The sequence below is a fragment of the Gordonia sp. 852002-51296_SCH5728562-b genome (assembly GCF_001665475.1).
Classification (GTDB): domain Bacteria; phylum Actinomycetota; class Actinomycetes; order Mycobacteriales; family Mycobacteriaceae; genus Gordonia; species Gordonia sputi.
The window spans coordinates 1-43,471 of sequence record NZ_LZMI01000078.1; the positions used below are offsets into that span (position 1 = coordinate 1).

Below are 43,471 nucleotides of genomic sequence, written 5' to 3' on the forward strand. Positions count from 1 at the left end.
GGTGGTCCCCCCCCCCCCCGCGCCGCCGCGCCCCCCGGTCTGCCCCAAAACCCGGGGGTTGGGCACAAGACCAACCCCCCCCCCCCCCCCCCCGGGGGGGGGGGGGGCGTCGGCGTGCTCGTCCTCGGGTGCCGTCAGTCCAGTTGCCGGGTTCGAGCTGGGATTGGTCTTGTGCAGCCAGTACATTTCGTCGAGCACCGACGCGTTGTCGATGGCGAGTGACGGGATCGATTTGAAGAGATCCCACAGGGCCGCGAAATGCGCCTCCATCTCGCGTCCACCGCGGCATCACGAATCAGGAACGCCGCGCCAGCCAGGCACGCGAGTCCGGAACCGACGAAGTAGGCACTCTTGCCGTCAACATCTGCCGGCTAATCCGGCCGTCCGAATGCCTCGAAATTTCCATTACTTCGGTACACGTGCGTCTCGCCTTTTGTCGTCGCACATCGTGCGCCCGCGTCAGGATCGAACTCGAACAACGTCGACGCTAGTTGGCTAAGTGCGGATCCTGTTCCGGATCGAGATGAGGTGTTGTCTTTCCGGACAGTGTGATCTGGCATTCTCTCCACTCGGCGCGGACTGGTACGCCACGGTTCGGCGGCAGCCCACCAAAAATCGTGAGCCGCGTCTGCGCGACCCCGACAGACAAGAAGCCGCCGACCGAGGCGGTCGACGGCTTCTGAAATGGACGGAATCGGTCATGCGCCTCTCGGCGAAAAATCCGCTCTAAGCGGTGAAGGGTGGGACCCGGGGCAATGAATCCGACGCCGTCGATGGTTCCAACTGTCGATGGACCCAACGTATTCCGCCGCCCCATAGCGGGTTTCTTGGACGTGGAACTCACGATTGGGACACGATCCTTGTCCGCTACGTCGGCTTCGCCAGACTGATGTTGCAACACTGCACCAGTCGGCGAGTTCTCGTCGAGTCTGGTCGTCGGATGTGGTTACGGTCCTGAACGCGGTCTTGACGACCGTGTACTACTTCAGTGTCTCGAACCGAAAGGGAACCAATGAAGCAGACAACTCGCCGCATCGCCGGTGTCGTTGCGGCGGCATCGGCAGTCACCCTCATCGCTGCCGGTTGCAGCGATGACAATGACTCCAGCTCGTCGGCATCGGCATCGGCGTCGGCATCGGCAAGCGAGTCCGGCATGGCGGGGATGTCGGGGATGTCAGGCTCGGCGGCTGCTGGTGCCTCTGTGGAGCTCAAAGCGGCTGACGGAAGCACGGTCACGCTGACCGGACCGATCGCGGCGAAGTATCAGGCGGCGACCGAGCAGCAGAAGACCGATCTCGGCGCACCGAGCACCGGTGCCGAGGCATCGGGCACGGGCTCGAACGGTGTTGTGTTCCAGCAGTTCGCCGGCGGCGTGATCACTGCGAAGAATGGCGAAGAGGCCACCCCGGCGTACATCACGTGGGGCAAGATTCGCGACGCGTGGAACGTCAAGCGCGATGCCGAGGGCAACCCGTCGGCGGAGGGCAAGGGCGGATCGCAGGGTCCGCTCGGCGCAGCAACGAGCGACGAGACCACCGAAGGTGACGTCAAGACGTCGACCTTCGAGCACGGCAAGATCACGTGGAACTCGTCGACCAACACCGTCGAGGTCACGGTGAATGGCAAGGTCGTACCGACGCAGTAACCGCGCCAGATCTGAGTTCGCGCTCAACGGCGGCTCTTACCCGCACATGCTGCAGGTGAGAGCCGCTTGTTGTTTCTACTTCTCTGGCGTCGGTTGCGCGTCTGCTCGGCGAGCCGTGCTGCCCGATCAGGATGCCTCCGAATAGGATTTGTCGAAGCGGTGGCCGTGGCAAGCGCACAACGTCGCCATTCTCAAGGCAAGGGAGGCGAGAGTTGTCATCTGGGCGATTGTCACTTGCCGAGCGAATCGACAACTTTCAGCACCGCCATCCATCAACCGGATACCCACTGGCTGTGCTCTACAAATTCTTCGACGACCAGGGCGGTTATCTCGCCGCACTGATCGCCTACTACGGGTTCGTCTCGTTGTTTCCGCTGCTTCTGGTTTTCACATCGATCCTGGGAATCGTGCTGCGCGACAACCCTCAACTCGAGCAACAAATCCTCGATTCCGCGTTATCGCAGATCCCGGTCATCGGCTCGCAGCTGCGTGAAACGGGCACGATCAGCGGTAGTGGTGTGACGGTGGCAATCGGCGTCATCGGCGCGATCTACGGCGGACTCGGAGTGGCCGTGGCTATTCAGAACGCCATGAACATCATCTGGAATGTACCGAGAAACGAGCGACCGAATCCGATCCAGGCACGCCTCAAAGGGGCAGTGCTGTTGCTGACAATCGGAGGATCGATCATCGGTCTGACCGTGTTGAACGGATTCGTCGCCGCGGTAGACCTCGGTACGGTGGGCAAGCCTCTGGCGATTCTCGCATCGGTGATCTTGTACACGACCGTATTCACCATCGCGTTCGTCATCGGAACCGCACGCTCGGTGAGCGTCCGCGACGTATTACCCGGAGCGATCGCCGCAGCGCTGTGCTGGCAGGCGCTTCAAACCTTCGGCAGCGTCTACGTGCAACGCGTGATCGTGAGGTCGAGTGCGACCAACGGCGTGTTCGCGGTGGTGTTGGGGCTCTTGGCTTTTCTGTACATCGCGGCGGTGCTCGTCATCTTCTGCGTCGAAAGCAATGCTGTCCGCGTCGACAAGCTCTACCCGCGTTCGGTATTGACGCCATTCACGGACAACGTCGTCCTCACTCCTGGCGACGAGGCCGCGTATACCGCGCAGGCACAGGCACAACGGAGCAAGGGATTCGAGGAAATCGAGGTCTCGTTCGACAATCCGGCCACCGCGGATGCCGACCCCGAGCGCACTGCTCCGAGTGGGCAACCAGACATCGAACGATGACGATTCAGCGGGCAGCCATTGCCGGTCGACGGGTCGATGTCCACACAGATCTCACGTTTGGAGGGCACTGTGCGACTGCGTGGCGATGAGCAATGTGGACGAGACAGGAAGCGTGAAGATGATGAATGGACACACGGAGGGCGCGGGGAGCACAGCGAGATGCGGCGCGGTCGTGACCCCGCTGGGTGCTGTGACAATCGTCGCGACAGGCGAAGCGATCACCGGGATCTACTTCTCCGATCAGCGACATCGTCCCAAGGACGCGGCGTTGGGTGACCACGTCGACGACGATGCGTTGGTCGACGCCGCGGCATCGCAACTTGTCGAGTACCTCGCGGGTGACCGAACCGACTTCGACCTACCGGTCCACACTCACGGCGACGCGTTCCACCAGGCGGTGTGGAATGCGTTGCGCGGCATTCCGTTTGGCACGACCACGACCTACGGTCAGGTGGCAGCGGAGATCGGGATGCCGCAGCAGGCGCAGCGCGTCGGGCAGGCTGTAGGGCGCAATCCTGTTGGCATAGTGATCCCGTGTCATCGGGTGATCGGGGCCGACGGCTCACTGACCGGTTACGCAGGTGGGCTGCAGCGCAAGCGGTGGCTTCTCGAACTCGAGGAGCCGAAGGAGATCCGAGCATCGAGGTTGTTCTGACTGCTACGAACGGCGATCTCACGTTCTCCGGTTCCGCGGCGTTTACCGTGTGATGGACATGAAAGAGCCTTTCGAGCGTGCTGTGTCGACGCACGGTGCAACGGTACTGAGAGTCTGCCGGGCCGCCCTTGGTAGCGGACCCGACGCCGATGACGCCTGGTCGGAGACCTTTCTGGCGGCGCTGCGCGCCTGGCCGGACCTCGCTGAGGATGTGAACGTCGAGGCGTGGTTGGTGCGAGTTGCCCAACGCAAGGCCATCGACATCATCCGGGGACGACAGCGTCGTCCGACCCCCACCGAAAACATCCCGGAGGCGGCAGACCTGCATTCTGCGGCCCCCGATCGTGCGGGAGTGTGGGACGCGGTGGCCCTACTCCCCGACCGTCAACGCCTCGCCATTGCCTACCACTACATCGGTGGTTTGCCCCACACCGAGACCGCTGAATTGCTCGGCAGTACCCCAGACGCTGTCCGGCGAGCTGCCGCCGACGGCATGAAAGCGCTACGACGCACCTACATAGATGCCGACGATCAACGAGGACACGAAAACCCATGAGTGACAATACAACTGAACTGGGAATCCAGTTCGCGGTCTCCGAGGACGATCTCACCGCCCTGCACGCGCGGCTGGAAATCGGTGCAGTGCAACAAGGACTTCTCGACGTCGGCTACCGAACCGTCGATACGCCCATCGGCACACTGTTGCTGGCGGCGACAGAGGCGGGACTCGTGCGCGTCGCCTTCGAGAACGAGGGATTCGACGCGGTCCTCGACGACCTGGCGACCAGGATCGGATCACGAATTCTTCGAGCGCCGGCAATGCTCGACGACGCGGCCGCCCAACTCCACGAGTACTTCGACGGACGCCGACACGAGTTCGGACTGGCTCTCGATCATCGTTTGTCCTCGGGTTTCCGCGAGCAGGTGCAGCGATACCTGCCGCAGATCGGGTACGGGCAGACCACGACGTACAAGCAACTCGCTCAGCGGGTCGGCAATCCCGCCGCGATTCGAGCTGTCGGAACGGCCTGTGCCACCAACCCGCTGCCCGTGGTGGTTCCCTGTCATCGGGTGTTGCGCACCGACGGGACGCTCGGCGGCTACCTCGGCGGGTTGGAGGTCAAGTCGGCCCTGCTCGCGCTCGAAAGTGCCGCGTGACCTCGCCGATCATGATTGTTCGCGCGCGTACGGGCTAGAGTTGGGTAACCACGCCTTCAGCCAATGGGCATCGCCATCATCCGACCCGTCCTGGGGGCCACGTGCGTGCATTTACTACCCCTGCCTCATCTACTGCCGCTGTCTCACCGACTGCAGTCAACCGGATTGCCGTCGTTGTGCCGGCGCACAATGAGGAAGATCTCGTCGCCGATTGTGTGACGAGCGTTCTCGTCGCGGCGCGCAACACCCCGCACGAGGTAGCTGTGACGGTCGTCCTCGACGATTGCACGGACGCGACCGCGCGTCGGATACCGCTTGGCGTGCAGGTGATCTCGTGTTCCTTCGGCTCCGTGGGGGCTGCACGACGCGAAGGCTTCGCGCGACACGGCACCGGGCGTGCCGTCGATGACGCTGCGACCTGGTTTGCCAGCACCGACGCCGATAGCCGGGTCCCGCCACACTGGTTCCAGCAGCAACTTCACTTCGCCGACCACGGTGCCGACTGTTACCTCGGCACCGTGACGCCCGACGGATGGACGGGGTGGACGCGAGACGTCGAGCGTCGCTACACCGAGTCGTATCGAAATAGGGAGGGCCACAGTCACATTCATGGCGCGAACCTCGGAATGCGCGCCGCCACCTATCACGCGGTGGGCGGGTTTGCGCCGATACCCCACGGCGAAGATGTCGAATTGGTGCATCGTGTCCGAGCTTTCGGTGCGCGGGTCGTCGCGTCGCACCATGCGCCGGTGATCACATCCACCCGTGCACAAGGTCGGGCAGAGCACGGATTCGCCGCGCACCTACGATCGCTGGATTCCGCCTCATGTCCCGCTCCATCATGTCCCGCCACCGCTCAGACGGGAGGCTACGCATGATCGACGACGCCTCGTCGCGAGCTCGCGATCTCCTTGACGACGGCCTTGCCGTCCCGCTTCCCGGCGCGGGCGAGACACGGACGCGATGGGGAACCCTTCGGGAGCTCTGTCACGTCGACATCGCCGTCGGAAGACTGGTGGAGGCGCACTTCGACGCCGATGCCATCCTCCACGAGCTGACCGGCCGTGGCACCGAACCCGGTGAGTTCTGGGGCGTGTGGGCCGCGGAGCCTCCCGTGCCGCGCGTGACCGCTGAGCTTCGGCGCGGAGGCACGTGGCTTCTCACCGGAGCAAAGCCGTGGTGTTCGGGAGTCTTGTCGTGTGACCACGCACTGATCACCGCGGACGTTCTCAACGGCGGTGGTGAGCGTCGAATGTTCGCCGTCGAACTCGGCGCGGAAGGTGTGCGCCGAGAGCCTGCCGACTGGACCAACTCGGGCATGAATCGCACCGAGACCGGAACGGTCGTCCTCGACGGCGTCGTCGGTCGACCGGTCGGTGAGCCTGGTGCCTACCTTGATCGCGCCGGGTTCTGGCACGGAGGAATCGGTGTGGCGGCCTGTTGGGTCGGCGGTACGCAGAAAGTTGCCGACGTGCTGTACGCCAAGGCGTCGTCGGCGCACAGTGGGCTGTCGGACATCCTCTTGATGCACCTCGGCGCCGTCGAAGCCGAGATCGCGACGGCAATCGCACTCCTCGACGCGGCTGCACGCGAGCTCGATGCCTGCCCGTCAGACATCGAGGCGGCCAGACGACGCGCTTTCAGCGTTCGCTGGTCGGTCGAACAACGGGCAAGCGCCGTGATCGACCGGGTTGGGCGCGCGCTCGGACCCGGCCCGCTGGTCCACGACGCCGAGCACGCTCAAGCCGTCGCCGACCTTCAGGTCTACGTAAGGCAATCACACGCCGACTCCGATCTCGTGAGCCTCGGCGCGCTGGTGGTCGAGAGAGCGCGAGCGGCTCGGTAACCCGTCGCCTCCCGGGTTGTGAGCGCATGTCCCGATATGTTGGGGTCTGACTACGCCCGGCACACCGTCGGCGCGCCGAAACGTGGGAAGACACGAGCAGCCGATGGATGTCGACGGACGCGAGATCACCGTCTCCGGTGACCTGCTGCAGCCGCTGACGCGGCGTACGTCGGACATACTTCGTCTCACCACCTCGGCGATCGTGCTCATTGTCGTCATCGTGAGTTCACTGATCACCCGGGGCGACTGGGTGGCACTGGAGAAGTCGATCTCCGACATCGTGGGAGTGTTGACGCCCACCCAGGCCGGGTTGGTCTATCTCGCGTACGGCATCGCGATTCTGGCACTCCCGTTCATGATCCTCGTCGGCCTGCTCGCCGCTCGACAATGGCGACTGCTCTGGGCGTACGCGACGGCAGCCGCGATCAGCTTTCTCGCGCTGTCGGTCAGCGAGAACGGTATCGCCGCCCCGACATGGCATTTCGATCGCAACGAACGGCTCGATTCGCTGCTGTCGCAATTCCTCGACGATCCGCGCTGGATCGCGATGCTTGCCGCAGTCCTGACGGTGTCGGGACCGTGGCTTCCCGCCCGCTGGCGACGCTGGTGGTGGATCCTGCTCCTGGCCTTCGTCCCCATCCACCTCGTGGTGAGCGCCGTCGTACCCGCGCGCGCCGTCCTGGGGCTCGCGACCGGCTGGTTCGTCGGCTCACTGGTTGTGTGGGTCGCGGGCACGCCCGCGCTGGTCGTGCCGCTCGAAGATGCGGTTCGGATGCTGGAACAACGGGGTGTGCGCGTGACCGCGCTCCGCGTGGTCCGGCCGGCCAGTCGCGGACCGCTCGAACTCGTCGCCCACGCCGACGACGACATCATCGTCGACATGTACGGACCCAATCAGCGCAGCGCAGGTCTGCTGCGCGAGTTCTGGCGCAAGATCCGCCTGCGCTCGGAAGAAACAGCACCGCTGCAGCTCTCCGCGCATCGAATGGTCGAGCACCGCGGACTCATGACATCCGTCGTCGACGACCTCGGTCTGTCGAACAGTCGTGTTGTCGCCGTTGCGCCCCTTGATCGGGATTGGATGATGTACGCCTGTACACCGCCCCGCGGTACGCCCCTCCATTCGTGCAGCGACGACGTCGCGGTGGCCGACATCTGGGCCGCATTACACACGCTGCACGCGGAGCGGATAGCCCACGGAGACCTTCGGGCGGCGCAGATCACCATCACCGATGGCCGCATCGTGTTCGGCGGTTTTCACTTCGCGGAGTTCGGTGCCACCGACGTCCAGCTCCAGTCCGACATTGCTCAATTGCTCGCCACCACAACCGACCTCTACGGTCCGGAGCCCGCCGTCACCTCGGCGATCAATGCGTTCGGAGCCGACGCGGTTCTGACCGCGTCACGACGGTTGAGCTCGTCGGCGTTGCCGAGGCGGATACGCGACCAGCTGAGCGACGCCAAGAAGGTGATGTCGTCGGCGCGCGATGAAATCCGTTCGCAGACAGGCGCAGACGAGATCCGCGCCGAGACCATCACGAGGTTCAGTCGCTCCCAGATCATCCAGTTGGTCCTGCTGGTGGCGCTGGTCTACGTGGCCTACCCGTTCATCAGCACGGTGCCGACCTTCTTCAGTGAATTGCGCACCCTCGACTGGGTGTGGGCATCGGCCGGTCTGGCGGCGTCGATGCTCACCTACGTCGGCGCGGCGGCCGCCCTATGGGCCTGCGCCGACGGTCTCACGAGTATGTGGAAGCTCACCGTCATGCAGTTCGCCAACACATTCGCCGCGACGACAACTCCGGCCGGCGTCGGCGGACTCGCGCTCAGCACGCGGTTTCTGCAGAAGGCCGGTCTCGGGGGTGTTCGGGCGACGACGGCTGTCGCACTGCAGCAGAGCGTGCAGGTGATCGTGCACGTGGTGCTGTTGTTGTTCTTCACTGCGATCGCAGGGACCTCGGCCGACCTGTCGCATTTCGTTCCCTCGGCGACGGTGCTCTACCTCGTCGCGGGAATCGTGCTCGGTGCGATCGGTCTGTTCTTGTTCATTCCGACGCTTCGCCACTGGCTCGGTGCCTCGTTGCGTCCACGACTGATCGAGGTATTCGTCGACCTGCGCGCGGTGGCGCGTGAACCCAAACGGCTCGGCATCATCACACTGGGTTGTGGCGCAACGACTCTCGGCGGTGCACTCGCGCTCTGGGCAAGCGTGCACGCGTTCGGCGGGCATGTCTCGTTCATCACCGTGACCGTGGTCACGATGGTCGGCGGGACGTTGGCCTCCGCCGCCCCGACGCCCGGCGGTGTCGGGGCCGTCGAGGCGGCACTGATCGGTGGCCTGGCGGCGTTTGGTGTTCCTTCGGCAGTGGCTGTCCCCGGTGTGCTGCTCTACCGCGTACTGACCTGTTGGCTTCCGGTGTTCATCGGGTGGCCGGTGATGCATTGGCTCACCCGGAAGAACATGATCTGAATCTGCACGCCACTCACACGTCCTCGTGTATCGGGTCGGGCAGAGTCCACCGATCGGCACGACGCGGGTAGAGATAGGCGATGTAGTACAGGGCACCCACGACCAGCGTGCCGACCGCGATCGCCAATTGGACCCATGTCTCCGGTGTGATGAGCTGATAGCAGACGTAGAGGCACACCGCGATCACGACGAGCGGGGCCAGAGGCCACAAGCGCATTCGGTAGCCACGGCTTGTCGGTGCTCCCCTGCGTCGCAGACGTAGCGCCGCACACGCGACCATCAGGTAGAGCACCACCGTCGTTGCTCCGGTTGCATTGACGAGCCAGTCGAGTGGCAGGAACGCGGCGGCGACGGCCGCCACCAAGCCAACCAGCACAGTGGCGGCAACGGGTGTGTGCAGGCGAGGATGCACGCGGCTGAGCACGTCGTCGACCGGCTTCGGCCACGATCGATCGCGGGCCGATGCGAATACCAGTCGCGCGATCTGCAGAATGATCGCGATGACCGCATTGATGATCGCGATCGCAATGCCGACGCTGATGACAACGTTGAGCGTCGGCCCTCCGCGTGCGATGAGAAAGTAGTTCATCGGTGACTCGGCCGAGAGAAGATCTTTCATCGATGGTGCCCCGACTACCACTGCCATCAGGGGAATGATCTCAACGGCGACGGTAACGGCGAGACAGACCATGATCACCCGCCCAATCATCTTGCCGGCGTTCTTCGTTTCCTCGACGTAGTACACGGCCGCTCCGTATCCGTTGTAGGCGAACAGCGCCACCGGTACGAGCGCGACAAGGGCCGAGAATCCAACAGGGGTCAGTGAGCCGTCGACGATGGCTTGTGCGTGGACGAACTCCCCCGGACCGCGCGACACATGCGCAAACCCCAGTATCGCCAGCACAGTCACGGCAGCTATCTCGATCACGAGAAAGAGTCCGGTGACCCAAGCATTGGTCCGGATGTTCAACGTGGCGACGACCGTCGTGACGACGATGACCCCCACCCCAATCCACTTGCCGGACAGCCCGGACCACGCAACCCCGAGGTATTCACCTGTACCCAACGCGATCACCGCGATGATGAAGATACCGCTGACGAGTGTGAGCAAGAACAATGCGAATCCCGCTGGACGACCCAGAAGTCTTGCCGCCCAGGTGTATTCACCACCCGTTACCGGATAGGTCGCTGCCAGCTCCGCGTAACACATGCCCACGAAGATGGCAGCTACCGCGGCGATGGCCATTGTCAGGACCGAAGCGCCGCCTGCCGCCAAGAGGATGGCCGGAACGATGATGAACACGCTCGACGCCGGAGTGACCGACGACAGGGTGATAAAGATGTTCTCCCGCATCGTGAGGCTCCGGGAGAGTTGCTGTTCGTATGCGACGCCTGCTGCCGGCGCGATGCGCGGGTTGATGTCGGTCATGCGCGCTCCTTCAAGTGACCGGGAAATTTCTTGACTGGTCAATCAAAGAATTATGTGTTTATGCTGTCAATGCGTAGAAAGGCGCGTAATCAGAAGTTAACTGGTGAAACAGGAGGGTCATGGCTCGGCGCAAAGACCAGGCCGCGGCGAGGGATGCGATAGTTACAGCGACGCTCGTCGCGATACGTGATCGCGGTCTGGCGGCCCTCCGTATCGCCGACATCGCGGCCATCGCCGATGTGTCGACAGGAACCATTCACTACTACTTCACCGATTTCGAGACGCTGCTGAAAGAAGTGCACAGGCTCGCAAGCGACAGGTTCTATGCGGCGCGCCTTCACGAGGTCTCGTCACTCGCAGATGCTCGCGACCGGCTGCGAGTGATGATCTCCGCGGGCCTTCCGCGATCAGGGGACGACGCATTGGTATCTGCTCTCTATCAACTCGATTCGCATCTCGGGTTGCGCGATGACCACGCGATCTTGGTCACCGCGCTCTTCGACAAACAGGTCGCCCTGTACATGGGAATTCTGGATGTCGGTGTTGCCCAAGGGCACTTCACGCTGACCGAGCCGTCAGTCGACATCGCGGCGAACCTGGTGACACTCGAGGACGGATACGGCTTGCACATAATCACCGCAAATGCGTCACTCTCCTATTCCCGTGCAGTGCAATTGATCTCGTCGTACGCGCGTACCGCAACGGGTTGTCCCGACATTGTCGGAGCGGACTGTGCCCCGATGAACCGAAACGAGACGTCATGAGTCGGCCACGCATTCGCGATCTCGGGGTCACGCTTCCCGGTACACCCGGACCGAAGAACGCGATCACCGACGTTGCAGGCGTCGAGGTCGGCTACACCACGCTCATCGAAGGGGCAGGCCCGCTCGAGGTCGGCCGCGGGCCGGTGCGCACAGGAGTGACGGCACTTCTCCCGCGTGGCAGAAACGGTGTGGGTAGGCCATGTTCGGCAGGCTTCTACTCGCTGAACGGAAACGGCGAGATGACGGGTGCCCACTGGATTAACGAGGTCGGAGAACTCTCACTGCCGATCACGATCTCCAATACGCACGCCGTTGGAACGTGCCATGCCGCAGTGATCGAGTGGATCAACGACTTAGATCCTGTGCTGGGCAGACAATGGCTGCTGCCGGTGTGCGCAGAGACATGGGACGGCTACCTCAACGACATCAATGGCGGCCATGTCACGGCGAACGCCGTGCGTGGTGCACTTGATTCCGCTTCGGCAGCGGCGCCAGCCGAAGGCAACGTGGGTGGCGGTACCGGGATGAACTGTTACGGCTTCAAGGGGGGTAGCGGCACAGCGTCACGCGCCGTCGAGATCGGGACGCACGAGTTCACCGTTGGGGCTTTCGTCCAGGCGAACTTCGGCTCGCGCAGCGAACTGACCATTGCGGGAATACCGGTGGGAACTCGGGTCGACGTCCCCAACCCGATGGAGACGGAGCCGTGGTTGGAGCACGACCTCTCTGTTCCAGGCGGTGCCGGGTCGGTCATCGTCATCGTGGCTACGGATGCTCCGACAACATCCGCACAGTGCACGGCTATGGCGCGAAGAGTCCCGATGGGACTAGCCAGAACCGGTACGACCGGATCACTGTTCTCCGGTGATCTGTTCCTCGCCTTCTCGACGGCAGATGATCGCTCCTCCACGACGGGATTTCCGCTATCGGACAGCGACGTCCTCCTCACCACCCAGACTGTGATGCCGTGGAATCGGATGGACGCGCTCTACGCGGCGACGGTGTATGCGGTCGAGGAAGCCGTGCTCAACGCGCTCGCGGGCGCCGAAGACATGACCGGACGAGATGGGCATCACTCCTATGCGCTGCCGCACAGTGCGATCACCGCGCTCACAGCCTGATCGGGTTGGTGGACCCCCGCCGCGACCTCGGGTTCATTTCGTGTGGCCCTTGCGCAGTAGGCTGACCTGCGACCACGTTTCACAATCTGGAGGAGCTCCATGACACAGCTCGGAGTAGTCGGCGGCGGCACGATGGGTGCCGGTATCGCCGAGATCGCGATCCGCGCGGGTGACGACGTCCTCGTTCTCGAGCGCGACCAGGCTGCGGCTGACGCGGCCCGCGCACGCATCGAGAAGTCGATCAACCGTGCGGTCTCGAAGTCGAAGATCAGCGCCGACGATGCCGAGCAGGCGTTGGCCCGTCTGACGCTGACCACCTCGGTGTCCGACTTCGCCGACCGCGAACTCGTCATCGAGGCCCTGCCCGAGATCGAGGCACTCAAGGTGGGTTTCTTCGCCGAACTCGACAAGATCACCGCTCCGACCGCGATCCTCGCCACCAACACGTCTTCGATCCCGATCATCCGTATCGCCAAGGACGTCGCAGACCCGAGTCGCGTTGTCGGTGTGCACTTCTTCAATCCGGTGCCGGTCATGCCGCTCGTGGAGATCATCTCCAGCTTGGCGACCTCGCCAGAGGCAGTGGCGACCGTCACCGAGTACGCGCGAGATCACCTCGGTAAGAAGACGATTCAGGCAGGCGACCGCGGCGGCTTCGTCGTGAACGCCTTGCTCATCCCCTACCTGGTCGACGCCATCCGCATGTACGAGAGCGGCTACGCCACCAAGGAAGACATCGACACCGGGATGGTGAACGGCTGCGGACACCCGATGGGCCCGTTGACGCTCAGCGACACCGTCGGACTCGACGTCGTTCTCGACGTCGCCGAATCGCTGTACGACGAGTTCCGCCAGCCCCACTACGCGCCGCCGCCCCTGTTGCGGCGCATGGTCGAGGCGGGCTACCTCGGCAAGAAGTCGGGCAAGGGTTTCTACGACTACTCGTCCTGACGCGACGCTCTGATCAACGAGGGCCTCGGCTGGTAGCAACCAGCCGAGGCCCTCGTTGGTCAGTGGTGGTCGGTGCGCTCAGACGGGCAGACGGCTCGTGCTCGTTCGACGTAGATCCGAGAACGTCTGGATCGACGTCGAGATCGCGGTGGCGATGGGACGGCTGTTGACGTCCTCGGTCTTCGACACCATGACGACGTTGTCGATGTAGGGCTGGATCGTGCTGGTGTTCTGCACCGTTGCGACGATGATCAACTGGAAGCCGAACTTGCGGAACGCCGCGAGTGCCTGCTGCGCGAACTGCGGGTCGGACTTCGAGAACGCCTCGTCGAGCATCAACTGCGCGAAGATGGGACGGTTTCCCTTGCCGTGCGGACTCGCCAGGTTGAAGCTCAGCGCGCCTGCCAGACAGAACGCCATCAACTTCTCTTGCTCACCACCGGAGTTGTCGCCCGCGTTGCTGTACGTGCGGATGGTCTCGCCGGTCTCGGCGTCGCGTTCCTCGCAGTAGAAGTCGAACCGGTTACGCACGTCGAGTGCGTCTCGCGTCCACTGACGGTCTTCGGGCGTTGCACCGGCGAGTCGTTCACGCAGAAGCAGTATGTCGGCATACTGCTCGAGGATGGCCTCCTCGTCGCCGAATCCGACGGCTGCGGTTCGCGACGAGATCTGCCGCGCCTTGTCGGTCAGTTCGGCGACTGCCGCGAGAGTCTTGCGACCGGGGCAGAGCCGTAGGCGGGTTCCGCGGTTGAAGGCCACCGAGCCGAGCCCGGAGTTGACCCGCTCGATCTGCTCGACGATCCGTCGCTCCTCGGCCTCGGCCGCCATGTGCAGACTCAGGATCGCGCCCGGCGCCTGCTCGGTGATGAGTCGTCGCATTCGCTCGTAGGCGGCAGGCAGCTCGCGCTCGTCGATGCGGCGGCACAGCGCGACATAGTCGTGGACGCGCTCGTCGAAATCGTCGCTGTCGTTCGGGATCGCGTCCGGGAACTCCTTGTCGTAGGCGTCGAGGACGCGACCCAATTCGTCGCGCGAACGTCGAGTGTCGGCGCGCGTCCGATCACGCTCGCGCCCAACGGCTTTGAGTAGATCCTGGCGGAACGGATCCGGTGCGAGCACGTCGAGCACCGCCGCGGACTCCTCGCGGAAGCGATCGAGCGTCGCCTCCGCGTGGGCAGAGACGGGTTCGATCTTCAACCTGTCGACCAGGTCGAGTAGTTGAGTACGACGCTTGTCGTGGGTGGCGATCTTGTCCCGCACGAGTGCGGCCTGCGAAATGGCGGCGCGGACCTGCTCCCAGATGTCCTCGGCCTTGCGTTGCAGCGCCTCGGTGTCGGGATTTTCCTCCATGAGGAGCTCGTACTGTTCGGTGAGCGCGTCGACGCGGTCGTCAGCGGTATCGAGGTCGATCTCGTTCCACGCGGCGAACTGTTCGCAGACCCGTCGGTAGGCGTCGCGTCGCTGCTCCTTGGCTGTGCGCTCTCGGTCGAGTTCGGCACTGCGAGCTCGCGCCTGCTCGTACAGCTCGTTCTCGGACTCGAGTTCTTCCTGCAGCGCAGCGATTTTCGCGCTCACGTTTCCGACGAAGATGTACTGGGACGGACGCAACTGCTGACGGTCGTCCTTGATGGCGAGCTTCGCCGAGTCCTTGCGAAGGCCACGGTCGGTCACGGCCTTGGTGTGTTCGACGAAATCCGCGGTGGAATCGACGCACACGTAATTGCCGAGTTTGGCAAGGATCGTGAGGGCCTCGTTGGTGCACGGGTGGTCGGGTTCGGCCGCCCGGAGCGTCGCCCCGAGCGTGCCCGGCTCCACCATCGGCGCGGGACGCGTCTCTGCGTGGTGGAGCTGAATCCGCCCGCGCATGTCGTGCTCGTTGACGAACTTGAGGGCAGCCGCAAAATGATTGTCCGGCACCAGGAGTCGCAGCCCGGCGTTACGCAGGACCTTCTCGACTGCCAGCCGCCACCTCTCGGCAGAGGGTTCGAGCTCGACGAGTTCGGCGACATACCGCAGTTCGGACTCGTCGAGTTGGAGTGCATTGGCGATGATTCGACGCATCTCGTGTTCGGCGCGAGGCAGCGCGGAGCCGGCGTGGCGCACGCGCTCGAGTTCGTCACGGGCAGCGTCGCGTTGGGAGCGCGCAGCGACCTCGGTGGCGAGGGTCTCGGCGAAATGTGGCTTGCCCGCCTCGAGTTGACCGTCGAGTCGGGTGGCCTCCTGAATCAGGTGCTCGCGTAACTCCCAGAACGCCTCACCGTCTTCCGGAATGTCGAATCCGAGCGCGGAGATCTTGTGTTCATAGGTGGCGCGACGGATCGACGCCTCGTTGCTCGCCTTCTGCGCCGTCGAGAGTTGTTCCTGCAGCGGCGCGAGATCGCCTGTCGACGTTGCGATCCGACCGAGAAGGTGGCTGTGATCCCGGCGGAGTTGATCGTGCTGCGAGTTGAGCGCGGCGAGGTCGGAATCGAGGCGGGCGATTTGATCGTCGAGGTCGGCGATCTCGGGTTCGGCATTGTGCAGCCGCAGGTTGGTGACGTACGAGCGGACGACCTCGGGCTCGATGGTGTCGAGAACCGTGAAGGTCGCCGACTCCGCCGCATAGCGCTCCTGCATCGCCTCGACGTTGTCGAGGATGGTGCGCTTGCGCCGGGATACGTCGAGGAGTTCACGCGCCTCGACCAGTGGATCGATCTGCTCGAGTGCGTCGGAGATGCCTGCGATGCTCGTGGGTTCGTCGAGCATGAACTCGCGTACGAACTGTGCGAGTCCGCCAACGCTCTTGAGCGACTTGGCCTTTCCGAGCAACTGCTGTGCGGCATCCGAGCCGCGGATACCGATCAACGAGTACAGGGTCGACAGATACTTGCCCTCTCCCGGACCGCCCTGCCAGCCGCGGTCGCGGAACCGGGCGGCGCTGTAGCCATTCGCGGCCCACTCGTTGCAGGCGTCGACGATGTCGACGTCACCGTCGTGGATGAAGTACGCGCTATGGGCATCGGTGAGTTTGCCTGCGCCAAGCCACTTCAGCACCAGTCCGGTGATGGCTGTGCCCGACGTCGAGGTGTAGGTGACGGCGATCGCCGCCCAGGCTGGGCCGCTTCCGCGGAGATACATGATCTCGCGGTGTGCTCCCGTTGCGTCGCGACGCTCGCCCCACGCACCACGCACGTACTTGCCGACGGTGCGTCGACCGCCGGACGAACCGGCCGCGGTGGTATCGCCAGAAGCATTGAAGTTGCGACGGTGATCCGGCAGGAAGGCCAGCGAAATCGCGTCCAGCAGTGACGATTTACCACTGCCCGACGAGCCCGTGATGAGTGCGCCGCCCGGGCTGAACCCGATGGAGTGGTAGCCGTCGAAGACTCCCCAGTTGATGAGCTGCAACCGGGACAGGTAGTACTGCTCGTCCCCCTCGCCGCGATCGGGCGTGCTCCGCTGATCGAGCGTGTCCCGCTGATCGAGCCTGTCCCGCTGATCGAGCCTGTCCCGCTGATCGAGCCTGTCCCGCTGATCGAGCCTGTCGAGATCACTCACCACTCGTCTCCTTCGTCGTCGGAGTATTCGTCGGTGGAATCCGACTGGTCGGCGGGCGTCGAGTTGCCTTCTGCGCCCGCCGAATCGGCGTCGACGGCGAGATCGTCACCGGTGTCGCCCGCGCCGATGAACTGCTCGAACTGATGCTGTAGGTCGGTGATCACCGAGGCGGTCATCACCGCCGTGATCACCGGGCTGACGGTGAACGTGTCGGGATCGTCGCGGTGTCTGCGTAAGAAGTCGAGCTCTTCGAGCTTGTCTATCGCGCGCTCGATCCGCTTGTCGAACAACGCGAGGTCGCGGTCGATCGTGTTGGTCACGCCCGCGAACATCTCGTGGATCTCCTCACGGGTGATGATCGCTGTCTCCTCGCGCGACGAACGCAGGAACTTGGCGAGGTGCAGGGCGAGGATAGCGTCGTAGGTCTGGATGGTCTCGCGCTTGAGAATCTTTCTGCCCCAACGTGACTCGTATCCGGCCTGCTCGACGAATGCCACCTGGAGCTCGTCGACAAGGCGCAGTCGGAGGTCGAGCTCCGACAGGCGGCTGCGCAGCACATCCTCATACTCGGTGACCCACGCCCACAATTGTGGGTTGCGGTCACCACTGACATGCCTGCGCGTGAGGAGATTCTGCAACGCCCAGCATGCGCGATCGGGCATCGCAGAGACATCACCGTCGAATCGGGGCGCGCCTGGTCCGTCGATCCTCCCGTGTGTCGCCGCGGTCGGCAGATCGTCGTATCCGGCGAACTCGTCGACGGGCGTGCCGGTGGAGACAGCGGCGTCCGTAGATGCCTCGGGAGTGTTCGGATCGGTGGTGTCGGTGCTGGTCATCAGGCGTCGGCTTCCGTGCTGAGAATCGAATCGGTATCGCTGTACTGGGACGGGATGGGCTCGCTGAACATCAGCGTCGGCACTTCGATCGCGCGGTCCTCGCCCTCCAGCGACCGGAACCGCACAAACGACGACCCCTCCCCAGGCTCGCGCTGCATTTCCCGAGGCTGGCGCTGTGCTTCCCGAGGCTGGCGCTGCGCTTCCCGAGGCTGGCGCAGGGCCCACGACCACAACACGATGACATGCGCGAGGTACGGCTCGTCGAGCGCGGCGATCGCGTCGCTCAACGACAGCGGTCCCGCGGTCAGCTTGTCGTTCACCACGTCGGCGAGTTCCACCGTGTCGACCTGCCCCGCGAGAGATGCGAATGATGCCAGGTTGGTGCGTCCGTCGGCGGGTCGTGCCTGCTCCGGCGGTGCCGGATTGCGGATTTCGAACGCGAGCCGACCGATGGATGTCACCTGCGGCGTTGCGACCGGCAGCTCGTAGCCGAGACGACGATCGGCGAGTGAATCCTTGAGCAACTCGTTGGCGGTGGCCAGTGCGTCGTTGAGCTGTCGGGCAACGCCACGGCTCTGCTCGAGAGTTCCTGATGCGACGAACCGTCGGATTCGACGGGCACAACGCTGCCTGATTCGCCCGACCTCGGCCATCTGCTCACTGACCAACGGGAAGAAGTTCTCCATCACTGCGCGCAGTCCGGTGTCGATACTCGGCAGCCTGTCGACGACGAGCTCGATGTCGGAGATGAGGCGGGCGCGCTGCACCGGATCCTGGATCATCTGGGTGAAGGCGTGATAGGACGCGCTTTGGGATGACTCGAGGAGGGACTCGTAGTCGTCGAACATCTGTCGCTGTCGATCGCGGTAGGCGAGGTCGGAGTCGTGCGGGTCGTCGAGCAGTGCTGTGGTGATGCGATCGAGCATCGCGCCGTACTGGCCGATGTCGGTGATGATCTGCTCCATCTGGTAGGCGATCGCCCGAGCCTCGTCCTCAGCTCCCCGCAGGTCGAATGGTCGACGGCGTCCCTCGTTGAGTTCGACGAGTTCGGCGTCGAGTTCGTCGATCTGGCTCTCGATGTCTTCGCGAATTCGTTCCGGATCGTCGGTCACCTGAGTCGCGACCCGGTGCAGACCGGCGGCCACGCCCATGATGGACCCGCCGGTGGCGACGCTGTCCTCGCGCCGCAACCGACGCATGTATGCGATCACCGAGCGCGCCTCGGTGCTCAGGAAGCACACGTTGGGCGCCGACGGCGATGCTGCGTCGGTGACGCGGTGCAGCCACCCCTGCTTGGCCCACGACTTGATGAGATCGAGGCCGGTGGGCTGGTCGGAGGTGCCGAGTGCGGCGATGTCGCGGTCGAGGCGAATCGCTAGCTCTGACTCGGAGTGGCGAATTCCGAAATCGAGATGACGCTCCATCAGCGTGACGTACATCGCGGAGTTCGAGGCCGCGAACAGTCGGACAGCTGCGGACCGCTGGATCGAGCGGTTCGCCTCGAACGTGTCGGTCAGCGTCAGAGCCCCATCCACGGCAGAGTTCACCATCGTCACCTCACGGTTGCACCTCGTTCACGGACCGCGGTCGAGTCTGCCATGGCCGGTCGGCCCTACCGCGAGCGCACCTCAGTGGCAGAGAACACGCTGTTAGCGAGACGCGACCCAGTTCATTTCGCGAGCACGTGCGGCACGGGTTTGGCTGACGGAATAGGGTTGACGCTGGACGCGCACACCCGCGCGTGGCCAGCGGTTGCGACACACGACCCAATTGTGTCGGGCGACCGCACTCGAGAGCGAAGGCAGGTTATGAGCGACAAGCAACCGACCATCATCTACACCCTGACCGACGAGGCGCCGATGCTGGCGACCTACGCCTTTCTGCCCGTTATCCGGGCGTTCGCCGACTCCGCCGACATCAACGTCGAGACTTCCGACATCTCCGTTGCGTCGCGCATCCTGTCCGAATTCCCCGACTATCTGACTGACGAGCAGAAGGTCGGCGACCACCTCGGCGAACTGGGACGTCTCACCCAGGACCCGGACACCAACATCATCAAACTTCCCAACATCAGCGCCTCGGTCCCGCAGTTGCTTGCTGCGATCAAGGAACTGCAGGCCAAGGGATACGCCATTCCCGACTATCCGGGCAATCCGAAGACCGACGAAGAGAAGGAGATCCGCGACCGGTATACGAAGTGCCTCGGTAGTGCTGTCAATCCTGTACTGCGAGAAGGTAATTCGGATCGTCGCGCGCCCAAGGCGGTTAAGGAGTATGCCCGCAAGCATCCACATTCGATGGGCGAATGGTCGATGGCGTCGCGTACCCACGTCGCTCACATGCGTGAAGGCGACTTCTACCACGGCGAGAAGTCGATGACGGTCGAGGGCGACCGCACGGTGAAAATGGAACTGGTCACCGCCGACGGCGAGTCCATTGTCCTCAAGCCCGAGGTCAAGCTTCTCGACGGCGACGTCGTCGACAGCATGTACATGAGCAAGAAGGCGCTGATCGAGTTCTACGAAAAGGAGATGGAGGACGCCTACAAAACGGGCGTCATGTTCTCGCTTCACGTCAAGGCGACGATGATGCGGGTCAGCCACCCGATCGTGTTCGGTCACGCGGTGCGCACCTTCTACAAGGAGGCGTTCGCCAAGCATGGCGACCTCTTCGACGAACTCGGCGTGAACGTCAACAACGGGCTGTCGGATCTGTACGCCAAGATCGAATCGCTGCCGGCGTCGAAGAAAGAAGAGATCATCGACGACCTGCACAAGTGCCACGAGCACCGGCCGGAGCTCGCCATGGTCGACTCCGCTCGGGGCATCTCCAACTTCCACTCTCCCAGCGATGTGATCGTCGATGCGTCGATGCCCGCGATGATCCGCGCCGGCGGCAAGATGTATGGCGCCGATGGTCGGCCCAAGGACACCAAGGCCGTCAACCCGGAGTCGACGTTCTCGCGGATCTATCAGGAGATGGTCAACTTCTGTAAGACCAATGGGCAGTTCGATCCGACGACGATGGGCACAGTGCCCAACGTCGGACTGATGGCCCAGAAGGCCGAGGAGTACGGCTCGCACGACAAGACCTTCGAGATCCCGGCCGACGGTGTCGCGAACTTCGTCGACCTCGACACCGGGGAGATCCTGCTGTCGCAGAACGTCGAGGAGGGCGATATCTGGCGCATGTGCATCGTGCGCGACGCGCCGATTCGCGACTGGGTGAAGCTGGCCGTGACGCGTGCGCGTGAGTCGGGCATGCCGGTGGTCTTCTGGCTCGACCCCTACCGCCCCCACGAGAACGAGCTGATCACCAAGGTCAACACCTACCTGAAGGATCACGACACCGAGGGCCTCGACATCCAGATCATGTCGCAGGTGCGTGCCATCCGCTACACGATGGAACGCCTGATCCGCGGCCTCGACACGATCTCGGCCACCGGCAACATCCTGCGCGATTACCTGACCGACTTGTTCCCGATCCTCGAGCTCGGCACCAGCGCCAAGATGCTGTCGATCGTCCCGCTGATGGCCGGCGGCGGTCTGTACGAGACAGGCGCGGGCGGTTCTGCCCCGAAGCACGTCAAGCAGCTCCTCGAGGAGAACCATCTCCGGTGGGATTCACTTGGTGAGTTCCTGGCGCTTGCGGTCAGCCTCGAGGATCTGGGCAAGAAGAACGACAACCCGAAGGCCAAGGTGCTCGCCAAAACACTCGACGCCGCGACGGGACGACTGCTCGAGAACAACAAGGGTCCATCGCGCAACACGGGCGAACTCGACAACCGTGGCAGCCAGTTCTATCTCGCGATGTACTGGGCGCAAGAGCTGGCCAAACAGACCGATGACGAGGAATTGGCCAAGCATTTTGAGCCGCTGGCGAAGACGCTTGCCGAAAACGAGGATGCGATCGTGGCCGAGCTGAACAAGGCGCAGGGCGAAGCCGTCGACATCGGCGGCTACTACGCCCCGGATTCGGACAAGTTGGCTGAGGTCATGCGTCCGAGCGCGACGTTCAACGAGGCGCTCGACTCCGTTCGCGGCTGACGCGCGGTACGACGACGACACTGGCTCCCGATCTGACACAGATCGGGAGCCTTTCGTAGGTGCGGGCTTCTGCGTGTGTGCGGACCGAAAGTCCCGTTCGTCGGGCTGTCGGGTGCACTAGCGTGAATTCCGGGGTTGGGGTTCACGCTGAGCAAGCTCGATTCGGCCAAAGGAGGCCCACGTGAGTGACCACGAAGTCCGCATGATCGTTCTGTCGACGGATGATCTCGACGATTCCATCAAGTTCTACAGCGAGACCTTGGGCATGGCGCTCAAGTTCCGTGACGGAGCGCATTTCGCCGCTCTCGACGGCGGGTCGTTGACGCTCGCGCTCGCCACAGACGTCGACCATCCGATACCGGGCAAGGTGGTGGTCGGCATCAAGACCGATGACGTCGACGGTGACGCGAAAGCTGTCGAGGAAAGCGGTGGCGCCATCATCAAGGGCCCCTACGACGACGCGCACGAGCGTCGAGCAGTCGTTTACGACAACAAGGGCAACGGACTGGTCTTCTACAGCCCGCTCAAGCGCTGAGGTCGCGCGGCCACCCGAGTCGTGGTCGGGTGGCCGCACCAGCGTCGACCCCACGACAACTTTTGTTCACATATCGCAACGACCATGTCCGAGTTCAGTGAAACGACGGATATGGGGAGAATGCGGATGCGACGACATCGGTACATGGCGGTCACGGCTCTGGCGTGCGCGACGACGGTGATGGCGGCGTGCGGCGGTGACGGAAGCAACGATGCGGCCGGACCACTGTTGAATCCCGTTGCCAAGGGCAAGCTTTCGGAACATGGCGGGGCGACGAGGGCCGGCGACGACCGCAGTTCGCTCATCGCCGACTCCATCCGAAACTCCGGGGCCAAGAACGTCATCCTGCTGATCGGTGACGGCATGGGAGATTCCGAGATCACCGTTGCTCGCGACTACGCGCAGGGCGCGGGCGGCGCCTTCAGTGGGATCGACGCCTTGCCGCTGACGGGTCAGTACACGCACTACTCGCTCGACAAGGACGGAAAGCCCACCTACGTCACCGATTCGGCGGCGAGCGGTTCGGCGTGGTCGACCGGCACGAAGACGTACAACGGGGCGATCTCCGTCGACATCGAGGGCCGCTCCCAGCAGACGCTGCTCGAACTCGCCAAGAAGGCAGGCAAGGCGACCGGTGATGTCACCACCGCTGAGATCCAGGACGCCACACCCGCGGTGCAGGTCGCGCACGTCACCAATCGCAAATGCTATGGGCCCGAGGAGACATCCGAGAAGTGTCCGACCGACGCCTTGGAAAAGGGTGGCAAGGGGTCGATCACCGAGCAGTTGCTGGGAACGCGAGCCGACGTCGTGCTCGGTGGTGGCGCCAAGTCATTCCAGCAAACCGCCACCGCAGGCGAATACCAGGGCAAGACGCTCGAGGTCCAGGCGAAAGAGCGGGGCTACCGTATGGTGCGCAGCGCCGACGAACTCAACGGGGTGACGATGGCCAACCAGGACTCCCCCGTCCTCGGACTCTTCGCCGACGGCAACATGCCTGTCCGCTGGAACGGACCTGTCGCGACCAAGGGCGGTTACCTCGAACCAGCCGCGACGTGCACCGACAACCCTGAACGTGGCGCATCCACTCCGAAGCTCGCCGACATGACGAAGAAGTCCATCGACCTCCTGAAGGGCAACGACAAGGGTTTCTTCCTGCAGGTCGAGGGCGCGTCGATCGACAAGCAGGATCACGCCGCAAACCCGTGCGGTCAGATCGGCGAGACCGTTGATCTCGACGAGGCGACGAAGGTGGCGCTCGACTACGCCAAGGAAAACCGCGACACACTGGTGATCGTCACCGCCGATCACGCACACAGCAGTCAGATCGTCGAGTCGATGACTGCCGACGACGTACAGAAGGCCGCCGACGATGCGAAACTGCCCGTGCAGGTGGAGAAGGACTCCATCTATCCGGGATTGACCCGCGTGTTGACCGGCAAGGACGGCCAGCCGCTCACGGTGTCGTACGGGACGTCGGACAATCTGGACGCGATGGATCAGGGCCACACGGGCACGCAGGTGCGGATCGCCGCGTACGGACCGAGCGCGGCAAACGTCGTCGGCTTGACCGATCAGACCGATCTGTTCTTCACCATCTCTCGCGCACTGGGACTCCAGGGTTCGTGACGTCGACGGTGTGGTCGGGTGCGGCTCACGGTCAGGGGTCGGCCGTTCGGTAGCGTGACGGCCGTGAACATCCGTCGTTTCCTGCTGCCCGTAGCCGTTGCCTCGTTGACGATCGGACTCGCCGCGTGCGGCTCCGATTCCGACTCAGACTCGGCTGCATCGACGTCGACCTCGTCTACGTCGACGCCGTCGTGTCCGTCTGCGGCACCGGCCGCGGATGCCAAGCCGGACTGGACCCTTCGTGGCACCACGGGAAGTGTCGACGTCGTCGCCTCGACCTCGACGACGGCACCGGCAGTCACGGTGACCACTCCGTTCGCGGTCGACCAGACGCAGGTTCACACCTTGCGGGAGGGCAGCGGCGAGGTTGTCCCCGACACGGCCACCGTCAGTGTCTGTTACGTAGGCGTCAATGGTCGTGACGGCAAGCAGTTCGATACCAGCTATTCAGGGGGCACTCCCGCTCAGTTCCCGCTCGGTCAGGTTGTCGTCGGTTTCAAGAAGGCCATCGCGGGTCAGAAGGTGGGTTCGTCGGTTGCGGTCGCGATGAACCCTGAGGATGGGTACCCGAATGGCAATCCCGCCGCGGGCATCAACAAGGGTGACACCCTGGTCTTCGAGCTGACGATCGTCTCGATCGACGGGTAAGGAGTCACGCGGTTTCGTCCGCGAGCACACGGAGCGCGAGCGCCGTCTTGCTGGCCAACGGGCTTGCCTGACAGCCCAGATCCTGAAGGCCGCGTCGCAGATCGCTCGCGACGGCCACGGCCCGCGCTGCGACGTTGTGCGACGATTCTCCCTCGCGGACATCGATGTACGTGGAGACCCCGACGACGTCGAGGTGGTCGGACAACCACCTCTCCACCCGAACGTGTCGGACGTCGCGAATCGACGTGTTCCATACCTGCGAGGTGATCGGCCCACGGATCACGAGGTGATCGATCGGTGTCCCCGACGACGCGCAAGCAACCAGAAACCGACGCTGCGCCGTGTCGAGGAGATGGGTGGGGTCGGCGCCGCCGTTGATCGCCGCAGACATACTGCCGGCGGGATGACGGGCACACGCCGATGCTCTGAGCTTGCGGTTGCTACCGCACCATTGATCGGAGATCCGGTATTCGAACTGGTCATGATCGAACGGGCCGGCCCAATCGCCGGTGAGCCGATCGCTGCACTCCGGATGCATGGTGACCGTGAGGTCGTCGAAGACGCCCGTGCGCATCCTGATTGCGACTCTGCTGTCGTACAGGGGGGTCGGAACGTCGGCCGACGCATCGCGTGACTCTGCGAACCAGAACTGTCTGTGCTGCGAATCGGCGACACGACGACCGAGTGCCGAGGCCGCGTCGTCGACTTCCGTCTCGATATTGAACGTGATGCCGATCGGGACGATCACAAATCACCTGCCACTCTCCCGTTGTGCACGACATCGTCGATCGCGCCGATTGGACCTTCGCCGGATGCGTGCACCGACTGGACTTCCAGCCTTCGTGAAAGATCCGCGGGCTGCACGAGTACCTGGGTACTCGAAATCAGCGTGTGCGTACTGAGGTAGCGCGGTACGCATGCACCACAGGGCGGGCGTCGGGGATACTGATCGGGTCACGATCTTCCCAGGGCAGTCGGCACGGGTACGGAAGAGGAATCGGTGGTCGATCAGAGAAGTACCGTTGAGCGGGTCTTGGCTGTGACTGCGGAGACCGTCGACCGGGTGGTCGGTTGGTCGCATTTGCCCAAACCGCTGGCGTTGGCCGTGCTGGTCGGCATTCGCAGCCAGCTGCGCGCGCTGAACCTCGTCGACACCGATCCCGATCCCGTCCCGCCGCTCGATCCGCCGTTGAAGGCGTCTGACCACTGCAAACGCACGATCGACGGACGTTTCGACAACCTCGCCCAACCCGATATGGGATCTGTCGGTGCCCGTTTCGGACGTAACGTGCCGCTGGAGGCGACCTGGCCCGAGCGCGGGGCGAGGTTTCATGAACCGAGCCCGCGTGTGGTCAGTGAGAAGCTGCTCGCGCGCACCGAATTCCAGCCCGCAGACACTCTCAATCTGCTTGCGGCCGCGTGGATCCAGTTCCAGGTCCACGATTGGGTGAGTCACCTCACCTCACCTGATTCGGAGCCGTGGCTCATCGATATCGACGCCGACGACCAGTGGCCGCACTCCCGGCCGATGCGGGTTCCGCGCACGCCCGCCCTCGACGGGCCGGCCGACGTCCCGCCGACATATGCGAACCGAGACACCCATTGGTGGGACGCGTCGCAGATCTACGGCGACACGGAGGAGTACGCGGTCGCGATCCGCGACCACGATGCCGAGGGCAATCTGCTTGCCACCATCGAACTCGCTGATGACGGACTCCCCACCCTGGCGGCAGAGCAATTGCTGGATGCGAACGGACCCAAGGCGAATTCGTGGCTGGGACTCGCGCTGATGCAATCGTTGTTCCTGAGGGAACACAATGCGATATGTCGACGACTGACGGTCGCATACCCCGACCTCGAGAGGGATCAAGATCGGCTGTACAACGTTGCGCGACTGGTCAACTCGGCGTTGATGGCCAAGATACACACCGTCGACTGGACGCCTGCGATCATCGCGCACCCCACAACCGTGACGGGCATGCATGCGAATTGGTACGGAATACTCGGTGAGAACTTCACCACGAAGTTCGGTCGACTCGTCGACAACGAGATCCTCTTCGGAATCCCAGGTGGCAGAACCGATCTCGACGGGGTTCCCTTCTCGTTGACCGAGGAGTTCGTCGCGGTCTACCGCATGCATCCGCTGTTACCCGACCAGCTCGATGTGCGCAGTCTCGCCACCGGTCAGACCCGCCGCTCCTACCGGCTCGACGAGCTTCTCGCCGACCACGTGCATGAACGAATGGCCGATTGGTCGATGGACGATCTGCTGTATTCGTTCGGCAGGGCCTTTCCCGGGGCATTGACCCTTCACAACTTCCCGGCCGCTCTACGTGACCTCGCGCGGCCGACCGGCGAGGCGATCGACCTCGCCACCGTTGACGTCCTGCGCAGCAGAGAACGAGGAGTCCCCCGCTACAACGAGTTCCGGCGACATTTCCGACTCCGGCCCGCGAAGAGCTTCAGCGATCTGACGGACAATGCCGAGTGGGCGAAGCAACTCGAGCGGATCTACCCCGACATCGACGACGTCGATCTGATGATCGGTCTCTACGCAGAACGCAAACCTCGAGGCTTCGGATTCTCCGACACCGCTTTTCGCGTCTTCATCTTGATGGCATCACGCAGGATCGCCGCTGATCGATTCCTGACGACAGACTTCACCCCAGACGTCTACACCGAAGCGGGGATGGCGTGGATCCGCGACAACACGATGCGCACTGTTCTGCTCCGCCACTTCCCCACGCTCACCCCGGTGCTCACAAAGGTCACCAACCCATTCGCACCGTGGCCCTCGACCTGACGCGCCGAAAGGACTCTGACAATGAGCCGTGAATACGTGTTGTGGGAGCCAGAGATGGAGGACACCCCGCCTGGCGAGGCGGAAGTGGTGGCGAAGATGGTGCAGATCCTGCGCACGAACAACGAGCACGCCTACGCCAAGTACAAGCGCGGCGTCCGGGACGCCCACGCCAAGACCCACGCCGTACTACGCGGTCAACTCGAAGTTCACGCCGATCTGCCAGAAGAGCTCGCCCAGGGATTGTTCGCGGAACCACGGACGTACCCGATCATCGCTCGCTTGTCGAGCACGTCGGGAGCCATCCGTACCGACCAGATGAGAGGCGTCCGCGGCCTCGGCATCAAGGTCATCGGCGTCGATCCGACCGCCGAGCGCGCATTACCCGACGACACCGCCGTCACCCAGGACTTCATCATGGTGACCCATCGAGAGTTCTTGTTCGCGAATGCGAAGGACTATCTCACCAAGGGTATGCCGACCGCAGTGCTGCTCGCCCGAGTCTCCGATCCCGTCCTCGGGTGCGGCGAGCGGTTGTTGGCGGCGCTCGACTCCCGGATTCTGACCAAGATCGGGCATCCGCTTCCGGAGACGTTGCGGGTTTTCATCAAGGAGAACACACACATTCTCGGCGACACCTTCTATACGTCGGCTCCGCTGCGCTACGGAAAACATGTCGCGAAAATATTGTACGCGCCCTCGTCCGCTGAGGTGTGCGCGCTGGCAGGCCAGCCGACGCCTGACTATCGTGGCGTTAACGCGCTTCAGGACATGACGGTCGATTTCTTCGGCTCGCACACGGCTGAGTATGAACTGCGCGTGCAACTGTGTACGAATATCGACCGAATGCCGATTGACGATGCCACGCGACCATGGTCAGAAGAAGAGTCGCCGCATCGAACCGTTGCGACGATCAGATTTCTGACTCAGGATCCCTACACGCCTGCGCGACGCGCATACGGTGACGACGTCCTCTCGTTCAATTCCTGGCGCGGACTGAAGGCGCATACCCCGCTCGGATCCATTAATCGCCTCAAACGCGACGTGTACGACGCGTCGAGTCGATTCCGACATCAGAAGAACAATGCTCCGATGTGCGAGCCGACGAGTGAGGCCGACCTCCCCGAGTGAGTTTCCTTACTCGAACCTTCACGACTCAATTTCTGGCAAATCGCCCTATACTGCTCAACCATGGAAGGGCGCTGGCAACTCCTCGGCCGGCCCGCCGAGCAACAGTTCATCCGCTCCGCGCTCTTGCGATCTGGGGATCGCTGTGGAGTGGTGGTGGTCGGACCCGCGGGTGTCGGCAAGACCACGCTCGCCAGGATGGTCACCGATTCTCTCGGTAGGTCTGTCCGCTGGGCGGCGTGTACGGAGTCGTCGCGCGCCATCCCCCTGGGCGCCTTCGCGCCGTGGGTCGCTCCCACCGCGTCGCGCGACCCGATCGCGGCGCTGGTCTCCGCGCGCGAGACGCTCGTCGCTGAACCGGGGACGGTCATCGGAATCGACGACGCTCACATGCTCGATCAGCTCTCGGCGACGCTGCTGCACCAGATCGCCATTGATCGCAGCGCCCGCATCATCGCGACGGTGCGTACAGGAGAACCGGTGCCTGATGCGGTGACCTCGCTGTGGAAGGACGGCTACCTCCACCGGCTCGAACTGCAGAACCTCACCAAAGAGCAGTGCGCTGAACTGGTCGAACGTGTCCTCGGCGGCTCGTTGGAGGGGTTGAGCGCCGACGTCATCTGGGACTCGTCCGGCGGAAATCCGCTGTTCCTGCGGAACATGATCGAGGGCGCTATCGAATCCGATGCGTTGTCGGAGGTGTCTGGCGTCTGGCAACTGCGAGGCCCGACGGCTGTTCCCTCCGGCCTGGTGGCATTGCTCGACGACCGTCTCGACCGTGCGGGGCCGCAAGTTGTCGATGCGCTCAAGGTGTTGTCGCTCTACGAGCCCATCGACATCGACCTCCTGATCGGGCTGGTCGGCGAGGAGCCCGTCGACGAGGCCGAGACCATCGGACTGATCAAGACCACTCGCGACGGCAACACGACCAATGTCCGGTTCGCCCACCCGCTCTACGGTGACGTGGTTCGCCGACGTATCAGCACCATTGCGGCTCGACGACTGCGCGCCGAACTCGTCGACGCGTTGCGCGACCACGCAACCGATACCGCTGCCGAGCGCATCCGGCTCGCACAGTTGAGCGTCGACGCACATCGCGACGTCGACACGAGCCTGCTGATCGCTGCGGCGAAAGATGCGATCTTCCTGGCGAATCTCCCGCTCGGCGAGCGTCTGGCCCGCGTCGCCTACGAACACGACGGCAGTCTGACCGCCGGAGAGCTGCTGTCCCGCGCGATCATGTGGCAGGGGCGGGTCGTCGAAGCCGACGCCGTCTTCACCGAGTTCGACCCCGAGTCGTTCAACGAGTTCGAGCTCGTGGTGTGGGCGGTATCGCGCATGAGCCTGATCTTCTGGATGCTCGGCGATGTCGACGAAAGTCATCGCATGCTCGAACTGCTCAACGAGAAGGTCGAGCATCCGACGTTACGACTCGTCGTCGACGCGGTTGCCGCGGCGATGGCCGTCCACGAGAACCGGATCGACGAGGGAATCGCGCTCGCCGAGCACGTCCTCGAAAGTTCCAACGCACCCTCGCAGGCGATCGACTTCGCAGCCTTCGGTGCGGGGCTGGCCATGTCCATCGCCGGGCGTGGACGTGACTACGCCCCCTACGCCGAGCGCACCCGTGCGAAGAAGAAGGCGACGGACGGGATGATCAGCGTCATGGTCCGTTACTGCGACGTCCTGGCGCTCACGATGGTCGGCGACCTCAAGGAGGCTCGAAACCGCGCCACCGAGTACACGCAGTTCTCCTCCTCGGGTCAGTTCCTCGGATGGGCGATCGCCAAGATCGCGGCAGGTGTTGCGGCGACGTACAGCGGTTCGTTTCGTGAGGCGATCAGCGAGTTCGAACAGGCACTGGCCGCTCTCAACGCCAAACAACCACTCCCGTGGCGCCTGCCCGGCCGGTTGATTCTGGTACGGGCGTACGCGGCGCTCAACGACGTCGACGAAGCCGAACGGGTACTCCGGGACGCAGATGAGCACCGCGGCCCGCACCTGGCGATCCACGACTCGCAGAGGGTGCTCGCGCAAGCCTGGATCTCTGCGGCGCAGGGCGCCGAACGCGCGGCGATCGACCACGCGCATGACGCGGCCGCGATCGCTCACGACTCCGGCCAACTCGCACTCGAGGCCGAGTCCCTTCACCACGCGACTCGTTTCGGCGACAAGACCACAGCTCCGCGTCTCGCGGAGCTCGCGACACTCATCCAGGGAGACCTGGGCCACGTCTACGCACGGCACGCAGCGGCCCTCGCTGCGAGCGATCCAGATGAATTGGCCGCGGCCTCACACGATTTCGAGGATGCCGGACTCCTGCTGTCGGCGGCCGATGCCGCGGCACAGGCGGCACAGTTGTACGACCGTGCGAAAAGACGCGGAGACGCCACGGCCTGCTCAGCCAGAGTCCTCGCGTTGTCGAAAGCGTGCGATGGAGCGACAACGCCCGCGATCCGGGCGACGGCACGACCGCTGCCGATCACGGCTAGGGAGCGCGAGATCGCGGTTCTCATCGGTCGCGGCCTGACCAATCGCGAAATCGCCGAACGCCTGACCGTCTCGGTTCGAACTGTCGAGGGTCACATCTACCGCGCCTGCATCAAGCTCGACGTCGCCGACCGCGACTCGTTGGCGGGCGTCGTCAACGACGCCCAGGTCGGGTGAGATACAGGGCGGGTGAGTACGGGGCGGCTGAGATGCTGAGACTTCGAATCGCCGCGCTCGTGTGGGTTCAGTTCTTCACATAGTCGGCGAGATGCTGTGCCGTCAGTGTCGAACCTGCTGAGACGAGATCGGCCGGGGTGCCCTCGAACACCACTCGGCCACCGTCGTGACCGGCGCCGGGACCGAGGTCGACGATCCAATCGGCATGCGCCATCACCGCCTGGTGATGCTCGATCACGATCACCGATCTGCCACCGTCGACAAGGCTGTCGAGTAGTCCGAGGAGTTGCTCGACGTCGGCAAGATGCAGGCCCGACGTCGGCTCGTCCAGAACGAAGATCCCGCCCTTGTCGCCGAGGTGCGTCGCAAGTTTGAGCCGTTGTCGTTCTCCGCCGGAGAGCGTCGTGAGCGGTTGCCCTATCGTCAGGTAGCCGAGTCCGACGTTGGCTAGCCGCTTCAGGATCTTCTGCGCGGCAGCGACTTTCGACTCACCCGCGGAGAAGAACTCGAGTGCCGCGTCGACCGACATGTGGAGGACCTCGGAGATGTCCCGTCCGCCGAACAAGTAGTCGAGCACTTCTGGTTGGAATCGCTTGCCCTCGCACACCTCGCAGGTGACGGCGACCCCGGCCATGATCGCGAGATCGGTGTAGATGACGCCCGCGCCCTTACAGTTCGGACACGCACCCTCCGAATTCGCGCTGAACAGCGCAGGTTTCACTCCGTTTGCCTTTGCGAATGCCTTTCGGATCGGCTCGAGGAGGCCGGTGTACGTGGCCGGGCTGCTACGCCGCGAACCCTTGATCGCGGATTGATCGACGGTGATCACGTCGTCGCGGCCCGACAGCGATCCGTCGACAAGAGAGCTCTTCCCGGAGCCGGCTACGCCCGTGACCACACACAGGACGCCGAGTGGGAAGTCGACGTCGACGTCCTTCAGGTTATGCGAACTCGCTGCGCGGATCTCTAACGCTCCGTTGGGTTCCCGCACCTGCGTCTTCAGGGTGGCGCGGTCGTCGAGGTGGCGTCCGGTCAGCGTGTCACTTGCGCGCAGGCCGTCCACCGAGCCTTCGAAGACGACGTTGCCGCCGCCGGTACCCGCGCGTGGTCCGAGGTCGACGACGTGGTCGGCGATGGCGATCACCTCGGGTTTGTGTTCGACGACCAGGACCGTGTTGCCCTTGTCGCGCAATTGCAGGAGAAGCCGGTTCATGCGGTCGATGTCGTGTGGATGCAACCCGACCGTCGGTTCGTCGAAGACGTAGGTGATGTCGGTCAGCGCCGAGCCGAGATGGCGAATCATCTTGGTGCGCTGGGCTTCTCCGCCCGATAGCGTCCCCGACGGGCGGTCGAGCGATAGATACCCAAGACCGATGTCGACGAATGAGTCGAGTGTGGCGCGCAGGGATTCGAGCAGCGGTGCGAGTGTCGGTTCGTCCAGCGAGCCGACCCAGTCGGCGAGATCGGTGATCTGCATCGCGCACGCGTCGGCGATGCTGACGCCACCGATCGTCGAGCTGCGTGCCTTCTCTGACAGTCGTGTCCCCTGGCAGTCCGGACAGACCGAGAAGGTGATCGCCCTGTCGACGAACGCGCGGATGTGGGGCTGGAGCGCGTCTTTGTCCTTGGCCAGGAACGACTTTCCGATCTTGGTGATGAGGCCCTCGTAGGTGACGTTGATACCGTCGATCCTGATCCGTGTCGGTTCCTTGTAGAGCAGAGCGTCGAGTTGACGCGTGGTGAACTTCTCGATCGGTGTATCGGGATCGAAGAAGCCACAGCCGCGGAAGATGCGGCCGTACCATCCGTCCATGCTGTAGCCGGGGACGGTGATCGCGCCGTCATTGATGGATTTGGAGGCGTCGTACAGCGCTGTCAGGTCGAAATCCGAGATCGATCCCCTACCCTCACACCGAGGGCACATTCCGCCGACGACCTCGAAAGTGCGCCGCTCCTTGACCTTTCGGCCCGCCTTCTCCATCGTTACGGCACCCCCGCCGCTGACGGACGCCACATTGAACGAGTAAGCCTGTGCCGAACCGATGTGTGGCGTCGCGAGTCGGCTGAAGAGGATGCGGAGCATCGCGTTCGCGTCCGTCGCCGTTCCCACAGTGGAACGCGGGTCGGTACCGAGACGCTCCTGGTCGACGATGATCGCCGTCGTCAAGCCGTCGAGGACGTCGACATCCGGCCGATTCAGCGACGGCATGAATCCCTGAACGAATGCGCTGTAGGTCTCGTTGATCAGCCGTTGCGACTCTGCGGCCACCGTGCCGAACACGAGCGAGCTCTTGCCGGATCCGGAGACGCCGGTGAAGACGGTGAGTCGTCGTTTGGGAAGGACGACGGTCACGTCGTTCAGATTGTTGACTCGCGCGCCGACGACGCGGATCTCGTCGTGACGATCGGCGGCCGGCGGTGCTGACGAACTCATGTCTGGGTCATCCCTCTCGACGACGTGATGTTGCGGTCGGTCTCGTGCGTGTTGGTCTCATGCGTGTTGGTCTGGGGGGTATCGGACTCGAGAGTATTGGTCTCGGGAGCACTGGACTCGCAAGTGTTGGTCAGCGTCGTCCAGAGCGGGACGACGCACACCGAGATGATCTCGTCGATGGTCTCCTCCGACATGCCGCCGGTGATGAAGATCTCGTGTCGGGCGAGATCGAAGGGCAGCGTTGCGGCGCGGGGCGGAAGCGGGTGCGGTCCGAGTTCGCCACGTGCGCGAGCGCGTTCGAGCACAGGAGCCATCACGTCGTCGACGTGGCTGGTGATCAGTCCGATGACCGCATTGGTGGAACCCTCGGGCAAGTCGGCGAGCAGCGAGCGGATCGTCCGGGGGCCCAGCTCGGCCAGCCTCACCCGCATTCGGGCAAGGATCGCCTGTAGGTCGCCTGCGAGCGATCCGGTGTCCGGGACAGTCAGAACCTCGCGGGCGACGTCGACCATCGCCGCCATCGCCATCTCGACCTTCGTGTCCCAGCGTCGATACAGGACGGTCTTGCTTGTTCCGGCGGCGGCCGCGATCCCCTCGTAGGTGAGCGCGGCGTATCCGCGTTCGGCGATCTCGGCTCGGACGGCTTCAAGGATGTCTGCTTCGAGTTCTGTGCCACGGCGACGTCTGGTCACACCCAATCCTTTCGACACGTTGCGTATCTTATCCGATCGTTCTACTCTCCTAAGAAACGTACCGTATCTAATTTGAAGGAGGCGCGATGAGTGCCGACGAGCCCACGACGACGTCTGGTGCGACGACCCGCACCGACATCGCTGCACACGTCCAGGCGAAAAAGGGACCACCGCCGGTCGTGAAAGTGTTGGCCGTCGTCATCGGCACCGCGGTTCTGTTGTCGGTGATGGTCACGATGTTCGCGCTTCCCGCTGCGCGGTCGGCCCCCCATCACGTTCCGATCGGGGTCGTCGGGTCTGAGCAGGTGATCGGTCAGGTCGATCGCCTGACCGGCGACTCGTTCGATGTGACGACGTACTCCGGCGAGGCGGCCGCGCGCGACGCGATAGAGACGCGCGCGATCTACGGCGCGTTGGTCGTCAAGCCCGGAGCGGACCTGACCGTGCTGATCGCCAGCGCGGCGAGTCCCACCGTGGCAACGATGATCGAGACAATGGGACAACGGGTCGCCGACGCCACTCACGCACAGACTCGCGTCGTCGACGTGCGTAGCTTTCCGTCCAAGGATCCGCGCGGTGCCGGATTGGCGGCCGGTGCGCTCCCCCTGGCGCTCGGCGGCTGGATCAGTGCGATGGTGATCATGCTCGTGATCAGCTCGGCGGGTGGTCGGATGATCGCGGCGCTGGGCGTGTCGGTCGTCGGTGGCTTCGCGCTGATCGCGATTCTGCAGTTCCTGGTCGGCACGTTCGACGGGAACTACTGGCTGACATCGCTGGCGGCCATGCTCGGTATCGCGGCCACCTGCTTTGCGGTACTCGGACTTCGCGAAGCGCTCGGGGGCGCGGGTCTGGTCATAGCGGCCATTGCACTGATCCTCCTGGGGAACCCACTGTCGGGACTCTCGAGCGCCCCCGAACTGCTACCCACTCCGTGGGGTGCGATCGGCCAGCTCCTGCCGCCGGGCGCAACGGGATCGCTGCTGCGAGATGTGGTGTTCTTCCACGGCAATGCCATCGCACACCCGCTCATCGTGCTCGGCTGCTGGCTTCTCGGAGGTCTGGTCCTCTACGGCCTGGGACTCGCGCGCGAGCGGCGTCGGCACGTCGCAGATGTGGATGTCGTCGAGTTCGGCTACCGCGAGACCGTCGATGCGTAGTCAGTCGATTCGTGGTCGGGGATGCGATTGCGGCAACAGCTCCCGAAAGTGAGTGAACAGTTGTACTCTGTTTGTCGTGACCGACAACATCGCGCCGAACGAACTGGCGGCGCTGGCGCAGCTGGGGTGCAGTGAACTCGCCGGCGCCATTCGCGGCGTTGCGAAAGTGCATCACGCGGTAACCGATCGTGTGTTCGCGGTGACCGATCGACTCGGCGGCTCGTCGAGTCGATCGGCTCATCTGCTTCACGACGCGGTGGCTGACACGACCTACAATTCGGTCTCCGCCGTGCTGGATGCCATTTCTGAGGTGGGTGCCGTGCTCCCCGAGCCGCGCCATTCTCCATCGGAAGGCTCGCGCGGCGCACAGGTTGTCGCCGTTCTCGATGGACTCATCGGCGACTCGCTCGCCGATCAGCGGTCGCCGTTGGCGCAGCCGATGTCGATCCGGGTCGGTGGTGCGACTGTGGCGGTCGAGGCCGAAGCGCTCCGTGCGGCTTTCCCTGAGGCCAGGGGGCACGTCGTCGTATTTCTGCACGGACTCATGGAGTCCGAGTTTGCGTGGTGCAGAGGTCGTCGTCCGACCTACGGTGAGCGGCTCGCCGCCGACATCGACGCGACCGAGGTGCGGCTGCGTTTCAACACCGGACGCCATATCAGCGACAACGGGCGCGAACTCGCTGTGCTACTCAACGATCTGACGCTCCAGTGGCCGGTGCCCGTGACGCGACTGACCCTCGTCGGGCACTCGATGGGCGGGTTGATTATCCGAAGTGCATGCCACAGCGCTGCCACCGAGAACGCCTATTGGTGCGGATTGGTCACGGAGACAGTCGGTCTCGGAACGCCGCATTTCGGAGCTCCGCTGGCTCGTACCGTGCATTTCGCAACAGGGGCGCTGCGGTCCGTTTCGGTCACCGCCCCGTTCGGAAACCTTCTCGCACGACGCAGCGCGGGCGTGCGCGATCTCTTCCACGGAACCCTTGTCGACGACGACTGGAGTGGCCGGGACCCGGACGCCTTCCGGCAGAATCCCGCCGCCGCGATACCGCTGCTACCGCACGCGCGGCACCTGTTCGTCACCGCATCGCTGACGCGCGATCCCAACCATCCGCTCGGCAGGCTGATCGGTGACGGGTTGGTTCTGACGCCCAGCGGTCGTGGTGAAAGTCGTGCTCGCAGCGTCGGATTCGATATCGACCACGGGCTGCATCTGGGTGGGGCCAGCCATTTCACCCTGCTCAACGACGACGCTGTCTACCGTTGGCTTCTCGAGCACCTGAGACCCCGACGCGCACTGCCGCCCGGGCGCGGCCAAAACGCCGCGAAGTGGAGCGTCGCCTGACACCATCCCTCTATGGGGAGACGAGCGTCGTTGGTGGTGATCACCGCCGCGTACATCGTTGCCCTGGTGGTTGCGCTGCTGTGGCTGACATGGGGACCTAGCGTCGGACAACTGTGGGCGGACACGCTCATTGCCGACATACTCGCCACGCTCGTCATCTTCGCGGTGAGTCGGTCGGTCGGAAATTCGAGTTGCTACGACGCCTACTGGAGTGTCATCCCGGTATTTCTCGCCCTGTTCTGGTGGGTCGAGGGCGATGCCATACATGGTGGCTCCCAAGCGAAGTGGCGGTGCGCCCTCCTCGGCGTCGTTCTCGTGGTCTGGGCCGTGCGGCTGACGGAGAACTGGGTCAGGTCGTTTCCCGGGCTGGTCCACGAGGATTGGCGTTACGAGCTGCTGCGGGGACGTGCCGGAAAGTTCTCCTTCCTCGCCGACCTCTTCGCCATTCACCTCATCCCTACGTTGCAAGTCTTCCTCGCGATGATCCCGGCGTACGTCGCGCTCACCCGAGCCGACGCCGGGCTGATGTGGTTGAGCGTCATCGCGTTCGTCGTCGGACTCGCAGCAATCACCCTGGAATCGGTCGCCGACCGACAGTTGCGACTGTTCCGCCAGTCGAGCGAGCCCGGTCAGACCGTCGACATCGGCCTCTGGGCGTGGTCGCGGCACCCGAACTACCTCGGCGAGTTCTTGTTCTGGGTGTCGATCCTGCTGTTCGGTATCGCCGCAGCCCCTGCTGACGCATGGTGGTTGTGGATCGGTGCGGGCGCGATGTTGGCCATGTTCCTCGGGGCGAGCATTCCGATGATGGAAGAGCGCAGTCTTGAACGGCGCCCGGCCTACGCCGACGTCATCGCGCGTGTGCCCAAGTTTCTGCCGGTGCCCCGGCCCAGCTCCCGAACCAGCCACGGCGCGAGGCGAAGCGGGTGAGTTCAGCAGCGCCACATTCTCACAACCGCACAACTCGGCGCGTCGTGGTCGCAGGCATGGGTGATTCCGGTGTGCTCACCGCGATGCACCTCGCGCGCCGAAGCAGCGTCGTCGCAGTCTCGCTGCGGCCCGCACTGGTCAGCGGGCAGGAGGTAGGACTGCGGATCGCCTACCCGGACCGGTGGGCGCGCGACTACCGTGTCGAGTTCGAGCGGATGCGTCGACTCGATCCCGTCGACATCCGCCACGGGCAGATCCTCGATCTCGACCCCGACTGGCGAACGCTTCGACTGCGCACACCACCTGGTCCGGTCGAAGAGATCACCTACGACGCGCTCGTCATCGCGACAGGTGTCGCCAACGGATTCTGGCGCCAGCCGGTGCTCGCGGACAGCGACGACGTCGACACCGCGCTGCACAACGTGCACGGCCGCCTGGCCCACGCGCAGTCGATCGCGGTCGTCGGCGGCGGAGCAGCGGCGTGCAGTTCGGCCGCCCAACTGCGTCGACGCTGGCCGGAGAAGCGTGTCGCGCTCTACCATCCCGGCGATCTACCACTCCCCCGACACCACGACCGCACACGCCGAAAGGTCTCACGACGACTGGAGTCGTCGGGCGTCGACCGACAGGGCGGACATCGGGCGGTGCTACCACCCGATACCGAGCTCGGAGCCATCGGCGCCGGGTCGATCCACTGGAGCACCGGACAAGCGGCAGTCGACGCGGACGCGATCATCTGGGCGGTCGGTCGGGTATCACCGAACACGACGTGGCTCCCCTCGGACATGCTGACGGACCGCGGGTTCGTTCGCGTCGACGATGATCTCGGCGTGCCCGGATACCGGGGCGTGTTCGCCGTAGGGGATGTCGCCGACACCGATCCGCTGCGCGGCTCGGCTCGCAACCGCGCCGACCGCCTGGTGGCGCGCAACGTCCTCGCCTACCTCGACGGCCGCGGGACTCGCCGATACCATCCGGCGCAGCACCGGTGGGGGTCGGTGTTCGGGCCCAGCGACGACGGGTTGGACGTGTTCTCCCCCAACGGAATCCGCTTCCGATTCCCACGATGGACCGTCGACACGGTACTGCAGCCGCTGATCGTGTGCGGCGCGGCATCTACGGTGGCGTGCGGCGGAGCGGTGGCGTGCGGCGGGGCTTTGTCAGTGCGCAGCGTCGTGGTCGAGAGTGACTCTGACCCGCACCGATCCCTTGCTGTCCTTCGATGCGACGGCGTGACCCGTCCGGTTCTCGCCGTCGAGGGTCACGCTGATCGGTGCGCCGTCGCCGGTGAAGTTGCGCCACCACGTCTTTCGGTCGGGCATGGCGACGCCGATCGTGACCGTGTCGCCCGATCGCACATAGTTCACCGGAAAGGTGACGTGCTTACCGGACTTGCGGCCCGTGTACGACACAGTGGTGAATGCACGGCCGAGCAGGCCGTCGAGTCCGGGGATGCGCAGGAGTGGGAGGACGACCGTCCTGTTGACCGCGCCTGCCACCCGCTGAAACCGGTTGGGCCCGTCGGACTGGCTCGTCTGGTTCACGACGTCTCCTTCGCTGTGACTGATCGAGCAGGTTCGATGATCAAGGTCCGGGTGGCGAGAGCCGGAGACCGCACTGTTGCCACCCGGGTATCGGGTTTGCGGCCGGTGCGAACCTGCGAGACCGTAAACCCCGCACTAGCCAGCCGCGTCTGTGATGCTTCGATATCGGTTGTCGCCCAAGCGATCCCCCACAGTGCGATCGGCGGGGCCAGCAGGTTGCGTCCGGTCGTTTCGAGACCGTTGGGGGTGACAAGGACTTCGACGATGAGGTCGTCTGCGCGGAAGAACAATTGGCGCAGTCCCTCGTCGACGTGCCTGTCGAGACGAAAGTCGAGGCCGAGAGTGGAACCGAACAGCGCCACCGCGTGGTCACGGCCGGCAGCCTGGAACACGAGATGGTCGATGCCGGAGATGTCGCCCGCGCTGAGCGTCGCGTGGGGCCGGGGTTTGCGGTACTCGGTCACCCCGACCGGAAGTCCATCGACGTGGATTGTTGCGGTTTCGCGGTGGTGGGCGTCGAGTCCCCGTCGTTCCAGCAGTGTCTGCCACGACGACGCGTTTGCGACGTCGAACAACACGCGGTGCCCGAGCTGACTGCGGTCGAATCGCAGCGTCGCGTTCGACGTGGCGTACTCGTCTGCGCTGTCGTCGCGCGCGAGAAGACGTCGGTATGCGTCGATGGTCGCGGTGAGATCGTCAACAGCCAATTCGACTACGGTCACGAGCGTTTACGCCTGCGCCGCTTGTCCGGAATCTCCACTGCCCTGCTAGTGAGATGCCAAGAGCCGCAGACACATTCATAGGAACGCAGCGTCGGGCCCGAACGTCCGGCCGCACGGATCCGGGTCACCGCGGCGTCGACCTCGTGCACGTCACGGTAGGCGTCCTTCTCCGGTGTCGGACAGGCCGCCGTGGGAGACGACCCACTCTGCGAAGAACGTGTCTGGGACGACCGAGAGGGCGACGAGCGCCTGTGCCCAGAGTGCGCGGTGCCCGCCTCGATACGCCGATAGAACTCGTCGAGTTCGTCGTCGGCGAACGGCGGCACCACAACTCCTCTCGTCGGACGTGACACCACGACCGCGTTGCGGCCGTCAACCTCAGCGTGCCATCCAGATCCTGCTGCGGACCACCTCGCGCATCCGAGCAAGTTGACCCTTCGAAAGGGTAACCGGTGGTTCGGCGTTCAGCAGGTGCTGGACCTGTGTGAAGAAGTCGCGGTCGGACAGTCCGAACTGCGAGCTGATCTCGCGCGACGAACCCCCACCGAGTGCGTACCAGCTCTGCTCGAAGTCGAGCATCTGACGCTGAGTCGGATCCATAAAGTACTCACTCTTTGTGCTGTGACCTGTGTCGATCATTGGATGTGGTGGATGTGGAACGGGCCCCGGCGAATGTCCGTCGTCCCTGGTCTGGAAAGCGAGCCCACCGCTGTTAACGTCCTTTGTACACTCGGCCCGGCGCGATGGATACCCATTTGGCCATGCGGCGCAAAAACTCTGGGCCACCGCAAGGTAACGAGTTATCATCGGACGCGCCAGAGGTTCGAGTGCGCCTCGGATCCAAGGGTCGTCGACCTATGCTGAGAATCATGGCTGAGCACTCGGCAAACAAGGCTTCTGTCTCGTCGACACCCGAACCGGGTCCCGACAAGGACGTGACCGTCAGTTCGACGTCGGCGGAAACTCAGCCGACATTCTCCGAGCGACTCGCCAAGGGAGCACGGAAGTTCCTCTTCGTCGCGATCGCCGTCGCAATCGCGGTGATCATCTATTTCATTCTCGCGGCGTTCCTGCCGCGCTGGTGGGCAGAGCAGATCGGTCGCAACGTCGACGGTTCGATGGGACGGGGAATGGGCAGTGGCCTGTCGATCGGGTTCGTTTGCACGTTTATCCCCATATCGTTGCTCGTTCTCGCGGTGGCGTTCAGGGGTCGGATGAAGAACGTCGTCTCGATCCTCTGTGTGGTGATCGGCGTTGTGGTCGCGATCCCGAATCTGCTGACACTGAGTATTCAGCTCGGCGACAACAATGCAGCACACGTGGGCAAGCAGATCCTCAACGTGCGGGCACCGGGATTTCGCGCGGCAAGCGCCTGGGGCGTGATCATCGCCGTGCTGGTCGCGATTCTGCTGAGCATCTTCGTCGTCATGTATCGGCGACGAGGTAAGAAGCTCAATCAGACGACCGGTGCCGATCAGAAAAAGCACAAGAAGTAGTCAGCGACCGCCGGCACGTGCACGCTGCTGGTCGCGGCGGTTCGCTACCACGCTGCTGAACAGTGCGGCGCTGATGAACACCACACCGATGAGTCCGGTCACGATGTCGTTGATGTGGAACTCGATGCTGAGCAGCAGGATCACGGCGAGTGCACCGATAGCCCAGTGAGCGCCATGCTCGAGGTAGCGATACGAGGCCAGCGTTCCGGTGCGGACCAGGTAGATCGTGATCGACCGAACGAACAGCGCGCCGATGAACCCGAGGCCCAAGGCGATGATGATCGGATCCGCGGTGATGGCGAACGCGCCGATGACGCCATCGAACGAGAACGATGCGTCGAGGACTTCGAGATAGAGGAACAGGAAGAATCCCGCTTTCCCGGTCGCTTTCGCTCCGGCGGACGGACCACCCTCGTGCAGGTCGGGATCGGACTGGAAAAGTGCGCTCAAGCCGTCGACCATGAGGTAGGTGACCATGCCGAGAATTCCGGCGATGAGGACTGTCGAGCGGATCGCGTCGGAAGCGAGGAACTCTGCGACCAGAACCAGGGTCACGGAGGCGAGGACGACCGGGAGGGCACTGAGCCGTCCGATCTTCGACATCGGACGCTCCAGCCACGTCAACCACGTCAGATCGCGATTGCTCAGGACGAAGTTGAGAAAGAGCATGAACAGGAACATCCCACCGAATGCTGCGATCTGCGGGTGTGCGTCGGTGAGAATCGTTTCGTAGCTCGGGCTTCCGTCGGCGAAGTGGTCGGCATCGTCGGGCGGTGGGTTCATCGCAAGCCGGAACGCTTCGACAGGATTGAGCCCGGCCGTCACCCAGACGATCATGAGTGGGAAGAGCAGGCGCATCCCGAAAACGGCGATGATCATGCCAACGGTGAGGAACATGCGCTGCCAGAACGCACTCATCCGTTCCAGCACGGTGGCGTTGATGACTGCGTTGTCGAAGGACAGCGAGATCTCGAGAACACCGAGTATCGCGGCGAGGGCCACCGCCTCCCATCCCCCGTAGAAGAACGCGACGACGAGCGCGAGGGCGGTGACGACGATCGACAGCCCGAAGATGCGCCCTATCAACGGAGTCGCTCGGCGTCCTTGGCGAGCGTCACGACTTCTGCCGCGAGCTCGGCAACAGTGCTCGTGTCAGCGTTCTCGCCCACCGCTGTCGCGAGATCCTCCGCAGCGCAGCGCAGGGCGAAGAGGCGGTCGCCGAAGTCGCTCACCTCTGCCTGAGTCAGAATCACGGCGTCGGAGGGAATAGAAGTGCCCTCCGTGAGCGCTCTTTGTTCGTAGGCGCGTTGACGGCACGACCGCTTGCAATACTTGCGCCGACGTCCGTGCTCGGAGTCGACCATCGACTGGCCGCACCAGGCGCATGCGTAGGGGCGCCGCCGCGATCGGGTTGTACCGCTCGTCGTGTGCTCCACGTTGATGACCGTACCCAAGTCTCATCGTCGAGGTTTGTTCGGCGGCTCGGGGCTGCGTGTCGCCGGTGATGCGGAAGTGACGCGGTCGGCGCGTAGAATAGGAGTGTTGAGCGTTCGACAGCGCTCGAGAAACGAGAGGACACCGCCAAATGGCAGATCGAGTACTTCGGGGCAGCCGCCTCGGCGCGGTGAGCTATGAGACCGATCGTGATCACGATCTCGCTCCGCGACGAATCGTCCAGTACCGGACCGACAACGGAGAAATCTTCGACGTCCCCTTCGCCGACGACGCCGAGGTTCCGTCGAAGTGGCCGTGCAAGAACGGTATGGAAGGCACGATCCTCGAGGGTGCAGAGCCCGAGGAGAAGAAGGTCAAGCCTCCGCGCACGCACTGGGACATGTTGCTCGAGCGCCGAAGCGAAGACGAGCTCGAGGTGCTGCTCAATGAGCGGCTCGACCTCCTGAAGCAGCGTCGTCGCGGAGTCACCAACTGACGTACGCGTCTTAGATGATGCAGCAGCCGGGTGGGGGGTCGTAAGGGGACGCGGCGGGGGGGGGTGGGGGGTGGGGGGGGTGTGGGGGGGGGGGGTGGGGGAGTGGGCGGGG

Annotated in this window: 35 protein-coding genes and 2 pseudogenes; 24 read left to right on the plus strand and 13 right to left on the minus strand. The window is 63.9% G+C overall.

What is annotated here, in order from left to right:
• Window positions 1-135 precede the first annotated feature (135 nt).
• Window positions 136-419, minus strand: a pseudogene (locus A5766_RS24425) (oleate hydratase); the annotation flags it as partial.
• Window positions 420-1,012: 593 nt separating this feature from the next.
• Between A5766_RS24425 and A5766_RS13965 the strand changes: the two are divergent.
• The 8 genes from A5766_RS13965 to A5766_RS14000 all read left to right on the plus strand — a co-directional run bounded on the left by A5766_RS13965 (window position 1,013) and on the right by A5766_RS14000 (window position 9,018).
• On the plus strand, window positions 1,013-1,645 hold the full coding sequence (locus A5766_RS13965; RefSeq protein ID WP_039854526.1) for an LGFP repeat-containing protein: 633 nt from the start codon (window positions 1,013-1,015) through the stop codon (window positions 1,643-1,645).
• 227 nt (window positions 1,646-1,872) lie between these two features.
• The gene (locus tag A5766_RS13970) at window positions 1,873-2,889 is read left to right on the plus strand and encodes a YihY/virulence factor BrkB family protein (RefSeq protein ID WP_039854524.1); all 1,017 of its coding nucleotides are present in this window, start codon (window positions 1,873-1,875) and stop codon (window positions 2,887-2,889) included.
• Window positions 2,890-3,010: 121 nt separating this feature from the next.
• The gene (locus A5766_RS13975) at window positions 3,011-3,544 is read left to right on the plus strand and encodes a methylated-DNA--[protein]-cysteine S-methyltransferase (protein ID WP_005203047.1); all 534 of its coding nucleotides are present in this window, start codon (window positions 3,011-3,013) and stop codon (window positions 3,542-3,544) included.
• Between the two features lie 58 nt (window positions 3,545-3,602).
• On the plus strand, window positions 3,603-4,100 hold the full coding sequence (locus A5766_RS13980) for an RNA polymerase sigma factor (protein ID WP_141630788.1): 498 nt from the start codon (window positions 3,603-3,605) through the stop codon (window positions 4,098-4,100).
• A complete protein-coding gene (locus A5766_RS13985) occupies window positions 4,097-4,702 on the plus strand; it encodes a methylated-DNA--[protein]-cysteine S-methyltransferase (protein WP_005203043.1) in 606 nt (201 codons plus the stop codon). Before A5766_RS13980 ends, A5766_RS13985 begins: the two co-directional genes overlap by 4 nt.
• A 215-nt stretch (window positions 4,703-4,917) precedes the next feature.
• Window positions 4,918-5,580 (plus strand): glycosyltransferase, encoded by a 663-nt coding sequence (locus A5766_RS23915; protein WP_231894647.1) that lies wholly within the window; start codon window positions 4,918-4,920, stop codon window positions 5,578-5,580.
• Window positions 5,577-6,548 carry an acyl-CoA dehydrogenase family protein gene (locus A5766_RS13995; RefSeq protein WP_005203039.1) on the plus strand — a complete coding sequence of 324 codons (972 nt, stop codon included), beginning with the start codon at window positions 5,577-5,579 and terminating at the stop codon, window positions 6,546-6,548. The genes A5766_RS23915 and A5766_RS13995 overlap by 4 nt, the downstream gene beginning before the upstream one ends.
• Before the next feature lie 103 nt (window positions 6,549-6,651).
• Entirely contained in the window at window positions 6,652-9,018 is a 2,367-nt protein-coding gene (locus tag A5766_RS14000) for a lysylphosphatidylglycerol synthase transmembrane domain-containing protein (protein WP_005203037.1), read from the plus strand.
• A gap of 13 nt (window positions 9,019-9,031) precedes the next feature.
• On the opposite strand, the gene A5766_RS14005 is transcribed toward A5766_RS14000, so the two are convergent.
• Window positions 9,032-10,447, minus strand: a complete 1,416-nt coding sequence (locus A5766_RS14005; protein ID WP_005203035.1) for an APC family permease — start codon at window positions 10,445-10,447, stop codon at window positions 9,032-9,034.
• Between the two features lie 119 nt (window positions 10,448-10,566).
• On the opposite strand from A5766_RS14005, the gene A5766_RS14010 reads away from it, so the two are divergent.
• From A5766_RS14010 to A5766_RS14020, 3 genes are all read left to right on the plus strand, one after another.
• Window positions 10,567-11,211, plus strand: a complete 645-nt coding sequence (locus A5766_RS14010; RefSeq protein ID WP_005203033.1) for a TetR/AcrR family transcriptional regulator — start codon at window positions 10,567-10,569, stop codon at window positions 11,209-11,211.
• Window positions 11,208-12,332 (plus strand): DmpA family aminopeptidase, encoded by a 1,125-nt coding sequence (locus tag A5766_RS14015; protein WP_005203031.1) that lies wholly within the window; start codon window positions 11,208-11,210, stop codon window positions 12,330-12,332. Before A5766_RS14010 ends, A5766_RS14015 begins: the two co-directional genes overlap by 4 nt.
• 99 nt (window positions 12,333-12,431) lie before the next feature.
• Window positions 12,432-13,283, plus strand: a complete 852-nt coding sequence (locus A5766_RS14020; RefSeq protein WP_005203029.1) for a 3-hydroxybutyryl-CoA dehydrogenase — start codon at window positions 12,432-12,434, stop codon at window positions 13,281-13,283.
• Between the two features lie 78 nt (window positions 13,284-13,361).
• Here A5766_RS14020 and A5766_RS14025 read toward each other — a convergent pair whose 3' ends face one another.
• From A5766_RS14025 to A5766_RS14035, 3 genes are all read right to left on the minus strand, one after another.
• Window positions 13,362-16,679 (minus strand): ATP-binding protein, encoded by a 3,318-nt coding sequence (locus A5766_RS14025; RefSeq protein ID WP_064905115.1) that lies wholly within the window; start codon window positions 16,677-16,679, stop codon window positions 13,362-13,364.
• Between the two features lie 137 nt (window positions 16,680-16,816).
• The gene (locus tag A5766_RS14030) at window positions 16,817-17,656 is read right to left on the minus strand and encodes a DUF4194 domain-containing protein (protein ID WP_005203025.1); all 840 of its coding nucleotides are present in this window, start codon (window positions 17,654-17,656) and stop codon (window positions 16,817-16,819) included.
• Window positions 17,656-19,206: a DUF3375 domain-containing protein gene (locus tag A5766_RS14035; protein WP_005203024.1), complete on the minus strand. Its 1,551-nt coding sequence runs from the start codon at window positions 19,204-19,206 to the stop codon at window positions 17,656-17,658. Before A5766_RS14035 ends, A5766_RS14030 begins: the two co-directional genes overlap by 1 nt.
• Before the next feature lie 258 nt (window positions 19,207-19,464).
• Between A5766_RS14035 and A5766_RS14040 the strand changes: the two genes are divergently transcribed.
• The 4 genes from A5766_RS14040 to A5766_RS14055 all read left to right on the plus strand — a co-directional run bounded on the left by A5766_RS14040 (window position 19,465) and on the right by A5766_RS14055 (window position 24,514).
• The gene (locus tag A5766_RS14040; RefSeq protein WP_005203021.1) at window positions 19,465-21,702 is read left to right on the plus strand and encodes an NADP-dependent isocitrate dehydrogenase; all 2,238 of its coding nucleotides are present in this window, start codon (window positions 19,465-19,467) and stop codon (window positions 21,700-21,702) included.
• Between the two features lie 181 nt (window positions 21,703-21,883).
• The gene (locus A5766_RS14045; protein WP_005203020.1) at window positions 21,884-22,237 is read left to right on the plus strand and encodes a VOC family protein; all 354 of its coding nucleotides are present in this window, start codon (window positions 21,884-21,886) and stop codon (window positions 22,235-22,237) included.
• Between the two features lie 126 nt (window positions 22,238-22,363).
• A complete protein-coding gene (gene phoA, locus A5766_RS14050) occupies window positions 22,364-23,866 on the plus strand; it encodes an alkaline phosphatase (RefSeq protein ID WP_156527461.1) in 1,503 nt (500 codons plus the stop codon).
• A 111-nt stretch (window positions 23,867-23,977) separates the two neighbouring features.
• Window positions 23,978-24,514 (plus strand): FKBP-type peptidyl-prolyl cis-trans isomerase, encoded by a 537-nt coding sequence (locus A5766_RS14055; RefSeq protein WP_064864036.1) that lies wholly within the window; start codon window positions 23,978-23,980, stop codon window positions 24,512-24,514.
• 4 nt (window positions 24,515-24,518) lie between these two features.
• On the opposite strand, the gene A5766_RS14060 is transcribed toward A5766_RS14055, so the two are convergent.
• Window positions 24,519-25,262 (minus strand): hypothetical protein, encoded by a 744-nt coding sequence (locus tag A5766_RS14060; protein WP_064864008.1) that lies wholly within the window; start codon window positions 25,260-25,262, stop codon window positions 24,519-24,521.
• 252 nt (window positions 25,263-25,514) lie between these two features.
• Between A5766_RS14060 and A5766_RS14065 the strand changes: the two genes are divergently transcribed.
• The 3 genes from A5766_RS14065 to A5766_RS14075 are packed head-to-tail and all read left to right on the plus strand — an operon-like array spanning window position 25,515 to window position 31,109.
• A complete protein-coding gene (locus A5766_RS14065; RefSeq protein ID WP_064905102.1) occupies window positions 25,515-27,317 on the plus strand; it encodes a peroxidase family protein in 1,803 nt (600 codons plus the stop codon).
• Window positions 27,318-27,338: 21 nt separating this feature from the next.
• Entirely contained in the window at window positions 27,339-28,445 is a 1,107-nt protein-coding gene (locus A5766_RS14070) for a catalase family protein (RefSeq protein ID WP_064869330.1), read from the plus strand.
• Between the two features lie 60 nt (window positions 28,446-28,505).
• A complete protein-coding gene (locus A5766_RS14075) occupies window positions 28,506-31,109 on the plus strand; it encodes a LuxR C-terminal-related transcriptional regulator (protein WP_064864001.1) in 2,604 nt (867 codons plus the stop codon).
• 67 nt (window positions 31,110-31,176) lie between these two features.
• On the opposite strand, the gene A5766_RS14080 is transcribed toward A5766_RS14075, so the two are convergent.
• Complete coding sequence (locus tag A5766_RS14080; RefSeq protein WP_064869329.1) at window positions 31,177-33,543, minus strand: ATP-binding cassette domain-containing protein; 2,367 nt, start codon at window positions 33,541-33,543, stop codon at window positions 31,177-31,179.
• A complete protein-coding gene (locus tag A5766_RS14085) occupies window positions 33,540-34,235 on the minus strand; it encodes a TetR/AcrR family transcriptional regulator (RefSeq protein ID WP_064863998.1) in 696 nt (231 codons plus the stop codon). Before A5766_RS14085 ends, A5766_RS14080 begins: the two co-directional genes overlap by 4 nt.
• Before the next feature lie 86 nt (window positions 34,236-34,321).
• Between A5766_RS14085 and A5766_RS14090 the strand changes: the two genes are divergently transcribed.
• From A5766_RS14090 to A5766_RS23920, 4 genes and pseudogenes are all read left to right on the plus strand, one after another.
• The gene (locus A5766_RS14090) at window positions 34,322-35,392 is read left to right on the plus strand and encodes a hypothetical protein (protein ID WP_082933768.1); all 1,071 of its coding nucleotides are present in this window, start codon (window positions 34,322-34,324) and stop codon (window positions 35,390-35,392) included.
• A gap of 76 nt (window positions 35,393-35,468) precedes the next feature.
• Window positions 35,469-36,737, plus strand: coding sequence for an esterase/lipase family protein (locus A5766_RS14095; RefSeq protein WP_231894649.1), 1,269 nt, complete (start codon window positions 35,469-35,471; stop codon window positions 36,735-36,737).
• 12 nt (window positions 36,738-36,749) lie between these two features.
• Entirely contained in the window at window positions 36,750-37,667 is a 918-nt protein-coding gene (locus A5766_RS14100; RefSeq protein WP_064905104.1) for a DUF1295 domain-containing protein, read from the plus strand.
• A 56-nt stretch (window positions 37,668-37,723) separates the two neighbouring features.
• A pseudogene (locus tag A5766_RS23920) lies at window positions 37,724-38,856 on the plus strand (FAD-dependent oxidoreductase).
• Here A5766_RS23920 and A5766_RS14115 read toward each other — a convergent pair.
• The 3 genes from A5766_RS14115 to A5766_RS14130 all read right to left on the minus strand — a co-directional run bounded on the left by A5766_RS14115 (window position 38,828) and on the right by A5766_RS14130 (window position 40,533).
• Window positions 38,828-39,211, minus strand: coding sequence for a hypothetical protein (locus A5766_RS14115; protein WP_082933767.1), 384 nt, complete (start codon window positions 39,209-39,211; stop codon window positions 38,828-38,830). The pseudogene A5766_RS23920 and the gene A5766_RS14115 overlap by 29 nt on opposite strands.
• On the minus strand, window positions 39,208-39,918 hold the full coding sequence (locus A5766_RS14120; protein WP_231894650.1) for a VOC family protein: 711 nt from the start codon (window positions 39,916-39,918) through the stop codon (window positions 39,208-39,210). The genes A5766_RS14115 and A5766_RS14120 overlap by 4 nt, the downstream gene beginning before the upstream one ends.
• 393 nt (window positions 39,919-40,311) lie before the next feature.
• Window positions 40,312-40,533, minus strand: a complete 222-nt coding sequence (locus A5766_RS14130; RefSeq protein ID WP_064863990.1) for a DUF3263 domain-containing protein — start codon at window positions 40,531-40,533, stop codon at window positions 40,312-40,314.
• Between the two features lie 269 nt (window positions 40,534-40,802).
• On the opposite strand from A5766_RS14130, the gene A5766_RS14135 reads away from it, so the two are divergent.
• Entirely contained in the window at window positions 40,803-41,429 is a 627-nt protein-coding gene (locus A5766_RS14135) for a hypothetical protein (RefSeq protein ID WP_231894651.1), read from the plus strand.
• On the opposite strand, the gene A5766_RS14140 is transcribed toward A5766_RS14135, so the two are convergent.
• Entirely contained in the window at window positions 41,430-42,515 is a 1,086-nt protein-coding gene (locus A5766_RS14140; protein WP_064905113.1) for a DUF475 domain-containing protein, read from the minus strand. It abuts the gene before it with no gap.
• A complete protein-coding gene (locus tag A5766_RS14145) occupies window positions 42,512-42,871 on the minus strand; it encodes a hypothetical protein (protein ID WP_197500835.1) in 360 nt (119 codons plus the stop codon). Before A5766_RS14145 ends, A5766_RS14140 begins: the two co-directional genes overlap by 4 nt.
• Window positions 42,872-43,014: 143 nt before the next feature.
• Between A5766_RS14145 and A5766_RS14150 the strand changes: the two genes are divergently transcribed.
• A complete protein-coding gene (locus tag A5766_RS14150) occupies window positions 43,015-43,359 on the plus strand; it encodes an RNA polymerase-binding protein RbpA (RefSeq protein ID WP_064867565.1) in 345 nt (114 codons plus the stop codon).
• Window positions 43,360-43,471: the final 112 nt, after the last annotated feature.

Coding starts and splice junctions, on each gene's coding strand:
- phoA (WP_156527461.1), top strand. CDS start 22,364: ATGCGACGACATCGGTACATGGCGGTCACGGCTCTGGCGTGCGCGACG.
- A5766_RS14130 (WP_064863990.1), bottom strand. CDS start 40,533: ATGGATCCGACTCAGCGTCAGATGCTCGACTTCGAGCAGAGCTGGTAC.
- A5766_RS13985 (WP_005203043.1), top strand. CDS start 4,097: ATGAGTGACAATACAACTGAACTGGGAATCCAGTTCGCGGTCTCCGAG.
- A5766_RS14005 (WP_005203035.1), bottom strand. CDS start 10,447: ATGACCGACATCAACCCGCGCATCGCGCCGGCAGCAGGCGTCGCATAC.
- A5766_RS14015 (WP_005203031.1), top strand. CDS start 11,208: ATGAGTCGGCCACGCATTCGCGATCTCGGGGTCACGCTTCCCGGTACA.
- A5766_RS14100 (WP_064905104.1), top strand. CDS start 36,750: ATGGGGAGACGAGCGTCGTTGGTGGTGATCACCGCCGCGTACATCGTT.
- A5766_RS14150 (WP_064867565.1), top strand. CDS start 43,015: ATGGCAGATCGAGTACTTCGGGGCAGCCGCCTCGGCGCGGTGAGCTAT.
- A5766_RS14020 (WP_005203029.1), top strand. CDS start 12,432: ATGACACAGCTCGGAGTAGTCGGCGGCGGCACGATGGGTGCCGGTATC.
- A5766_RS13975 (WP_005203047.1), top strand. CDS start 3,011: ATGAATGGACACACGGAGGGCGCGGGGAGCACAGCGAGATGCGGCGCG.
- A5766_RS14070 (WP_064869330.1), top strand. CDS start 27,339: ATGAGCCGTGAATACGTGTTGTGGGAGCCAGAGATGGAGGACACCCCG.
- A5766_RS14010 (WP_005203033.1), top strand. CDS start 10,567: ATGGCTCGGCGCAAAGACCAGGCCGCGGCGAGGGATGCGATAGTTACA.
- A5766_RS14040 (WP_005203021.1), top strand. CDS start 19,465: ATGAGCGACAAGCAACCGACCATCATCTACACCCTGACCGACGAGGCG.
- A5766_RS14030 (WP_005203025.1), bottom strand. CDS start 17,656: ATGACCAGCACCGACACCACCGATCCGAACACTCCCGAGGCATCTACG.
- A5766_RS14090 (WP_082933768.1), top strand. CDS start 34,322: ATGAGTGCCGACGAGCCCACGACGACGTCTGGTGCGACGACCCGCACC.
- A5766_RS14035 (WP_005203024.1), bottom strand. CDS start 19,206: ATGGTGAACTCTGCCGTGGATGGGGCTCTGACGCTGACCGACACGTTC.
- A5766_RS14135 (WP_231894651.1), top strand. CDS start 40,803: ATGGCTGAGCACTCGGCAAACAAGGCTTCTGTCTCGTCGACACCCGAA.
- A5766_RS14000 (WP_005203037.1), top strand. CDS start 6,652: ATGGATGTCGACGGACGCGAGATCACCGTCTCCGGTGACCTGCTGCAG.
- A5766_RS14080 (WP_064869329.1), bottom strand. CDS start 33,543: ATGAGTTCGTCAGCACCGCCGGCCGCCGATCGTCACGACGAGATCCGC.
- A5766_RS14075 (WP_064864001.1), top strand. CDS start 28,506: ATGGAAGGGCGCTGGCAACTCCTCGGCCGGCCCGCCGAGCAACAGTTC.
- A5766_RS13965 (WP_039854526.1), top strand. CDS start 1,013: ATGAAGCAGACAACTCGCCGCATCGCCGGTGTCGTTGCGGCGGCATCG.
- A5766_RS13980 (WP_141630788.1), top strand. CDS start 3,603: ATGAAAGAGCCTTTCGAGCGTGCTGTGTCGACGCACGGTGCAACGGTA.
- A5766_RS13995 (WP_005203039.1), top strand. CDS start 5,577: ATGATCGACGACGCCTCGTCGCGAGCTCGCGATCTCCTTGACGACGGC.